We start from the raw sequence: 55,751 nt of genomic DNA, 5'->3' as shown, positions 1-55,751 counted from the left end.
TGAAGGTGTCCGCAAGGTGCTCGGGTGTCTCGTCGGCGAGAGAGGCGAACTCGCCGCCGCCTGCGTTGGCGAAGACGACGTCGAGTCCCTGACCGCGGTCGGCGATGGCCTGCGCGAGGTTCTGCAAATCGGTGGGGTCGGTGACGTCGCTGCGGACCCCGGTCGACTGCGCGCCGATCGTCGAAACCGCTGTGTCGATCCCCGATTGGTTGCGGCCGGTGACGAACACATGAGCGCCCTCGTCCGCGAGTCGCTGTGCGGTCGCGAGCCCAATGCCCGAGGTGCCGCCGGTGACGAGCGCTGTCTTTCCAGTGAGCTGAGCCATGATTGCTTCCTGACTGTCGTTCCATGCGGGCGTTGTGCTCGCCCCCATGAGAACGCATGACATGTCACGTTATTCCTGACATGTCACCATCGGGCAGGCACACTGGAGTCCTCACCGCACAACAGGAGTGATCAATGAGTACCAACGGACCGTTCGGCTTCGAGCCCGAGGATTTCGACCGCTTTGCCAGAGAGGCCGGCGAGGGATTCCGCGACATGCTGGGCCAGGTCGCCAAGGGGATGTCTCAATCCGGAGGCGAGAACCCCCTGGCGTCGCTACTTCGCGATTCGATGTTCAGCACGGCGTCGCAGCGCACCAAGCCCGCGCCGCCGACGCGTGAGACCACGGGAGACACCGGTGACGGTGTCTGGGCCATCTACACCGTCGCCGAAGACGGTTCGGCTCGCATCGACCAGGTGTACGCCTCGGAACTCGATGCCCTGCGCGCGCACAAAGACAATGTGGATCCGCAACGGCGTGTCCGGTTCCTGCCCTACGGCGTCTCGGTCGGAGTTCTGGACGACAGCGGCTCATAGCCCGAAAGTGTGTTGTTGTGGCGGCGCCGACCTGGGTTTTCGCTCGCAACAACTACACATCATCGGGGAGAGCGGCTGAAAACGAGGAGACCCTGATCAAGGTTTCCCCTGATCAGGGTCTCTCATGTGTCTCAACCAACACATCTATCGGTCGGATCCGGGCTTCGCCCTTCTCCTCCATGTCGGGGTGGCGGGATTCGAACCCACGACCTCTTCGTCCCGAACGAAGCACGCTACCAAGCTGCGCCACACCCCGTGATCAATCAGCCTGCGATAGCTTACCTCAGCCGCGGTAGCGGATTAAATCGCCTGGTCACGAGGGTCAATTGGCTTCGGCATTCACTGGAGGCAGTGACCCCTCCTGCTCGTAGTCGGCGTCGCCGGCCGATACGGGAGTGAGGGTGAGCAGTGTGGCCTCGGGCCGGCAGCAGAAGCGGGCCGGAACATACGGTGAGGTGCCCAGCCCGGCACTGACGTGGAGCTTCATCGCCGCACCCCATGCCGACACGCCTTTGACCCGTGACCGGTCGAGGTCGCAGTTGGTCACGATCGCGCCGACACCGGGCAGGCACAGCTGGCCTCCGTGAGTGTGTCCGGCCATCACGAGGTCGTACCCGTCATCGGCGAACCGGTCGAGCACCCGCGGCTCAGGCGAGTGGGTCAGACCCAGGCGCAGATGCGCCAGCGGGTTGGGACGGCCCTCGATGGTCTCGTAGCGGTCGCGGCCGATGTGCGGATCGTCGACACCCGCAGCTGCCACCCGCACCCCGGCGACCTCGAGTTCACGCACCGAGTGGGTGGCGTCGAGCCAGCCACGCTCGGTGAACGCCGCGCGGAGATCCTGCCAGGGAAGTGGCTCCCCGTGGGTGCGCTTGTGGTCTTTCTTGAAGTACTTCAGCGGGTTCTTCGGAATGGGCGCGAAGTAGTCGTTGGACCCGAACACGAAGAGCCCGGGAAGAGACAACAGATCGCCCAGGGCCTGGACCACCGCGGGCACCGACTGCGGGTGGGCCAAGTTGTCGCCGGTGTTGATGACGAGGTCTGGCTGCAGCGCGGCGAGCTCCTGAACCCATGCTTGTTTGAGCCGCTGTCCCGGCATCATGTGGAGGTCGCTGATGTGCAGCACCCGCAGCGATGTGGAGCCGGGCTCGAGAACCGACAGGGTCTCGTGTCGCAGCGCAAATGCGTTTCGCTCGATCAAGGTCGCATAGGCGAGACCGGCGGCGCCCGCGGCCGCGACCCCCGCGATCGCGTGGACCGGGGTGAGTCCGGCGAGTTGATCTGTGCGACGAGTGATGCTTTTTCGTCCCTGAGGCATCTGGCCAGAATACGCCCGCAGGCGCAAAACGGGTGCGGACCGTCGACCTCGGCGGCGTAGGTTTGACCACATGTCCACGATCAAAGAGCAGATCCGCACCGATCTGACCGCTGCCATGAAAGCCAAGAACACCACGGTCACCGGGACCCTGCGGATGGTCCTGGCTGCCATTCAGTCCGAAGAGGTGTCGGGCAAGGCAGCCCGCGAGTTGACCGATGACGACGTGATGAAAGTGCTTGCGCGCGAAAGCAAGAAGCGTGCAGAGGCGGCCGCTGTGTTCGCGGAGAACAACCGCGAGGAACTGGCAGAGAAGGAACGCGCCGAGGGCGAGATCATCGCCGGGTACCTACCCGCGCAACTGTCCGACGAGGAATTGACGGGCATCGTCGATCAAGCCGTTGCGGCCGTCGCCGAGGAGACCGGTGAGGCACCGGCGATGAGGCAGATGGGTCAGGTGATGGGGCACGCCACCAAGCTCGCCGCCGGACGCGCCGACGGCAAGCGCCTGTCATCGGCGATTCGCGCGCGCCTGCAGTAGCCCGGCTGCCCGGCGAATCAGCCGCCCGGTACCGGGATGACGATCGGGCCGACCCCGGGGACGGTGATGGTGGTGGGTGGTGAGGCCCGTCGGGTGGGGAGCTGGGACTGCCCGGTGCTCACGTAGATGGTCACGGTGCTCCCGGGGATCGCCGTGTCCTCGGGGGCGGTGAACACCACTGTGCCCGCTGCTTGCGCACTGTCGGTGTCGAGGCGCGCAACCCTGAAGCCTGCCTGCTCGATTCGCTTCGTCGCCTCGTCGGCGGTCATCCCCGCAACAGACGGAACAGCCTTGCCGCCCACACCGGCCACGTAGGTCGGGTCGTTCGGTGGCAGTGCTGTGGGCCCGAAGTTGTTGGCGATCGGCAACATCGCGGTGAACCATGTTCGTGCCGGTTCACTACCGCCGTAAAGGGTGCCGTATCCGCATTGCCGCAGCGGATTCGAGCACAGCTCTGACGGGGTCGGTGAATCGTTGTACGTGTAGGTCGCGGCCGCCAGGTTGTTGGTGAACCCGAGGAAGGCCGACGAGCGGTGAGCCTCTGTGGTGCCCGTCTTGCCGGCCATCGGCAGGTTCCATCCGGTGGACCCGGCAGCGCCGGCAGCAGTTCCCGATCCACGGTCGTCCTGGCTCATGGCGTTCGCGAGGGTGTCGGCCAGGCCGGGTTCGACGACCTTCTCGCACTTCGGACGCTCGAAGGCGACCTCTTGCACCGCAGGCCGCCCGTCGGCACCCAGGACCTGGTTGCCGTTGCGGTCGCGCTTCGGCTGCGTGATGGATGCAATCGGGTTCGGCGGGCACCACACACCGTGCGAAGACAGGGTGGCGGCAACGTTGGAGAGTTCGAGTGCGTTGATCGCGGTGGGTCCCAGGGTGAACGAACCCAGATTGTTCTGCTTGAAGTAGTCGGCCAAGCTCTGCTCGCCCTGGCCGGAGGTGCCCGGATTGGTGTACGAGCGCAGTCCGAGACGTACGGCGATGTCGACCGCAGGTCCCACCCCGACGTCTTGGAGCAGCTTGACGAATGCGGTGTTGGGGGACTGAGCGAGTGCCTGAGTCACCGACAACTGTGCGGGATACCGGCCGTCGTTGCGCACACAGTAGGTGTTCGCAGGGCAACCGTTGACGCCGCCGCTGCTACCCATGCCCTGCGCCTGGAAGGTGGCAGGGACCTGAAGGGATGACCCGGCACCCAGGCCCTTTTCCATCGCCGCGGCGACCGTGAAGATCTTGAACACCGACCCCGCACCGTCGCCGACCATCGAGAATGGCTGAGGCTGCACGGTCTGGTTCGCATTCTGGTCGAGTCCGTACTGGCGACTCGACGCCATCGACATGATGTCGTGGCTCTCGGTGCCCGGCCGGATCACGCTCATGACAGTCGCGACACCGTTGAGGTCGGGGTCGGTGATGTTCTGCACCCCGGTCAGCGTCGACCGCTGGACGGCGGGGTCGAGCGTGGTGCGGATGGTGTAGCCGCCGCGGGCGACCGTCTCGCGGCTCAGCCCGTTCTCGGCCAGGAACTTCAGGGCGTAGTCGCAGAAGAAACCGGCGTCGGCGGCCGAGATGCAGCCGTTGGGCAAGGTGATCGGGGAGGGGACCACGCCGAGCGGGGTCTCCTTCGCGGCCTGGTACTCGGCCGCCCGATTCGGGAAGTTGGAGATCAGCGTGTCGAGAACCAGGTTGCGGCGTTCGAGCACACCATCGGGGTTGTTGTAGGGGTCGAGTGCCGAACTCGACTGCACCATGCCGGCGAGCATCGCCGACTCGGGGATCGTCAGATCCTTCGCGGCCTTGTTGAAGTACGTGCGAGCTGCGGCCTCGATGCCGTAGGCGCCGTTGCCGAACGGCACCACGTTCAGGTAGCGGGTGACGATTTCTTTCTTGGCCTCTTGCTTGGCCTGCTCGTCGCTCAGGTTCTTGTCCCGCTTGGCCTGCTGGGTGAGGTTCTCCTCCAGCGTGAGTGCCATGCGGACTTCTTTGAGCTTGCGCGCGGGGGTGGTCTCGGTGGCGGCGCGACGGTCGGCGTCGGTACGGGCGAGAACCAGCAGCTGGTAGTTCTTCACATACTGCTGGTCGATGGTCGAAGCACCCTGCTGCACCTCGCCCGACGACGAGTTCTTGAGGAACGCGCGGATCGTGCCTTTCCAGTCCACCCCGTCGTGGTCCAGGAAACGCCGGTCTTCGATGGAGATGATGGAGCGGATCATCTCCGGCGAGATGTCGTTGTAGCCGACCTGTGTTCGTCGCTGGTCGTAGAGGAACGCGATCGGCTTGCCGGTGACGTCCGTCATCGTGGTGACCTCGGGGACCGTGCCTTCGAGCAGTTCCGACGACACGTTCTGGACCGTGTCCGCGGCCCGGCTCGACACCAGCCCGATTCCACCGGCCACTGGAAACAGCAGTCCGGCGACGAGAACACCGGCTAGGACGCAGCATCCCGCGAGCAGTGACAGGGACTTCGACTTTGGCACGCCAGCAAGGATACGTGGCGTCTGCCTTCTCAGGTGGCACCGAGCGGCGCAAAGGCCAGATCGTTGCACTCGGTTTGCACGCAAGTGCCACTTTTTTCATTCCAGGTCTTGACGGTGCGTAAGTGTGGTCCATACATTGGTCGTAATTGAATGTGACACACGTAACATTCAGTCTTAAATGTGGCGGCGGACGTCAATATTGTGCTTCAGACAGGGGATCGTAATGGCAAAAGCGGCAGCTGCGACGGTAGAGAACGAAGCAAGATTGGCCTGGGTGGCCAGGGCACGGTGCCGCGAGGTCGATCCTGACCAGCTGTTTGTCCGTGGGGCCGCCCAGCGCAAGGCTGCGACGATCTGCCGTCATTGCCCAGTCCAGCTCGAGTGTGGTGCAGATGCACTCGACAATCGCGTTGAGTTCGGGGTCTGGGGAGGCATGACCGAACGTCAGCGCCGAGCGTTGCTGCGCCAGCATCCCGAAGTCACCTCGTGGAGCACGTTCTTCGAGACGCAGCGTCGCAGGCAGATCACCAGCGTTGGCTGAGTTTTCGCGAACATTCTGACGCCGTCGCCCTGCCGGGCGGCGGCGTCAGCCTTTGCTGGTGATCTCCTCGGCCACCGCACGTAGTGCGGTCATGTCGGCGACCTCGAACGGTAGCGACGGCACGCCCACGATCGGGACTGCCGGATGCGACGTGGTGAAGCTGTGCAGCAGGTGCAGTTCGCGCTTGCCGGTGGTCGCCCGTTCGGAATGAATCGTGAGGACCGCCTTGGCCAGCGGGTCGTCGACATTGTTTGCCGCCGCCTCGGCGGTACTCCCGCCGATCGCGGTGAGGTTGGGATGGGTGCGGTTGAGGATCAGTCCGGCGAGCGGCATCTTCTCCTCGGAGAGCCGGTCGACGAAGAACGCGGCCTCACGTAGGGCGTCCGGTTCGGCCGCCGCAACCACGGCGAATTGGGTGCCGGGTTGTTTGAGCAGGTTGTAGGTCCGGTTCGCCCGTTCCCGGAAGCTTCCGAACATCGAGTCGAGTGACTGCACGAAGACCGAGACGTCGCGCAGCGTCTCGCCGCCGATGATGGTCGAGATGCCCTTCATGGCCAGGCCGACAACACCGGTGACGACCCGGCCCACACCGCGACCGCCGCCCACGAGCATCTTCATCAGCCGGCCTTCGAGGAACGACCCGAGACGCTGGGGCGCGTCGAGGAAGTCGAGGGCATTGCGCGAGGGTGGGGTGTCCACCACCACCAGATCCCAATCGTCCTGCGCCAGAAGCTGTCCCAACTTCTCCATCGCCATGTACTCCTGCGTGCCGGAGAACGAGCTGGCAACGGTCTGATAGAAATTGTTGTTCATGATCGCCTCGGCGCGTTCAGGCGTCGAGTACTGCGTCACCATCTCGTCGAAGGTGCGGCGCATGTCGAGCATCATGCGTCGAGCGTGCCCTCGCCATCGACCTTGACCGGCTGTGGACTGTTGGTCAGTTCGTTCATACCCAACGACTGCGCGAGCCGCTTGGCGGGATCGATCGTGAGGACAACCACCTTGCGTCCCCGTTCGGCGGCGTACACGGCCATTGCCGCGGCGGTGGTTGTCTTGCCGACTCCGCCTGCGCCGCAACAGATCACGACCTTGGTTCCGAGGTCGGTGAGAATTGCGCCCATTTTCAGGTCGATCGGCATCAGGCACCAGCCTTCTGGAGGATTTCGGATATTTCGTAGAGGCCGCCGAGGTCGACGCCATCGTCGAACGCGGGCAGCTGCAGCTTGTCGAGTTCCATGGCATCGAGTTCGGCACCGGCCTCGAGCTGCGCCTGTACCCGACTGGCGTGCTCGATGGTCTCGGTGAGCAGGCCCTCGAAGTCGGCCTCGGTGTATTTCAGGCCCGACTTGTCGAGCTGGGCGCGCAGTTCGGCGGCATCGATGACGCCGTCGGCGATGTCGCCGATCGACTCGGGCGGCAGATGGTGCGGCGACACCCGATTGACGATCACCGACCCGATGGTGAGGTTCTTGTCCTCCAGCTCGCGGACCGCCTCGATGGTCTCCTGGATGGGCATCGCCTCGAGCAACGTCACCAGATGCACCACGGTCTGGTCCGAGTGCAGCAGCTTGACCACACCGTCGCTCTGGTTGCGCAAGGGGCCGGTCTTGGTCAGATCGGCCATGGCCTTGGTGACGTCGAGGAAGTTGCCGATCCGGCCCGTCGGAGGTGCGTCGACCACCACCGCGTCGTAGATCCGGTTGCCGCGCTTGTCGGTTCGGACCACTGTCTCCTTGATCTTCCCCGTCACCAAGACGTCGCGAAGCCCCGGCGCGACGGTGGTGACGAAGTCGATGGCACCGATGCGGCGCATGGCGCGGCCGGCGAATCCGAGGTTGTAGAACATGTCGAGGTACTCGAGCAGCGCGTGTTCGATGTCGATCGCCAGTGCCCACACCTGTCCGCCGCCTTCTGCGGTGGCGACCTTGGTCTCGGTGGGGGCAAGGGGCGGGACATCGAAGATCTGCGCGATGCCCTGACGTCCCTCGCATTCGACGAGGAGCACCTTCTTGCCTTCGGCGGCCAATGTCAGCGCGAGAGCCGCCGCGACAGTGGTTTTTCCGGTCCCGCCCTTACCGGAGACGAAGTGCAGGCGCGCCTTCGCAGCGGCCTCTGACCAGCGATAGCCCGTGGGCTGTTCTGTTGTCACGGGTTCACCATATCCACGTAGGTCATGGCCGAAGACCATACCGTGCAGTCCGTGTATTTCACCCCCGTCATCAGGGGATGTCCGGGTTGGTGAACGTACGCGGCCCGAACACCCACCGGAGAGATAGGGTGTGCACATGAGCGAGCCAACTGCCTGGGAGTACGTCACCGTCCCCCTTCTGACCCATGCCACCAAACAAATCCTCGACCAGTGGGGTGCTGACGGCTGGGAGCTGGTCAGCGTTCTGCCGGGACCCACAGGCGAGCAGCACGTTGCCTACCTGAAACGCGCCAAGGGCTGATCTGTCATGACGTGGTCGCAGCGATTGACCGAACTGAATATCGTTCTGCCCAAGGTGGTGGCGCCACTGGCCGCGTACGTGCCGGCAGTCCAGACCGGAAACCTCGTCTACACCGCGGGCCAATTGCCCTTGCTCGGTGGCGAATTGACGGTGACGGGCAAGGTGTCCGAGGGCGCCGAAGGTGTTGTCCGGCCGGATGAGGCATCCGAGGCCGCGCGAGTCTGCGCTCTGAACGCGCTTGCGGCGGTGAACAGTCTGGTCGGAATCGACTCGGTGAAGCGGATCGTCAAGGTTGTCGGCTTCGTGGCCTCGGCCCCGGGCTTCACCGGTCAACCCCAGGTCGTCAACGGTGCCTCCAACCTGTTGGGCGAGATCTTCGGAGAGGCCGGCGCGCACGCCAGGTCTGCGGTCGGAGTGGCCGAGCTGCCACTCGGAGCGCCGGTGGAGATCGAGTTGATCGTCGAGGTCTGACCCTCGTCGTCAGCCTGCGCGACGCTCGACCAGTGCGCGGACCCAACTGAACCACTCCGGGAGTCCCTCGCCGGTGCGTGCACTGACCGGGATGACCCGGGCACGCGGGTTGGTCTGGGCGATGGTGTCGAGGAACGCCTGTAACTCGACGTCGAGGTGGGGCAGAAGGTCGATCTTGTTCAGCAGGATCACGTGCACCCGGCTGAACATCAGCGGATATTTGAGAGGTTTGTCCTCACCCTCGGTCACCGAATAGACCATTGCGCGGGCGTGTTCGCCGACATCGAACTCGGCGGGACACACCAGATTCCCGACGTTCTCGATGATCACGAGATCAAGCGTCTGCAGGTCGAGATCTTGCAACGCGCGGTTCACCATCGGGGCATCGAGATGGCATTCGCCGCCGAACCCGTTGGCAGTGTTGATCAGTGCGACCTGCGCGCCCTTGTCGGCGAGCCGTGCGGCATCGAGGTCGGTGGCGATGTCGCCTTCGACGACGCCGATGCGCACATCCGCTCGCATGGCGTCGAGGGTGGCCGACAAGATGGCGGTCTTGCCCGAACCCGGTGAGCTCATCAGGTTGATCGCGGGTACCCCGGCGCCGTCGAATGCGGTCCGGTTGAGGTCGGCGCGCATGTCGTTCTCGGTGAAGATCGCCTCGAGCACATCGATGCGTTCGGCGCCGGTGTCGTAGCCACTGTGGTCGCCGTGGTCGGAATGGCCCGAGGTGGTGTGCTCGTGGCTGTGCGTTGTCCCGTCGGCGTGGGTGTGCGTCTCGTCGTGGCGGTGGAATCTACCCATCGTCTGCGCCTCGCCTCTTTGTAGCCGGTTCGTGTACCCGCAGCGACCCGACAGCGTCGACCCTGCCTTCGCCAAGTGCAGGATATAGCCTGATCGTCATGAGTGAACCGCAGCATCCTGCGTACGGTGTCGTTCGTCCGGTGACCGATTTCGCGTCGGTTGTGCTGTGCCGCAACCCGGGGATGATGACACTCGACGGCACGAACACCTGGATCTTGCGGGCGCCCGGTCACAAAGACTGTGTGGTGGTGGACCCCGGACCCAAGGGAAAGAAGAAACACGTCAAAAACGTTGTCGCGCAGGGCAATGTGGTTCTCGGGCTGGTCACCCACCGCCACCCCGACCACACCGGCGCCATCAAGTTCTTCCGTGAACTCACCGGCGCACCCGTGCGGGCACGGGTCGACAAGTACACCCGCGACGGCAGCGCGCTCCAAGACCGGGAGGTGATCGAGGCCGCCGGCCTCAAGATCACTGTGCTGCATACACCCGGACACACAGGCGACTCGGTGAGTTTTCTCGTCGAGCACAACGGACGCAAGGCGATGCTGACCGGAGACACCATCCTCGGTGGTGGGACAACCGTGCTCGATCCCAAAGACGGCACGTTGCGCGACTACATGAACTCGCTCAACCGCATCATCGTCGAGGGTGACGATTGCGTGTTGCTGCCCGGGCACGGGCCCGATCATGCCGAGGTGATCCCGCTGGCCCGCCACTACAAGGCGCACCGCGAAGAGCGGATCGATCAGGTGCGTGCCGCGCTGGCCGAACTCGGGGTGAGTGCTGCAGAAGCCAAGCCGAAGAAAGTGGTCAAGAAGGTGTACACCGACATCGACAAGAAACTGTGGCCTGCGGCCACGATGTCGGTCAAGACCCAACTGGCCTACCTGGCCGAGCAGTAGCGGGCAAGGCAGCAGAGGCTACAAAAAACCGCCCCGACCGCATCAGCGATCGGGGCGGTTTTCCAAGTTGTTCTACCGCGCGCGGCGAGCCAACCGCTCGGAGTCTGCGATCAGTACGCTCTTGCCTTCGAGTCGCAGCCATCCGCGCTGGGCGAAGTCGGCAAGCGCCTTGTTGACGGTTTCGCGGGAAGCGCCCACGAGCTGGGCGATCTCTTCCTGCGTGAGGTCGTGGGTGACTCGCAGAGCACCGGCTTCTTGGGTACCGAAACGTTGTGCCAGCTGCAGCAGCTGCTTGGCCACACGGCCGGGCACGTCGGTGAAGATGAGGTCGGCGAGGTTGTTGTTGGTGCGACGCAATCGGCGGGCCAGGACGCGCAGCAACTGTTCGGCGATCTCGGGCCGATCCGCGATCCACGAACGCAGAGCCTCGCGGTCCATCGACACGGCGCGGACCTCGGTGACCGTGGTCGCCGACGACGTGCGTGGTCCGGGGTCGAAGATGGAGAGCTCGCCGAACATGTCGGAGGGACCCATGATCGTCAGCAGGTTCTCGCGGCCATCGATGGAACGACGACCGACCTTCACCTTGCCGGACAAGATGATGTAGAGCCGGTCACCCGGCTCACCTTCGTTGAAGATCACGTGGCCCCGTGGAAAATCAACCGGCTGAAGCTGATTGGTCAATGCCGCGACGGCCGTCGGTTCCACTCCCTGGAAGATGCCCGCCCGCGCCAGTACTTCCTCCACTTACGCCCCTTTCTAGGGTCCAGCCAGACCACGTTCAAAACTTGGGGCCGGTCACACGGTCGATGTGTTGTGTTCGTCACCCGTCATCCAGTCTACGGGTATCGGGTGCGAAACAGGTTAATTACCCCTCATCGAGCGATCACGCCTGTCGCTCGCGGGTTTCGGTGGTCAGCTGGCGCGGATCGAATGCTCGGTCTCGACCGTGGTGGGGACTCTCCGATCGCGGAACTCGTCGAGCGCCGCGGGAAAGCCCGACCGGGCCAGCGTGTCCATCTGCTCGGGCTGAGCCGACTCGAGGAACTCCTCGACATCGTTCGGTCGCACGTTGAGTCGTTCGAGCTGGTTCTCCAGGCGCTCCATCGCCAACGCGAAGAGCATGAGAACTGCGGGGAACAGAAGTACGGCGAGTCCGTGCATGGGGAGTAGTTAACACAACGCAGGTCTCAGAAGAGACACGATCTGCATCTGAATGCACGTCGTTGACGCGACGCGGACCACGCGTCGCCATGCGAGGTCCGTCGGTCGACCACCGGATAGAGCCGTTCACAGAAGTCCGCCGTACCCTGATTTGGTGAGTGTGCGCGAGAAGGGGGCGGCCCCGGCCAGGCGTGGCAAGACCGCAGCACAGCGCGGTACCGAGACCCGCACCGGTCTGGTGCGGCGGGCGCGGCGGATGGACCGAACGCTGCAGACGGCGTTCCCGCACGTCTACTGCGAACTCGATTTCACCAACCCGCTGGAGTTGTCGGTGGCGACGATCCTGTCGGCGCAGTGCACTGACGTGCGGGTCAACATGACCACGCCTGCGTTGTTCCGGCGTTACCGGACAGCCGCCGACTATGCCGGCGCCGACCGCGCCGAACTGGAGGAGATGATCCGGCCCACCGGTTTCTACCGGAACAAGGCCAACTCGCTGATCGGTCTCGGGCAGGCGCTCGTCGAGCGATTCGACGGTGAGGTCCCGCGGACACTGCCCGAGTTGGTGTCGCTGCCCGGCTTCGGTCGCAAGACTGCGAACGTGGTCCTCGGTAACGCCTTCGGTGTGCCGGGAATCACCGTTGACACGCACTTCGGCAGGTTGGTGCAGCGCTGGAAATGGACGGCCGAAACCGATCCGGTGAAGATCGAGCAGGCCGTGGGCGAGCTCATCGAGCGCAAGAACTGGACCGACCTCTCGCACCGGGTGATCTTTCACGGTCGGCGCGTGTGCCACTCGCGCAAGCCCGCCTGTGGGGTGTGCGTGCTGGCCGCGGACTGCCCGTCCTACGGCCTCGGGCCCACGGAGAAAGCGGAAGCGGCCAAGCTCGTCAAGGGCCCCGAGACCGACCATCTCCTGAAGCTGGCAGGTCTGTAGTCGATGCCCGTGAACACCCAACCCGAGCGCCCGCGCGCACGGTTTCATCTCTCGACGTCCGCCCGTTGGACCGTCGCCGCGCTGGTCGTGGTCCTGGCGTTGATCGTCGCGATCTGGCCACGTGACTCATCCGATCCGGGCCCGTCCCCGAGTGGGATGCCGACGACGGGAAGCTCCGCGCTTCCCGGGCTGGAGGCCGCGGTCACCGAGGACGACATGGCCAAGGGGCGGGAGAAGGCCGCGTTGCTGCCCTGTCCGGTCGCCACGGGCCCGACACCCTCCGGGTCGAAGCTGGCGGGTGTGACCGTGCCGTGCCTGGCCGACGGATCGGCGGTCGACCTGGGCAGCGCCACGGCCGGTACCCCGATGCTCGTCAACGTGTGGGCCCACTGGTGCGGACCGTGCCGGGCCGAGCTGCCGGTGATCGACGAATACGCCAAGAGGGCCGGGGACCGGGTGCGGGTGCTCACCGTGCAAGGCAAAGAGGGCGCCGAGAATCCGTTTCTGTCGCTGACCTTGCTCGCCGAGATCGGCGTACACCTGCCGACGGTGGTGGACACAGACGCCAAGATCGCTGCGGCACTGGGAGTGCCGCGCGCCTACCCGTCGACCGTGCTCGTGCGCGCAGACGGCACGGTGGCAGCGGTGCTGCCGCGGGTGTTCGAGTCGCCCGACGAGGTGGCCGATGTGGTGCGCCAACATCTGGGCGTCGACGCATGACCCGACTTCTGGTGCCGGACGAGAAGGTGCCGCCATGGCTTCGTGGGCTCACCGCGAACCTCGACGGGGTCACCCGGTCGGTCGAGGACCGCGGCGGCGTGACCGAGCGACTGCTGCGATCGATGATGCGGAACCCGAGGTCGGCAGCGGTACTGGTCCTGTTAAGCGGCGACTGGAGCGGCGACCCCACCCACCACGGTGGCATCCCGGCCGACGCCGATGTCCTGCTGACCCAACGCGCTGCGACGTTGCGAAATCACAGCGGGCAGATCGCCTTTCCCGGTGGCGTCCGCGACGACGGTGACGAGTTCCCGGTCGGCACCGCCGTGCGCGAGGCCGTCGAGGAGACCGGACTGGACCCTGCCGGTGTCGACCTGCTCGCCACCCTCGACACGTTTCCCGTGCCACCCTCCGGATTCGAGGTGTCGCCGGTTATCGGTTACTGGCGTGACCCGTCGGAGGTGGGGGTGGTGGACCTCGCAGAGACCGCGCGGGTGGTTCGGGTGCCGCTGCGCGATGTGGTCAACCCCCGCAACCGCTTTCAGGTGCAACGCCCCACCGGTATCCCGGGACGTCCTTACCGGGGGCCGGCCTTCGGCGTCGAGAAGATGCTGGTGTGGGGGTTCACCGGGGGATTGCTCGCGGCCATCGTGGAGGCGGCCGGCTGGGAGATCGCCTGGGACAAGACGGATGTCCGCGATCTCGCGGATGAGCTGGCCAAGGTGGGGCAGGAGTGAGCGGAGCCGCGTGGGTTGACGTTCTGGTGATCTGCATCGCGCTGCTCGCCGCGGCCTCCGGGTACCGCCAAGGCGCGGTCTCGTCGGCGATGGCGTTTGTCGGGGTGCTCCTGGGTGCTGCCGCGGGGGTTCTCCTGGCGCCACACCTCATCCGGAACATCGAGGATCAGCGATGGCGGCTCGTCGCCGGCGTGCTCCTGCTCGTCGCGCTGGTCATCGTCGGGGAGATCTCCGGCATGGTGCTGGGACGGGCCGCGCGAAGCAGCATCCGCACCCTCTCGGTGCGACGCATCGACTCGGTGATCGGATCGTTGCTCCAGGCGGTCGCGGTCCTGCTCGCCGCATGGGTGCTCGCCACCCCGATCAGCACGTCGGCCCAGCCCCAGATCGCCGGCGCGGTGAGCGAATCGAAAGTCATCGACGAGGTCAATTCGCTTGCGCCGCAGTGGATGCAGCGATTGCCACGCGAGTTCTGGGACATGTTCGAAGGTTCCGGGCTCAAGGAGGCCATCGGCCCGTTCGGCCGCACGCCCATCACGAGTGTCGAAGCCCCCGATCAGGGACTGCTCGAACAGCCGGTGATCGGTCGGGTCCGTCCCAGTGTGGTGAAGATCGAGGGCGTCGCGCCCAGCTGTAATCAAGCGCTCGAGGGCAGTGGGTTCGTGGTCTCTCCAGAGCGGGTGATGACCAACGCGCACGTCGTGGCGGGAACGACCACTCTGCACGTGGTGGCCTCAAGCGACCAGTTCGACGCCACCGTCGTCTATTTCGACCCGAACACCGACATCGCGGTGCTCGACGTGCCGGGCCTGCAGGCGCCGGCGCTACGTTTCGCCGACGAACTCGCGAAGACCGGAGAGGACGCGATCGCCCTCGGCTTCCCCGAGGCAGGGCCCTTCAACGCCAGCGCCGAACGTGTCCGTGAGGTCATCCAGCTCCGCGGCCCGGGAATCTATCCCGGATCTGCTGTGACCCGGGAGGTGTACACGGTGCGCGGCTCGATCCGGCAGGGCAATTCCGGTGGACCGCTGATCAACTCGGACGGCGACGTCCTCGGCGTGGTCTTCGGGGCCGCGGAGGATCCGGCCAGCGAAACCGGATTCGTGCTCACGGCCGACCAGGTCAAACCGGGCCTCGCCGAATCGGAACGATTGAGCACCGCGGTCGACACGCAGTCCTGCGTGCATTCGGGGTAGTCGCCGTCAGCGCCCGGCGAACTCGATCAGCAGTTCGTTGACCTCGTCAGGGTTTTCCTGATGTGCGTAGTGGCCGCTGCCGGTGACCTCGGTGAAGTCCAGCCGGTCGACCCACTTGGCGCTGCCCGCCACCGTGGACCGGAGGATGTAGCGATCGAGTTCGCCGTGCATGGCCAGCACCGGGATCTGGAGGCGACGATCCATCAGCTGGAGGAACTTGTAACCGTCCGGGCGGAATTGGGACCGGAAGGCCCAGCGCCGGTATTCCAGGCTGCAGTGCGCCACACCGGGTATCTGCACCGCCGAGCGGTTGCGCTTGGCGGCATCGACGAAGTCGTCGGTGCGTGGCCACCCCGGCCCGGACCGACGTCGCATCAGTTCCTCGGCCATCGCGCCGTCGTCGCGGGTAAGGTCACGCTCCGCGGTCCGTGGGATCTGCGCTCGAAGCAACCCACCCAGAAATGCGTTGCGTTGGGTCGACTCTCGCATGTTGGCGTTTTTTCAGCGCCTGCGGATGCGGTGACGAGATCACCGCCATCGAGCGGACCGACCGGGGATGCAGGGTCGCGGTCGCCCATCCGACGAGACCGCCGTCGGCATGTCCGACGATGGTGGCGTCGGAATGGCCTAGCGCGCGGATCAGGCCGTCCGTGTCACCAGCCAGTGTCCAACCGTCGTAGCCACGAGGCGGCTTGTCACTGTCGCCGTATCCGCGCAGATCAACGGCCACGGCCCGGAACCCGGCGTTGGTGAGTGCGGTGATCTGGTGACGCCAGCTCCACCAGAACTCCCCGAAGCCGTGCATGAGGAGCACCAGGGGCCGGTTGGTGGGTGTGTCCGCACATTCGACGACGTGCAGGCGCACGCCGTTCGCGCGGACATCATGGTGATGCCACGGTCCCGCGAATCGAACGGTCGACGGGTCCGGGGGCGCCAAATGTCAGCCTTTGAGGACCTTGTGCGAGCCGGACGGCTTGCTCAGGTCTGCACCGGGGTGGACTCCGTCGTGCCCGGAGGTGGGCAGCACTTCGGGCACCCGCTGAACCGATGCGATCGTCTTACTCGGACCGGTTATCCGTTTGAACACCCGATAACCGATGAATCCGGTGATGATCGCCAGGACCAGCAGGATGAGGAACACGATGCCGAAGGCGGCCCAGCGAGGCAGCCACTCGTCCAGCAGTTCCCCGAGGAACCAGAAGAAGAACAGGCTCGCGTAGAGCAGCACGGTGAGCGCGACCAGGATGAGGCCCGAACCCACTGCGGCCTTCTTGGCCTCGGCGGTCAGTTCGGCCTTGGCCAGTGCGACCTCGGCGCGGAACAGCGTCGACAAGTGCGTGGTGGCGTCCTTGACCAGACCACCGACACTCGGGTCGCCGCCGGGGCGCACATTGGGGTCGGACAACGGAATCGACGAGACGTTCGGCGGAACATCTCCCGAAGGGCGGTCGTCCAGCGTCACTGCAACTCCTCCATCCTCGGACACCACGCCCGAGTCCATCCCGGACGTTCATCTCTGCATCGCCGGGGTTAGTAGGCCTTATGTTGCCATGCCCGACCCGATTGCAGGTTCATCGGACCTTTCTACGGGCGCGAGGCGCCTTAGATGCGTTAACTGTCGGGTGGTGCACGCGTTAACTGTCGGGTGGTGTACCCGGGGGCCGTCCGGTCGATCGGGTGACACCACCGACCCCCGATCACGAAGGACTGGTATGCCGACCTACCCAATGGAACCGTTCGAGCTGGACTTTTTTCAGACCGCCCCGATCACCCACCGATTCAGCGTCAACCTCCCGGTGCCTCCTGAGCGGGCGTGGGCTGAGCTGACCAGGCAGAACACCCTCGACTGGTGCCGGGTGATCAAGTCGATCACGTTCACCTCCCCGGCGCCCTACGGCGTGGGGACAACCCGTAGGCCCAGTTGGCACCCGGGTACGCGCAACTGTCGGAGAGGTTCTTCTGCTGGGACGAAGACCGTGAGGCGGGCACCTACCGCAACGCGTTTTACGTGGAGCAGTCCAATGTGCCCAGTCTTCGTCGCTTCGGTGAGTTGAGTGAAGTGGAGCCGTCGGGAGGTGGCTGCCGCTTCACATGGTCGTTCGCCATCGAGATGGGTGGGGTGATGGCAAAGACCTCCAGGTTCGCGTTGCCCATCACGCAGAAGACGTTCGCAACCCTGGAAACCGATACCGTCAAGCACTTCTCGAAGCTGAGCTGACAGCAGCCACCACCCGGTGCCCCTCGGGGTTCAGTCGGCCTTGCGGCGCCGGATGTTGTCGAACACCGACGGGTCGACCAGTGTCGAGGTGTCGCCGAGTTCGCGTCCCTCGGCGACGTCCTTGAGCAGCCGTCGCATGATCTTGCCGGAGCGGGTCTTGGGCAGTTCTGGCACCACGTAGATCTCGCGTGGCTTGGCGATCGGCGAGATGTCCTTGGACACCTGGTCTTTGAGTTCCTTGACCAGTTGGTCGCCGGTGTCCTCCTGGCCCTGCCGCAAGATCACGAACGCGACGATGCCCTGGCCGGTGGTGGCGTCGGCGGCGCCGATGACGGCGGCCTCAGCGATGCTGTGGTGTCCGACGAGCGCGGATTCGACCTCGGCGGTGGAGATCCGGTGTCCGGAGATGTTCATGACATCGTCGATCCGGCCCAGGACCCAGAGGGCGTGGTCGTCGTCGTAACGCGCGCCGTCGCCTGCGAAATACCAACCCTGCTCGGCGAATCGCGACCAGTAGGTGTCGCGGAAACGCTCCTCGTCACCCCAGATACCACGCAGCATCGACGGCCACGGCTTGTCGAGCACGAGGAAGCCCTGTTCACCCGCGCCGACCGGTTCGCCGTTGTCATCGACGATGTTCGCGCTGATGCCGGGCAGCGGGGCCATCGCCGAACCCGGCTTGGTCGAGGTGATGCCGGGCAGGGGAGAGATCATGATCGCGCCGGTCTCGGTCTGCCACCAGGTGTCGACGATCGGGCACCGCTCGCCGCCGATCACCTCGTGGTACCAGCGCCAGGCCTCCGGGTTGATGGGCTCGCCCACGCTGCCGAGCAGGCGCAGCGAGCTCAGGTCGTGGGCGTCAGGAATCTCCCGGCCCCACTTCATGAAGGTCCGGATCAGCGTCGGGGCGATGTAGTAGGTGGTGACCTTGTACTGCTCGATGATCTCGAAATGGCGATGTTCGGTGGGGGAGTTGGGGGTTCCCTCGTAGACCACCTCGGTCGCGCCGTTGGAGAGCGGTCCGTAGACGAGGTAGCTGTGTCCGGTCACCCAGCCGATGTCGGCGCCACACCAGAAGACGTCCTTGCCCGGCTTGTGGTCGAAGACGTTGTGGAACGTGTAGCTCACCTGCGTGAGATAGCCGCCAGAGGAGTGGACGATGCCCTTGGGCTTGCCCGTGGTTCCTGACGTGTAGAGCAGGAACAGCGGATGCTCGGCGTCGTGCGCCACTGCCGTGTGCACGTTCTCGGCCTTGGCGACGGTCTCGTGCCACCAGACGTCCCGGCCCTGGACCCAGTCGATGTCGGAGTCGGTGCGATTGACCACCAGGACGTGCTCGACGGATTTCGCTGAGTCGTCCCCGCTGCCGAGTGCCTCGTCGACCGCGGCCTTGAGCGGCGCGGGCTTGCCGCGGCGGTACTGGCCGTCGGTGGTGACGACCAACTTCGCCTCGGCGTCATCGACCCGCGACCGTAGTGCGCCGGCCGAGAAACCGGCGAAGACAACAGAATGTGTGAGTCCCAGACGTGCGCAGGCGAGCATCGTGACGATGGCCTCGGGGACCATCGGCATGTAGATGGCCACGCGATCGCCGGCGACCAGGCCGATCTCCACGAAGTAGTTCGCGGCCTGGCTCACCTCGGCGAGCAACTGGCTGTAGGTGAGGTCGCGGGAGTCGCCCGGCTCGCCGACCCAGTGGATCGCCACCCTGTCGCCGTTGCCCTCGAGGACATGACGGTCGACGCAGTTGTATGCGACGTTGAGTTTGCCGCCGACAAACCACTTGGCGAACGGTGCGCCGGACCAGTCGAGGACGTCGGTGAAGTCGGTGTCCCAGTGCAGTCGGCGGGCCTGTTCGGCCCAGAACGCGAGCCTGTCGGCCTCGGCTGCCTCGGCCAATTCAGGTCCGGCGTTGGCCTGCTCGACAAACGCCGGGGGTGGGGGGTACGCCGCTTGCGCGGTTCCTTCACTCATTTTCTGACCTTTCGTACTGGCTGCCCGACCTGCGTGGGGCGAGTCCGATCCGGACACCGATTCACGTGCCGCTGTGCTCGGTCCCGTCACAGACGCGCGGTCGCTGTGTTGTACACCACATGATGGTTGCGGCATCATCGGAGGCAATAGCCCCGAAAGTGGATAGTGCAGATGAGTCCAGACAACAGCGTGCTCCGCCCCAGTGATCGTGAACTGGTGCGTGCCACGAGTGCGCGTCTACGTAAGACAGCCGGTATCCCTGTGGTCTTCGCAGGTCTGCGCGATCGGGACGTCATTCAGGTCACCGAGTCGGTGGGTCACCAGACTGCTGCCCTGCGAACCATCACGGTCACCCCCGAACGTGGGCTCGGTGGGCTGACCTGGCTGAACAAGCGGGCCAAGATGGTTCGGGATTACGGGTCGGCCAGCGAGATCACCCATGACTTCGACGACCAGATCCTCGGTGAGGGCATCACCGACCTCGCTGCGGCCCCCATTGTCGTCGACGGCGCGGTCAGAGGGCTGTTGTACGGCGGCTGGCGCGGTGGCGGAGGACTTCTCGGCGAGCACGCGATGGATGCGCTCTCGCTCGAGGCCGGCCGGATCGGCACCGAACTGCGGATCCGCGACGAGGTGGACCGCCGGGTCGCCGCGATCGCAGCACGCGAGCAGGCTCAGCGGCCGATCCCCGACTGGATCCACGAGCTCCGCGACATCGCCACAGGTGCCGAGGATGAGCAGACCAGACGCCGGATCGGCCGACTCGTCGATCAGATCACCAGTGTCGACCGGTCCGGGGTCGAGCCGACGATCGCACTCACGCCACGCCAGCTACAGGTGCTGTCGCTGGTCGCGATGGGTTTCGGCAACAGGGTGGTCGCCGATCGACTCGGCCTCACCGTCGACACCGTCAAGACCTACCTCCGCGCCGCCATGGTTCGTCTCGGTGCCCGTACCCGTCATGAAGCCGTGGTGAAAGCGCGCGCCGCCGGCCACGTCCTGGAATTGATCTGACTCCCCGGCCGTCTGCTCTCGCCGCCGCATCCCGGCCGGGCACGCCATCTCGGCCCAGTACGCTGGCCTCTCGTGACCGACCCCTTGGCCCCGATACTCGAATTGCCCGGCGTGATCGAGGCAGCCGACCGAGCGCGTGATGCCCTGGCCGCTGCCCACCGGCATCCGGTGAACCTGCGCGGGTGGGAGAAGACGGCAACGGAGGCGTCGTGGCGGGCCGGACGGTCGTCCGCTGCCATCGACGGTGGAAGCGTCGATCTGGTGCGCGACGGCGACTTCGATGATCCCGTGCTCTCGGGTGCCATGCGGGTGGCCCAGGCGCTCGACGGCGAATCACTTCCGCAGTTCGTGTCGACCTGGACGCGTGCTCCGTTGCAGACGTTGGCGCGACTGCACGTTCTCGCCGCGAACGACCTCACCGACGATCCGCAACTGTTGGGCCGTCCCCGCGCGGACCGCGACCTCGGCCAGCGTCTGGCCTTGCTCGCCCAGCTCATCACCGGCGCGACAAGAGCACCCGCCCCCATCGTGGCGGCGGTGGTGCATGCAGAACTGCTCTCCCTCGAACCCTTCACGTACGCGAACGGGATCGTTGCACGCGCGGCGTCGCGGCTCGTCTGCACCAGCAGCGGACTCGATCCACACAACCTGGGCGTGCCCGAGGTGACGTGGTTCCAGCGCGTGCGCGAGTACCGCGACAGTTCGACCGCCTTCGGTTCCGGAGACCCCGACCGTATCCGGGAATGGGTACTGCTGTGCTGTGATGCCCTCGAAGCCGGTGCCGCAGAGGCGAAGTCGATTGCCGAAGCCGCGCGATGAGCGTCGTCGACCTACTCTGAACGCGCTGACCTGCTCCGAACGCGCTGCGGGCGGCGTACCGGTTCGCCTCTGCGTTCCGATCGCCGCCCGCTAGCACGGATCCGAGTTACCAAGCGTGCTTTGGTGGTTGTGTGGGATGACCTAGGCGTAGTGTTCCGCCGCCGCTTCGAAGCCGTTCCCACCCAAAGGAACTCACTTGAACTCGACGCCGGATCTCGCAGGCCCGCAACCTGGTGCCTCCCGCGGCGTGCTGCGCGTGGGTGCTCGGTATCCGTGCTGGGAGTGCGCGGTCAGGAGTCCGATCCTTCTCTTCCGGCCCGAACTTGGCTTTCCGCGCTTTCCGTAACTACTTTCTACACCGTGACCGCGGTCACATCAAGACCTCGGGCACATCAATTCGAGATTGACATTTCCCGTTGGGCGGAAACGTTTTTTCGTGTTTGCGGTGGGCTCAGGTGCGTCGCGCGTCAGTGGCGCTTGCGGGCGAGGATCGAATAGGTGAGGGCGCCGGCGACCACCGCGCCCAAACCGACTGCCGCCGAAGCGGTCACGGTGGGAGACGGTGTGTTGGGCAGCCGATCGCGGATCGAGATGGGCTTGGTGAACGACAACATCGGCCAGCCGAGAGCGGTGGCCTGCTTCCGCAGCGCACGGTCGGGGTTGATGACGGTGGGATGGCCGACCGCATGCAGCATCGGCAGGTCGGTGATCGAGTCCGAGTAGGCGAAGCACTGGGAGAGGTCGTAGCCGACGGACTCTGCGATCTCGTTCATCGCCGCGGCCTTCTCCTCGCCGTAACAGTAGAACTCGACCTCGCCCGCATACTTGCCGTCGATCACCTTCATCCGGCTGGCCATCGAATAGTCGGCGCCCAGCATCTCGCCGATCGGTTCGACTATCTCGGCTCCCGAGGCGGACACGATCACGACCTCGTGACCCCGGGCCTTGTGGCCGGCGATGAGGTCCGCGGCTTCGGCAAAAACCAAGGGGTTGACGATGTCGTGCAGCGTCTCGCGGACGATCGACGACACCTGATCCACGTCCCACCCCGTACACATCTCGGTGACGTGTTTGCGCATCCGCTCCACCTGATCGTGGTCGGCGGCCGACAGCAAGAACATGAATTGGGCGTACGACGACTTGAGTACCGAGCGACGGTTGATCAGCCCCTGGTCGAAGAACGGCCGAGAGAACGCCAGCGAACTCGACTTCGCGATGATGGTCTTGTCGAGGTCGAAGAAGGCGGCGATCCGCAGACCGGAAGTGGATTCCGGACCACCGTCCGCGGGCCAGGAATAAGTCACGTGTCGAGGGTACGTCGGCCGTCCATTCCGGGCGCAGATTCATCGGTTCGGACTACAGCAGAGGTCGTTAACGATGCCGGATCGATATGACGAAAAACAAATGGTTGAAGTTGCAATCAATCGGGAGTTTTTGTGTATAGTCGTCATTACCCGGACCTGATCCGGGGCTTTCAGCCCGACCCCCCGGGGCTGAACGCGACGACCCTGGCCTCCTCCCCCCTGGCCGGGGTCGTCCCCATTTCCGGGGTATGTCGGTCATCTGACCCACACGATCATTCCCCTGCATTTACCCCTCTGACCTGCTGTTCTGTGTGGCGTGTGGTGCCTGCTCGATCGGCTGACGGATCGGGTTGTCCACAGACCGTCGGCCATCCACAGATGGAGGGTTCGGGCAGGTTCTCCGGTCGGTGCCGTACCCGATGCTGAGTCCATGCCCGAATCACCCAGCGTGCTCGTCATGGTCTCGTCCGAGGTCGCCGATGACGTTGCGCGTGTCGCAGCAGCTTCCGGATATCACGTGTGGCGTGCGGCACCTGATCGTTGTCGTCGGGAGTGGTCCGAGGCCACCGCGGTGCTCGTCGACGCGACCACCGTGGACGCCACCTTGTCGGCCGGCCTTCCCCGCCGACCCGGCGTCATGGTGGTCGGGCTGACGGGCAGTGGACCGGACATGTGGCGCACGGCGCTGGCTCTCGGGGCCGAGGACGGATTCGTCCTGCCCGACGACGAGCACGCCGTCGTCTCCGCCCTCTCGCGCATCCGCACACCCACCGGCCCTTCCGGAGTTGCGGTCGCTCTGCTGGCCGGGCACGGCGGCGCCGGAGCGTCGACCTTGGCGGCGGCCGTCGGGTTGCTGGCCACCGAGCAGGGTGCCGACGCAATACTCCTGGATCTGGACGATCTGGGGGGAGGCCAGGACCTGATGCTCGGCATCGAGGACCAACGCGGCCTTCGATGGCAGGAATTGACCCTGGAAAGCGGCCAGGTGGCAGCCGACTCACTCCATGCCGCCCTGCCCCACGCGCGCGGCGGCCTGGCCGTCCTGACCAGCCGCCGAGGATCCGCGCAGCGTGTGCGTCCCGAGACGGCGCTCGCCGCGATCGACGCCTGCCGTACACACGGCGATGTGGTGGTCGCCGACCTGCCCCGGCGAGATGACGAGCTGGCGGCGGCCGTGGTGGAGGCGGCCGACGTCGTTGTGGTCGTCTGCTCGGCGACCATCCGGTCGTGCGCGGCCACCCGGGAGGTGGCGCGACGGATGGGCTCACGCAGCGGGCGACTGGAAGTGGTGGTCCGTGGCCCTGCCCCGGGAGGTCTGCGGGCCCGGCAGGTGGCCGAGGTGATCGGTCTCCCGTTGCTCGCCGCGACGCGGTCGGACCCGAAAGTCCCTTGGCAGCTCGAGTCCGGCGGACTTGTACTCGGTCGGCGATCACCGCTGCGGCGGACCGCGGAAGCCGTCCTCCAGCGTGGCGTCGACTCACGTCGGGGGCGGAGATGACCACTCGGACCGATGCAGCCGGCACCACTCGAGCGGCTCTGCTGACCCGTGTCCGGGAACGGCTGGCCGCGACCTCACAAGACCCGACCCCCGAGGTGATGGCCGCGGTGGTCCGGGAAGAAGCCGGTGGGGTCCTCGGCGACACCGATCTCCTTGACGCCCTGCGGTTCCTGCAAACCGAATTGGTGGGCGCCGGAAGGCTCGAGACCTTGCTGGCAGGACCGACGGTCAACGACATCCTGGTGGTCGGCCCGAAACAGGTGTGGGTCGACCAGGGCCACGGGCTGCAGCCGTCGACGATCGAGTTCGAGGACGACGATGCCGTCCGGCGACTGGCCATGCGGCTGGCGCTCGCCGCGGGCAAACGCCTCGACGACGCGCAGCCTTGGGTGGACGGGCAACTCACCGATGTCGGCAGGCGGGGTTACAACGTGCGCCTGCACGCGGTCATCCCGCCCATCGCCGTCGACGGCACGTGTCTGTCGCTGCGAGTTCTCCGGCCGGCCACGCAGAACCTCGACGCGTTGGTCGCGGCGGGTGCGATCGCCGCGGAGGCGGCGACTCTTCTGGAGGCGATCATCGACGCCCGACTGGCCTTCCTGGTTGTCGGGGGGACCGGTGCGGGAAAGACAACCCTGCTGTCGGCTCTGCTCGGCCGAGTTGATCCGGCCGAGCGCATTCTGTGCGTCGAGGACGCGGTCGAACTCGCCCCGCGCCATCCTCATGTGGTGCGGCTGGTGGCCCGTACGCCCAATGTCGAAGGTGCGGGGGAGGTTCCGGTACGCGCGCTGGTTCGCCAGGCGTTGCGCATGCGCCCCGATCGCATTGTTGTCGGCGAGGTCCGCGGCGCCGAGGTGGTCGACCTCCTCACAGCGATGAACACAGGACACGACGGTGGCGCGGGAACACTGCACGCGAACTCCACTGCGGAGGTACCCGCGCGGATGGAGGCGCTTGCCGCGCTCGGTGGCATGGACCGACCGGCGTTACACAGTCAGCTGGCAGCAGCCATCTCCGTCGTGATCGGCGTCTTCCGCGACGCCTCGGGTGCCCGGGGCGTTGCCGAGATCGGCATGGTCCGCCGCGGCGACGACGGCCTCGTGAAGATCGAGTCGGTCTGGGATCGAGATGACGGATTCGCAGAAGCGGCAACGGATCTCGCCGATCTCCTGAACTCGAGGCTGCACCGGTGAGCGCCGTCGTCGCGGCTTTTGCGGTCGCTCTGCTGATGTGGCCTCGTACCCCGCAGCATCTGCGCGCAACCGAGCTGGCCGGGTCAGCCCGCCCTCCCCGTCGAAGAATCGGGGATCCTGCAGCGTGTTTCACCGGTGCGGCACCGGTGGTGGCATTGGCGGTATTCGGCCCGGCAGCCGCACTCGCAGCCGGCATGGCCTCGGCGATGACGTACCTGGCGGTGGTGGTGCGACGACGGGAGAGCGACGCGGCAGCCGAGATGGCCCGGCTGCTGGCAGCGCTCGAGGTCATGATCGCCGAGCTTCGGGTCGGTGCCCACCCCGCTCATGCGTGCCGGCAGGCCGCGCAGGACTGTGTCGATCGTGCGGCGACCTTCGAGATGTTGCAGATGATGGCCGGTCGGGCCGCTCTCGGGGGTGATGTCGCCGATGGCATCGAGCAGGTTGAAAGCAATCAGCGCGAGTCGTGGCGCAGGGTCGCGGTGGCGTGGCGCACGGCGGAGCAGTACGGATTGCCGATGGCCGAACTCCTGACGTCCGTGCGGTCGGACCTCATGGCTCGCAACCGGTTTCGTGAGCGAACCAGAGCGGCGCTGGCCGGTGCGAAGGCCACCGCACTGGTGCTCGCGTTGTTGCCCGTCCTCGGGATCGTGTTGGGGCAGGCCATCGGGGCGGCTCCGCTGTCGGTGCTGCTCGGTGGTGGCCTCGGCGGCGTGCTGCTGGTGGTCGGGGTGGCTCTGGTGTGTTGCGGCCTGCTGTGGTCGCGCAGGATCGTGGGCAAGGTGACCGCCCTGTGACCCCGTGGGTGATCGCCGCCGTGGCCGGGGCGGGTGGAATGTGGCTGATACCAGGTCCGGTCTGGCGCACCTATCGGGTTGTCGGTCCGCCTGCTCGCACACCCCGTGATCGGGAGCCGCGATGGCTGGGAAAGAAGAAGGGCGGCGATGAACCCTTCGCCGCGGCGGCGAGCTATGAACTGTTCGCGGTGTGCCTGCGGTCGGGACTCCCGGTTGGTACGGCGGCCCGCGTGGTGGCGGACTCGGCGCCACCGGCCCTTGGGAGAACCCTTGCCGAGGCCGCCGACCTCCTCTCGCTGGGCGCGGACCCGTTGCGTGCGTGGGCCGTTCCCGACGACGCCGATCCGGCCGCCCAGGCTCTGGCTGCCATGGCGAGGCGTTCGGCGCGTGCCGGATCGTCACCGGTACGTGGCCTCGGGGAGTTGGCCGACGGTCAGCGGGCCGAAGCGCAAGACCGTGCGGCCGCGGCAGCCGAGCGCGCCGGTGTCGCTATCAGCGGTCCGCTGGGTCTGTGTTTTCTGCCGGCCTTTGTCTGTTTGGGCATCGTGCCGGTGGTCATCGGATTGGCCGGGCCGGTGTTCGGCGGGGGATTGCTGTGAAGACTTGCCGCGGAATCACCGCGGCACGAAAAAGGGGGAGAAACCATGATGAACAAAATCTTTCGAGAAGCGCAGGCACGCGCGGCGCTGCTGATGACAGACGAGGACGGGATGTCGACCGCCGAGTATGCGATCGGGACGATCGCTGCCGCGGCGTTTGGGGCCATTTTGTACACCGTTGTCACCGGCGACAACATCGTGTCGGCGTTGACGGGGATCATCGACAAGGCCTTGCAGACGTCGGTCGGATGATTCGTCGTGGCCGGGCTCGTCTGGCGTCTGACGAGCGGGGGATGGTGACGGTGGAGGCGGCGATTGCGATCGCCTCGATTGTTGCTGCGGTGGTGATGGGGGTGGTGGGGATTGTTGCGGTGGCGGCTCACGTGCGGTGTATCGATGCCGCACGTGAGGCGGCGCGGATTGCGGCGCAGGGTGATTCGGGTCGGGCCGAAGAGGTTGCCGCGCAGGTCGGTCCACGGGGTGCGCAGGTGCAGATTCGGACTGAGGGTGATGTGGTGGTGGCGCGGGTGAGTGCGTCTGTGCCGCTGTTCCCGATGCTCGATGTGGGTGCTGATGCGGTCGCAGCGGTGGAGCCGGAGGGTGCGGCCCCGTGAGGGTTGTTGCCGATGAGCGCGGGTCGGCGACGGTGGTGGGGGCGTGTGTGGTGGCGGCGCTCGCGGGATTGGTGGTGTTGGTTGTGTATGTGGGGGCGGCTGTTTCGGCCCGGCATCAGGCGCAATCGGCTGCTGATCTCGGCGCGCTCGCCGCGGCGCAGGCGTTGGTGCTCGGTGGTGCCGAGCCGTGTGGCCGGGCTGAGGTGATCACTCGTCGGATGTCGGCGGGTGTCGTGTCGTGCACGGTCGACGGCAGTGATGTGGTGCTGACGGTGACCGTGGGCGTGAAGGTGGGTGTCTTCGGACAGCGGCAGGCCCGCGCGGTTGCCCGCGCGGGCCCGGCCGAGTAGGGGTGGCTACTTGCGTTTGACGATGCCCGCGATCCCGGCGATCACCAGACCGATACCCGCGATGAGGGTGAGCCACAGGCCGAAACCGACTTCGAGGAGGGGGCTGTAGTCGCTGATGTCGGCGATGTCGATCGCGAGGTGAGCACGATCAATAGACCGGTGATCAGAGCGATGATGCCTGCGACCAGGTGCAGCGGTGATCGCTTGGCGATCAGCGCGGAGACCGCGCCGAAGATGGCCGCGACCAGTCCCAGGACCAGTGTGATCATCCCGTCTTTGACGCCGTAGTCGGAGTCGCCGAGGCCATTGACCTCCACGATGCCGGTGACCCAGGGCAAGAACGCCGCGATCACGGTCAGCAGGCCGAGCGCCGCGATCACCCCGCCGATGATCTTGACCGCTTTCGACAGCGTGGTCGGTCCGGTGGCCGCCGCGTCGTAGGGTCCCGCGCCGTAAGGGCTACCGCCATAGGGGTTCTGGCCGGCTTGGTACGGGCTCTGCCCAGCCTGCGAGTATTGCGGTTGCTGCCCGTACTGCTGAGCGTTCTGGGGTTGAGCATTCGAGGGCTGCTGGCCATACTGCTGCGCACTCGAGGGCTGTTGGCCGTACTGCTGGCCGTACTGCGGTTGCTGACCCTGCGGCTGACTGTATTGCGGTTGTCCATACTGCGGCTGCTGCCCGTACTGGCCCTGGGAGTGGCCGCCCGGCTGACCACCCTGCTGGCCGCCCGGCTGCGAATACCCCTGCGGCGGACCACTGGGCGGTGGTGTGGACGTCGGACTGAACCGCGTCTGTTCGTACGGGTCGGGCTGCCCGGGGCTCTGAGACATCGTCAATCCTTCTGCCGAATCCTTCAACGAGTTTGGATATCCAACGGTAAGCCCAAACAAGGCCGTAAAGAACCCGAATCCTTGTCTCATCCCCGCAAATCAAAGCTATTTCAGTCAGATGGTCGACACAATCTGGCGCGGGAGCCGCGCGGCTCCGCGACACCGACAACGCGAAACCCGAAACATGGCCTCAGCTGCCCGGCAACTCCCGCAGGATCAGGTCGAGAACACGAACGGCAGCCGCCTTGTCGAGCGGGTCATTGCCGTTACCGCACTTGGGTGACTGGACACACGAGGGGCAGCCCGCCTCGCAACCGCAGTCCGACACCGCATCCCGGGTCGCTTTGATCCAGATCCCGAACGCCTCGTGTCCGCGGTCGGCGAACCCGGCGCCGCCGGGATACCCGTCGTAGACGAACACGGTGGGTAACCCCGTGTCGGGGTGCAGGTTGGTCGACAGCCCGCCGATGTCCCATCGATCGCAGGTGGCCACCAGTGGGAGAAGGCCGATCGCTGCATGCTCGGCGGCGTGTAACGCACCGGGGAAGTCCACCTCGGCGATCCCGATCGCCTCGAGTGCCTCGGGCTCGATCGTGTACATCACCGCCCGCGTCGACAGCGTCTGCGGCGGCATGTCCAACTCCACCGAGTCCAGGACCTCACCGGTGAGCAACTTACGGAGGTAACCGACCACCTGATGGGTGACGTCGACACGGACAAGGGAGACCTTCAACGGCCCGTGCCGCTGTTCCTGCATCACCTCGGTGATCTCCACGACTGTCGTCTCGCGGGCGCTGGTGGTCCAGTCCGGTTCTTCTGGGTGGACCAGAGCCAGCCCGTCCTCGAGGTCGAGTTCGTCGACGACGTAGCTCTCACCCTGATGGATGTGGACGGCGCCAGGGTGGACGGTGGACATGGCCCGGCCGGTGTCCACGGTGCCCAGCAGTTGGGCGCTGGTCTCGTCGACGATCATCACCTGGCCGCCGATACCGCCCCGGATATCCACGGCGCCATGAGGATCTACACCCGCCGCGACGTACCAGCCGGCCTTCCGGCGACGGATGAGCCCCTGCCGGGCGAGGTCCTCGAGCAGCTCCCGTGCGCCGAATGCGTCCACCTCCGTCTCCTTCAGCGGCATCTCCGCTGCCGCGCAGAGCAATTGAGGACCGAGTACATATGGGTTGGTGGGGTCGGTGACCGTTGCCTCGACGGGCTTGTCCAGCAACGCTTCCGGATGGTTCACCAGATAGGTGTCGAGGGGGTCGTCGCGGGCGACGAGCACCACCAGTGAACCCTCACCGCGGCGACCGGCGCGGCCGGCCTGCTGCCAGAACGACGCGACAGTGCCCGGAAAACCCGCCACCACAATGGCATCGAGACCACTGATGTCGACGCCGAGCTCCAGCGCGTTGGTGGTCGCGACCCCCAGCAGTCGACCGTCGGCGAGGTCGCGCTCGAGCACTCTGCGGTCGTCGGCGAGGTAACCGGCGCGGTACGCGGCCACCCGCGACGACAACTCCGAGTCGACCTCGTCGAGAATGCGTTTGGCCGAGAGAGCGGCCAGCTCCACTCCTCGGCGGCTGCGTACAAAACAGAGCGTCCGCGCGCCTTCGAGTACCAGGTCGGCGAGTATTCGGGCGGCTTCGGCGCCGGCCTGCTTACGCACCGGCGCACCGTTCTCACCGGTCATCTCGGGTACGAAACCGGGTTCCCACAAGGCGACGGTGCGAGCACCGTGAGGCGACCCGTCTTCGGTGATCTCCTCGCAGGGGGCGCCGACGAGTCTGCTCAGAGCCGCGCCCGGCGTTCCCGAGGTGGCGCTGGCCCCGATCACCACCGGATCGGCTCCGACCGCGCGTGCCAGTCGCAGCAGACGCCGCAACACCAGAGCGGTGTGTGACCCGAATACGCCGCGGTAGTGGTGACATTCGTCGACGACGATGAATTGCAGACCGCGCAGGAAATGTCGCCATCGCCCGTGGGAGCCGAGTATCCCGATGTGCAGCATGTCGGGGTTGGTGAAGATCCACCTTGAATGTTCGCGTGCCCATTGCCGGACCGCGGGTTCGGTGTCTCCGTCGTACGCGCAGGGCTGTAGGTGCAGGAACTCCTTGCGCCCAGCCAAGAGCGAGCTGACGGAGCGGAGCTGGTCTGCACCGAGCGCTTTGGTGGGCGCGAGGTAGAGCGCGGTGGCCCGCGGGTCGGCGAGCATCCTGCTCAAGATGGGTACCTGATAGGCGAGCGATTTACCGGACGCGGTACCCGTGGAAAGCACCACATGTCGACCGGCCCAGGCGTGTTCGGCGGCCGCCACCTGGTGCGACCACGGCCTGCGAACACCCGCCTCCTCAAGCGCATCCCTAACCGGACCGGCGACCCAGTTCGGCCACTCGGCGAAAGATGCTGTCCGGCTGGGAATTACCGACTTGTGAGTGAGTGGCGATTCATCAGGGGAGATTCCGGCCAATGTCCGCGCCAGTAACGCGGAGCCGAAATCATCGCTACTCATAAAGCCAGTTCACCACGTCGTAATCGTACCGATTGCTGCCGACAATCACGGTTGTGGCCACGTTTGGAATCAGAATGAACTCTCGACTGTTGTGCACGCCCGGAACATGATTGACTGATCTCGGTCGCAGCTTCTGGGGGGCGGTTCAAGCATTTGGCCGATCTCTCGGGATCGTGTTGCGAGCGTGGTACTGAAGGTTGGTGCGCGGGTTCGTCCCGCGAGCGGCGCCAGTAGGTATGGCGGTCGGAACCGGCCCGGCGGGGTAACTCCCCGCCGCACCCGGGTGAAGAAAAGGAATGCAAGATGGCACAGGGGACTGTGAAGTGGTTCAACGCGGAGAAGGGCTTCGGCTTCATCGCGCCTGATGATGGACCGGACGACGTGTTTGTCCACTACTCGGAGATCCAGGGGAACGGATTCCGCACCCTCGAGGAGAACCAGCGGGTCGAGTTCGAGGTCGGTCAGGGCACCAAGGGCCCACAGGCCACCGGCGTTCGCGCGCTGTAGGTCACTCCCCGAGGACCTTCGCACCACGCGAGGAACCTCCGTTTGATTCGGGCATTTCTTTCGGTGCTCGACGATCTCACCCCCGGTCGCCGCATTCCGGTGTCCGGGGGTGAGCCGTTTTCCGGCCCGCATACCGTACGGTTTCATCGTGGGTCAGCTGTCCATGTTCTCCGCGGAGACCGACGAACCGTCTGTGGACGATCTCGCCGGTCTGTTGGCGTCGGCCGGACAGACCACGATCGGATCTCGCGGCGCACGCGTCTCGGTGGTCGTGGCCGACGACTGGCGGGCCCAAGCACTGGCAGACGAGATGGAACGGTGCGGACTGACTCCCGAGGTCTCGGTGTCGTCAGAGGGTTCGCCGCTCGTGGGTACCGCCACCACCTGGGCTCTCGAGCCGCTCCATCGCGCCTGGACAAAAGGCGCGATCAAGACGATGCCCGCAACGTGGGTGCCGAGCCCCCGAGCGTTGCGACTGTGGGTGATCGCTGCCGGGCAGCGCGACGTCGACCGCTACCTGTTGGGACTCGACCCACACACCCCTGAGTCCCATGGGGCTCTGGCCACCGCTGTGATGCGCGCAGGGGTGGCGCCGACGCTGGTGGGCACGCGGGGCGCCGCCCCCGCCCTGCGGATCGCGGGCAAACGCCGCTTGACGCGTCTGATCGAATCAGTGGGTGAGGCTCCGGACATCCCCGGGGCGGCCGCATGCTGGCCATTCATTTGACGAGCGCGTCGATCGATCGCTGAACTGCGACGACACCCTGTCCGAGGGGGGTCCGAACACCGGGCCCCGACCGGTTTCGCGGGTGGCAGATCAGGTAGAGGTGTGTCAGTAGCGCTATACATAAGGTACAAACGGGCCAGAAGGCCCAGGGAAAGGTGCAGGCAAAGACGGTGGCGGATTCAGGTACAACAGCCCGCGGGACTGGCGGTGTCGTGCGCCGGCTCGTGATCGTCGAGTCTCCGACCAAGGCCCGCAAGATCTCCTCTTATCTCGGCAACAACTACGTGGTGGAGTCGTCCCGCGGACACATCCGGGACCTCCCACGCGGCGCCGCGGACGTGCCCGCCAAGTACAAGGGTCAGCCCTGGGCGCGACTCGGTGTCGACGTCGAGCACGACTTCGAGCCCCTCTACGTGGTCTCGCCGGACAAGAAGTCCACCGTCACCGAGCTTAAGTCGCTGCTCAAGGACGTCGACGAGCTCTATCTCGCAACAGACGGTGACCGGGAGGGTGAGGCCATCGCCTGGCACCTCTTGGAGACCCTCAAGCCCAAGGTCCCGGTCAAGCGGATGGTCTTCCACGAGATCACCGAATCGGCCATCAGGGCTGCCGCCGAGAACCCCCGTGACCTCGACGAAGACCTGGTCGACGCCCAGGAGACCCGACGCATTCTCGACCGCCTGTACGGCTACGAGGTGTCGCCGGTGCTGTGGAAGAAGGTCATGCCGAAGCTCTCGGCAGGCCGTGTGCAGTCGGTGGCCACTCGCATCATCGTCGAGCGCGAACGCGAGCGGATGGCGTTCCGGTCGGCTACGTACTGGGACATCGCCGCCACGCTCGACGCCGGCGCGGAAGCGACACCCCGCAGCTTCGGCGCCAGGCTCGTCAGTGTCGATGGCGACCGCGTGGCCAGTGGCCGCGACTTCGACTCGGCCGGCGCGCTGAAGAAGGCCGACGGGGTAACGGTGCTCGACGAGTCGCGCGCCGTGTCGCTCGCGTCAGGGCTCCAAGGCGCCGCGATGACGGTCTCGTCGGTGGAGGAGAAGCCCTACACGCGCCGCCCGTACGCACCGTTCATGACGTCGACCCTGCAGCAGGAGGCCGGCCGCAAACTCCGGTTCACCTCCGACCGCACCATGCGGGTGGCACAACGGCTGTACGAGAACGGCTACATCACCTACATGCGTACCGACTCGACCACGCTGTCCGAGTCGGCCATCACAGCCGCCCGTAACCAGGCCCGTGATCTCTATGGGGCCAACTTCGTCCATCCGACGCCGCGGCAGTACACCCGCAAGGTGAAGAACGCGCAGGAGGCGCACGAGGCCATCCGGCCGGCGGGCGAGTCCTTCCGGACGCCGGGTCAGGTCGCCTCGGCACTGCAAACCGACGAGTTCCGGTTGTACGAGCTGATCTGGCAGCGCACGGTCGCTTCGCAGATGGCCGACGCACGCGGCACCACGATGAGTCTGCGGATCAGTGGTAAGGCTCAAACGGGGGAGACCTGTACCTTCGCTGCGTCCGGTCGCACCATCACCTTCCCGGGCTTCTTGTCGGCCTATGTGGAGACGGTGGACGAGCAGGCCGGCGGCACCGCGGACGACGCGGAGAGTCGCCTGCCGAATCTCGTCGAAGGTCAGTCGCTGACCGCAACCGAGCTGCGTCCCGACGGGCACACCACCAACCCACCCGCCCGATACACCGAAGCCTCTTTGGTGAAGACGTTGGAGGAGTTGGGGATCGGACGTCCGTCGACGTACGCATCGATCATCGGCACCATCCAGGACCGCGGGTACGTGCACAAGAAGGGTTCGGCCCTCGTGCCGTCCTGGATCGCGTTCGCGGTGGTCGGACTGCTCGAGGCGTACTTCAAACGCCTTGTCGACTACGACTTCACGGCCACCCTCGAAGACGACCTCGACCAGATCGCGCAGGGCGCAGAGAATCGCACCGCCTGGCTGACCCGTTTCTACTACGGGCAAGAGGGCGCAGAAGGGCAGGCGGGTACCGGGCTCAAGAAGCTCGTCGGTGTGAACCTCGAAGAGATCGATGCCCGTGAGGTCAACTCGATCCGGTTGTTCGACGACGAACAGGGTCGCCCGGTGTACGTGCGGGTCGGTCGGTTCGGTCCGTATCTCGAGCGCACGGTCACCCCTGAAGGTGGTGGCGAGCCGGAGTCGCAGCGCGCCAACCTGCCCGACGACATCACGCCCGACGAGCTCACGCTGGAATTGGCCGAAAAGCTTTTCAGCACACCGCAAGAAGGTCGCACCCTGGGTGTCGATCCTCTGACCGGTCACGAGATCGTCGCCAAGGAAGGACGTTTCGGTCCGTACGTGACCGAGATCCTCCCGGATCCGGAAGACGAAGGCGACGACGGGAATTCGGTCCCGGCGCTGACTCCTCCGCCTGCACCCACCCCGCTCGACGACGGCGCGACCCCGCTCGACGCACCGACGGGCGGCGGCGGCACCGCAACCGCCACCAAGAAGGCGACCGCCAAGAAGACCGCGAAGAAGGCAGCCAAGAAGGCCGGCCCCAAACCGCGCACCGGATCGCTGTTCAAATCGATGGAGATCGGCTCGGTCACTCTCGATGACGCGTTGAAGTTGCTGTCGTTGCCACGGGTTGTCGGGCAGGATGCCGAAGGCCAGGAGATCACCGCACAGAACGGTCGCTATGGGCCATATCTGAAGCGCGGCACCGATTCTCGTTCGTTGACATCCGAGGACCAGATCTTCGACATCACTTTGGACGAGGCGTTGAAGATCTACTCCGAACCCAAGCGCCGCGGTCGGGCAGCAGCTGCTCCTCCGCTGCGTGAGCTGGGCAAAGACCCGGTATCCGAGCAGCCGATGGTGATCAAGGACGGCCGTTTCGGTCCGTACGTCACCGATGGCGAGACCAACGCGAGCCTGCGAAAAGACGATGACGTCGCGTCGATCACCGACGAGCGTGCGTCGGAGTTGCTGGCGGACAGGCGTGCTCGTGGCCCGGCGAAGAAGTCGGCCAAGAAGGCGTCCAAGAAGGCTCCGGCAAAGAAGACCGCTGCCAAGAAGACAACGGCGAAGAAGACCACCGCCAAGAAGACAGCTGCGAAGAAAGCTCCGGCGAAGAAGGCTGCTGCCAAGAAGAAGGCGGACTAGCACCACGATCGTCCCCGTCGACAACGGCTGAGGGTGTATGTCCCTCCGCCCCGGCTGACGGGGACGATGCTGGTGGAGCTAGACCTCGACCTCGTATTTCGGCCTCGCCAAACGTGTCTCGATGCCCCGCCCACGTAGTTCGACACCCTCGCCGATGTCCCAGTGCTCGGCTTCCTCTGACGACGCCAGGTATACGGCGCGGGCCGAACCGAGCACGCGACTCGGCTCGAATTTCGCCAGGTCGGTGAGCCGGGCCGCCTCGTTTACCGGGTCGCCGATGACGGTGTACTCGAGTCGTTGTTGCGAACCGATGTGTCCGGCGATCGCCTTACCTGCCGATACGCCGATACCCACATCGGTGTCGCCCAGTGCGGTGTCCAGTTCCTGACGCAGCGTCCGGGCCGCGGCCAGCGCGTGGCCGGCGAAGTCCTCTTGATCCAAGGGGGCGCCGAAGATCGCGAGGGCGGCGTCGCCCTGGAACTTGTTGACGAAGCCTCCGTGGCGGCCGACGACGTCGACGATCACCCGGAAGAACTCGTTGAGCAGATTGACGACGTCGCGGGGCGGCCGGTTGACGGCCAGTCGGGTAGATCCGACGATGTCGACGAACAGCACCCCGACGTAGCGTTCTTCGCCGCCGAGTTCGGTGCCGATCTCGATGGCACGGCGCGCCACGTCTTCGCCGACGTAGCGGCCGAACAGGTTGCGGAGCTGTTGGCGCTCACGCACATCGGCCACCATCTCGTTGAATCCCGCTTGCAGGAGACCGAGGTCGCTGCCGTCGTAGATGCGCACGGAGGTGTCGAGGTTTCCTTCACGCACCTCGGCCTGGGCGAACCGGAGCTGCTTGATGGGGTCGGCGATGGCGGACACCACGCGCACGAGACCGATCGAACCGAAGGCGAGTGCGGCGATGGCCATCCACAGGACCGGGCGTTGCAGACCGGCGGCGTCGGTGTAGATCACGCCGATCTGCTGACCGATCACCAGCGCGATGATCACGCAGAGGGGAGCGGCCACGCTGATGATCCAGAACAGGATGATGCGCTGGGTGACGCTGGGGGCCGTGGCGCTCTCGGGGTTGTTGGCCATCGCGGCAACGGTGATGGGTCGGAGGACTTTTTCCGACTGCATGTAGCCCAGCACGCAGGTGATGAGGGCGCCGACGAACGAACCGAGTGCCACGACGATGGCCGTCTTGGCCGATTGCGACAGGCTGAGCAGGGCGAAGATCGCGCCGCCGAGCAACCACAGGGCGCCATGGACCTGCACCAGCAGCACCGGCAGGCGGAGGGCGCGTCGGCGTGCGCTCTCGTTGTCGAGTCGGGATCGTCGGCGGGTCCACACAAGAACAGGGAGTGACAGCGCGATCGTGGCGTACGCACTCACCAGGCCGGCGATGAAGAGGTAGACGACGAACACCACTTGGCTCAGGCCGCTGATCTCGGACAACTGGACCGACGTCTGCTGTGGGAGGCCGAACCGGAGGAATGCGAAAGTGAACAGGGCACCGACGACATTGGCCCGGAGCATGTCCAGAGCCAGCACCGGCCACGGTGTGCGCACCAGCCAGCGCAACAGGTGCCATCCCCGTTGTAAGCGTGACTGTCTTTCCACCACGTGACCACGGTAGCTGGCTGCTTGCAAGAGTTAAACACGACAGTCGGAGGCGCCCGATAGGCTTGACCTGTGACAACTGTGTTCGATCGACTCGTCGGCCAGCACGCGGTGGTGGGTGAACTCACATCGGCGGCGGTTGCCGCAGTTCGGCTCGCCGCCTCGCGCGACCTCCAAGCGCACGGAAATGACCCGTTACCACTGCTTGCCGGGGACCCGGACTCGGGCTCGTCGGCGATGACACACGCGTGGCTGTTCACCGGTCCACCTGGTTCGGGGCGGTCTGTGGCGGCGCAGTGTTTTGCTGCCTCGCTGCAATGCGAGGTGACCGATTCGCCCGGATGTGGGCGATGTCACGCGTGCACGACTGTGATGGCGGGCACACATTCGGATGTTCGGAGGATAGTCCCGGAGGGATTGTCGATTCCGGTGAAGGACATGCGAGCCATCGTTCAGACCGCTGCGCGCCGTCCCAGTGTGGGTCGCTGGCAGGTTGTGGTGATCGAAGATGCCGACCGGCTCACCGAAGGAGCAGCCAACGCGCTGCTGAAGGCGGTAGAGGAACCGCCACCTCGCACGGTGTTCTTGCTGTGCGCCCCCAGCATCGATCCCGAGGACATCTCGGTGACGCTCCGGTCGCGCTGCCGGCACGTGGCGCTGACCATGCCGTCGGTGGCCTCGATCGCCGAGGTGCTCATCGAGTCCGACGGCATCGATCCGGAGATGGCGAAGTGGGCTGCGTCGGTGTGTGGTGGTCATGTCGGCCGGGCGCGACGGCTGGCCACTGACGACGAGGCCCGTGAGCAGCGCAAGCAGGCGCTGGCAGTCGCACGGGCAGCCACCAGGGACGCGACCGCGTACTCGGCCGCCGAGGCTCTCGTGAAGTCGGCCGACGCCGCGGCCAAGGCCATCAGCGCCAGGCTCGACGAGGCCGAGACAGAGGAGATGCGGACGGCGCTCGGGGCCGGCGGCACGGGAAAAGGTGCGGTCGGGGCCATGCGGGGTTCGGCCGGAATCCTCAAAGACCTCGAACGTCGGCAGAAGTCCCGGGAGACGCGCACCGGGCGCGACCTCCTCGACCGTGCGCTCGTGGATCTCGCGGCGCTGTTCCGGGACGCTCTGGCCGCGTCGTATGGGTCGTCGGTGACCGCGATGCACCCCGACATGTCCGAGCAGACCGTCGCGATGGCCGGCTACGCCCGCCGCGAGGAGCTGCTGGCCTGTGTCGAGGCGGTTCTGGAATGTCGGGAGTCGTTGAGTTTCAACGTCAAACCGAAGTTCGCGGTCGATTCGATGGTCGCCAAGATCGGCTTGGCCCTGCGTCACTGACCCCGATCCTGGGGGTCATCAGCAATAAATCCCCAGGTCGATGCCGGGAACAGGGGTGCGAAATCGGGATCGGGTTGAGCTGTGGACTCGCCCGGTTTGGTCGCTGTCGGCTCCGGTCGATAGACTCGTCTGCGCTGCCTTGGCAGCACGCCGCCTTAGCTCAGTCGGTAGAGCGCTTCACTCGTAATGAAAAGGTCGCGAGTTCGATTCTCGCAGGCGGCTCCACGTCAGAACCGGTACCGATCGGTGCCGGTTGGTGCATTCGGCAAACACTAGGTGGCGGTTGATTCATGGGTGTCCTCGTCTGCTTCCACGCTCATCCCGACGACGAGGTGTTCGGGACCGGCGGGATCATCCGACTCTCCGCCGATGCCGGCCACCGTGTGGTACTCGTCACGGCCACCGACGGTGCTGCGGGTGAGGTGCCTGACGGACTGCTGGTCCCTGGCGAATCGCTTGCCGAGCGCCGGCGAACCGAACTCGAGAAGTCTGCCCGCATCCTGGGCGCGCACCTCCTGGTCATGCTGGGCTACGCCGACTCCGGGATGGCCGGCACGCCGGAGAACAACAGCCCGGACGCTTTTGCCAACGTCCCCGTCGAGCAGGCGGCCGAACGTCTGGCCGCTGTGCTCAGCGAGGAGAAGGCGGATGTCATCACGCTGTACGACAGCAACGGCGGTTACGGGCACCCCGACCACATCCAGGTGCACCGCGTCGGAATGCGCGCCGCGGAAATCGCCGGCGTGCAGAACGTGTACGAGAGCGTGATCAATCGGGATCAGATGCGCGAGATGATGATGTCGAATCCGGAATGGAACAACGACGACTCGCCGATCGATTTCGAATCGTTCGGCACCCCGGAAGCTGAGATCACCACACGGGTGGACGTGGCCGCGGCCATTGCGGCCAAGCGTGCGGCGATGCAGGTGCACGAGACCCAGATCGGCGACTTCGGCCCTGTGCTGAAAATGGCGGACGAGGAATTGAGAGCTGCGTTCGGAACCGAGTGGTTCCGGCGGGTCGGCTCACAACCGGGTGGGGCGAAGGAGCTATCTCTGCCGTTGTAGTCCGGCAGAGCAGAGTGTTTTCGAGTTGACGTCAGGGCTCGAGCGGTCCGGAGGTGTCATCGGGCACCGCCCAGGTCGCCACTTCGGAACCGCCTGCGAACGACAGGGCAACGATCGTCTCGCCAGGGGGTAGCACAAACGCGACAGATCCCGTGGCCACGTCGTTCTGGGTGAGGGTTGTCGCTTCCAGCGGGTGCTCGAGTGATGTTGCGACGGTTGTCAATTGGCTCCCACCGGACGTGCGTGCAGTGAGCTCTGCGGGCTCGAGAAGTGCGGTGCCGCGCACCGATTGGACCGTGGCGTCCACGACGTGGAGCGAGCCGCCCGAACAGTCTGCTCCCTCGGCGCCCGCGCGCACGTTGTCCAGTGTGATCCTGAGTTCGGCGCCGCCGGTGTCGACCACCACGGCGTCACCCAGTTGGTGGGTCTGTGGCGCCCCGGCGATGAGCGATGCAATCGACCTGCTGTCGGCGACCGCGGGTGAACGGTTCTCCGGTGTCACTTGAATGAGTGCAAGAGTGACGGCGGTTCCGCCGCCCAGTATCAAGAGAACAAATGCATATGTGAGAACGGTTGCAATCACATTCCGTTCGTGTTGATCGTCTCGCACAATTCTCTTCTTTTTCGGCAGGGCGTTCTTTGTTGTCGCCGGTCGAACGCGTTCAGATGAGAGTACGGGGAGTCTGCCAACATTTCTCGATGGGGCCGACAAAAGAAAGTGAAATATAGTTGCCGACTTCACAAACATTCGTTTGCGTAACAATCGGACACTGCCACTCGCATATGCTCGATACGTGACTGAACAACCGGCCGTCGATGCGCGGATCACCCGCACACGACAAGTGGTCATCGAGGCGATGCACCGCATCTTCGAGGAGGAAGGCGCCTCGGGGCTGACGCATCAGCGTGTCGCGCTCAAGGCGGGGGTGGGTCGGGCGACGATCTACCGTCACTGGCCGACCACGCTGGACCTGCTCGTCGACACCCTGCGCGACATCGATCAGACGATCATGCAGCCCGGCGACGAACCATTCGACGAGTGGCTGCGAAATCAGCTCACGCACGCCGCTGCGGAATTGGCCCTGCCGACCAGTCGGCAATTCATCGCCTTGATGATCGCCGAGGCCGACAATCACACGGTGATCGCCGACCTCGGTGCCGAGCTCATCGAGCGGACCTACCGGGTGATGGAAGGGATGATCGACCAGGCCGTCGAGCGTGGCGAACTGGATCAAGAACTCGATCGGACAGACGTGGTGGCAAGAACCCTTGGGCCGATCATCTATCGAACCGCGATGCAGCGTCTTGATGTGACGCCCGGTTTCATCGACCAGATCGTCGATTCCGTGGCCCGCCGCTGAGCAAACCGTACGCTGGACGAGGTGAGCGATTCTTCGGCGCCGCTGTGGTTGTTTGCCGACCAACTCGGTCCCCATATCCACTCCGCCGAGGGCCATCTCGGACGGGAGGTGGTCCTCATCGAGTCCACCGCTGCCTTGCGGAGACGGGCAGGCCATCGGCAGAAGGCGCATCTGCTGCTGTCGGGGATGCGGCACCTGGCCGATGACCTCGGCGATCGCGCGCACTATCTGAAGGCGCCCGGGTACCGCGACGCCCTCGTCGAGTTCGGCCGACCGGTGGTGGTGCATGAGCCGACCTCGTGGGCCGCTCACGACTTCGTGCATCGCCTCGAAGCGGAAGGCCTTGTCGAAGAGGTTCTGCCCAACCCGTCGTTCGCTCTGCCCAGAAGTGACTTCGAACAGTGGGCGGGGAACAGTTCACGCTTTCGCCTCGAGATGTTCTACCGCGATCAGCGCACGCGTTTCGACATCCTGATGGACGGCGATCAACCGATGGGTGGGGCGTGGAACTACGACCACGACAACCGGAAGTCGCCGCCCAAGACGCCGACGCTGGGAGTGCCCGATCCCTGGTGGCCGGAAGAGGACGGGATCGACGAGCAGGTACGCGCCGACCTCGACGCACTCGACGCATCGTGGTCGGGTGTCGACGGGCCGCGGTTGTTCGCGGTGACCGCGGCGGAGGCGCAATCTGCTCTCGAGACCTTCATCGACCATCGGCTGGCAGATTTCGGACCATACGAGGACGCGATGATGGGTGGGGACTGGTCGATGTCCCATTCGCTGTTGTCGGTGCCGCTCAATCTGTCGCTGATACACCCGCTGGACGCGGTTCATGCCGCCGAAGCCGCCGCCCGTGAGGGGTCGGTCCCGTTGGCCTCCGCCGAGGGGTTCATCCGGCAGATCCTGGGGTGGCGTGAGTTCGTCTGGCATCTGTACTGGCATTTCGGTCGCGACTACCGCACCGCGAACAACGAACTGAACGCGCATCGGCCGTTGCCCGACTGGTTCCGCGATCTTGATGCCGGCGCGGTGACGGCCAAGTGCCTCTCCGACGCTCTGGGTGGCGTCCACGACCGAGGATGGGTCCACCACATCCCGCGGTTGATGGTGCTGGGAAACCATGCGCTGCAACAGGGTTACGACCCGGATGAGCTCACCCGCTGGTATACGGCCAACTTCGTGGACGGCTATGAATGGGTGATGCCGGTCAACGTGGTGGGCATGAGTCAGCACGCCGACGGCGGCAAGATGGCGACCAAGCCGTACAGTTCGGGCGGCGCCTACATCAACAAGATGTCCGACTTCTGCAAGGACTGCGAGTTCGATCCGCGCAAGCGGATAGGCGCGGACGCGTGCCCGTTCACCGCCGGCTACTGGGCCTTCACCCATCGCCACCGTGATCGGCTCGCCAAGAACATGCGAACGCGGCGGGCCGTGGCGTCGATGGAACGACTTGCCGATCTCGACGCCGTCCTCGAACAGGAGCGCCACCGGGACCGATTCTGACCGACACAATCGCCGAAAGCTGTCAACGGTTGGAATCGTGGTGAATATCAGCCGTCGCGGCTGGGGAACCCACACGGTGTGATCTCTATATTCGAATCCATGGCTTCCGCTCCGAGCTCCTACCTCGTATGCGCATCACAACGCAGCGGTAGCACCCTCCTCGTCGAATCGTTGCGGGCCAGCAAGATTGCCGGTGAACCCGAGGAGTTCTTCCAGTACCTGCCGTCGACCTCTCTGCCGCCGCAACCGCGCCAGTGGTTCGCCGAGGTCACCGATCCCGCCGTGCTCGCCCTGCTGGCCCCGCTGCGGACGGGCACGCCGAGCACCGAGACCAGCGACCAATGGCGTGAGCGCATCGCGCGGGAGGCGCGCACCCCCAACGGAGTCTGGGGCGGCAAGCTTATGTGGAATCAGGTTTCGCTGGTGATCGACCGGGCGCAAGGCCTCACGGGCCGATCCGGTGGTGACCTCCGATCCGCCATCGCCGACGTCATCGGCGAGGAACCGCTGTACATCAAGGTGAACCGGCCGGACGTCGTGTCGCAGGCGGTGTCGTTCTGGCGTGCCGTGCAGACGCAGGTGTGGCGGGGACACGCAGAACCAGAGGTCGATGCGGCGGCGCAGTACAACGCAGACGGTATCGCGCACCTGGTCACGATCCTCCGCGAGCAGGAGCGCGGCTGGCGCAACTGGTTCGAGCAGGAGTCGATCACGCCGTTCGAGGTCGACTACAGCGAGCTGGCGAAGGACTCCACCGGGGTCACGGCGCGGATCCTTTCCGCCCTCGATCTCGACCCTGCCGCAGCGCCGCCGCCGGTGCTGGAACGTCAAGCGAACAACCGGTCCGGTGAATGGGTAGAGCGATACCGCGCCGAGGCCCGACAAAGGGGGTTGCCAGTATGACAACGCAGATCACCGCCGACGTGACCCACGTCGATGAGCTGCGAGTTCTCGAAGCCGAGGCGGTGCACATCATCCGTGAGGTGGTGGCCGAACTCGAGCGACCGGTCTTGCTCTTCTCGGCGGGTAAGGACTCGATCGTGCTGCTCCAGCTGGCAGAGAAGGCCTTTCGGCCTTCGCCATTGCCGTTTCCGGTACTGCACGTCGACACCGGGCACAATTTTCCTGAGGTCATCGACTTCCGCGACCGGCGTCTCGCCGAGGGCGGGCACAAGCTGATCGTCGGTTCGGTGCAGGAGTCGATCGACTCCGGGCGGGTGCAGGAGGTCGGCGGACCGGCCGGCTCGCGCAATCGCCTGCAGACGAGGACTCTGCTCGACGCACTGGAGGCAGGCAAGTTCGATGCGGCGTTCGGCGGCGCGCGGCGCGACGAGGAACGCGCTCGGGCGAAGGAGCGTGTGCTCAGCTTCCGCGACGAGTTCGGTCAATGGGACCCGCGGGCACAGCGACCCGAACCATGGTCGCTCTACAACGGGCGCATCCGCAGGGGCGAACAGGTCCGCGTCTTCCCGCTGAGCAACTGGACCGAACTCGACATCTGGCGGTACATCGAGCTGGAAGGCCTCGAGTTGCCGCCGATCTACTTCGCCCATGAGCGCGAGGTGTTCGAGCGTGACGGAATCCTGCTCGCCACTTCGGAATTCACCAGTCCGGCCGAAGGGGAGTCGGCCTCCGTCGAATGGGTGCGCTATCGCACGGTCGGCGATCTGACCATCACCGGAGCGGTCCGGTCACGGGCCACCACGATCGCCGATGTGGTCACCGAGATCTCGGCATCCACCGTGTCCGAGCGCGGCGAGACCCGCGCAGACGACCGCACGTCCGCCGCGGCCATGGAAGACCGCAAACGGGAGGGGTACTTCTGATGACTCGCCAACTGCTCAGGCTCGCCACCGCTGGTTCGGTGGACGACGGTAAGAGCACATTGATCGGCCGGTTGCTCCACGACACCGACAGTCTGCCGCTCGATCACCTCGAATCGGTCACCGACACCGAAGGTGTTGCCGACCTCGCCGCCCTGTCCGACGGTCTGCGGGCCGAACGCGAGCAGGGCATCACCATAGACGTGGCCTACCGCTTTTTCTCCACGGCCACACGCAATTTCATCCTCGCCGATACCCCCGGTCACGAGGCGTACACGCGAAACATGTTCACCGGTGCGTCCAACGCACACGTGGCGGTGCTGCTGGTGGACGCCCGTGCGGGCGTGGTTCGTCAGACCCGTCGCCACGCCCGCATCGCCACGTTGCTCCGGGTGCCCCACCTGGTCGCGGCGGTCAACAAGATCGACCTGGTCGACTACAGCGAAGAGCGTTTCGCCGAGGTCGAAGCCGAATTGCACGTGCTCGCACAACGTTTGGGTGTCCAGAACCTCACCGTTGTTCCTCTGGCCGCCAAGCTCGGCGACAATGTCGTGACCCGTTCGACCAACACACCCTGGTACACCGGTCCGACGTTGCTGGAGTTCCTCGAGGCCGTCGAGTTGAAGGCGCCCGCCGCCGAACCGACCGAGGTGCGTCTTGCGGTGCAGTGGGTGTCGCGGCCGGCGGCCGGGGAGCGTCGTCGCTACACGGGCCGGTTGTCTGCGGGCACCCTGCAGGTCGGTGATCCGATCGTGGTGCTGCCGTCGGGTTCGAAGAGTCGCGTCACCGCACTCGACACCCTCGACGACGACCGCAGCGTGGCCGTCGCGCCGTTGTCGGTGTCGGTGGAACTGGCCGACGAGATCGACGTGGGCCGCGGCGACATGATCGTCAGTGGGTCACCGGATGCGCACCTACCGGTCGCCGCCCGTGAGCTCGACGTCACGGTCTGCTGGTTCTCGGAGACGCCGCTTCGTGCGGGCGACCGGATCGCGCTGAAGCAGGCGACGCGCACGGTGCGCGCCACGGTTCAGGAGCTGCACAGTCGACTGGATCCCGAGACACTGGGCGAGGATCCGCATCCCGTGGAACTCGCGCTGAACGACGTCGGCACGGTGACGTTGCGCACCAGTTCTATCGTGGTGGCCGATCCGTACGCGGACAACCGCGATGTCGGTGCGTTCATCCTCATCGACGAGAACTCCAACGACACGGTGGGCGCCGGCACCATCACCGAGCCCCGGGAGGTCAAGCCGGCGCCCGGACACGCAACGACATCAAGTGGCATCCGTCCTCCCTCGAACGCACCCATCGGTGGAGTGCGGTCGGTCAGCGGGGAGCGGTCATCTGGCTCACCGGCCTGCCGGCGTCGGGCAAGTCGACCGTCGCGGTTGCACTCGAGCGTGCACTGGTCGAGTCGGGTCGGGTGGCCTATCTGCTCGACGGCGACAACGTGCGCCACGGGCTGTCGGACGACCTCGGGTTCTCGGCCGGGGACAGGGCCGAGAACATCCGCCGTGTCGGGCATCTGACCAGGCTCTTCGCCGATGCCGGGGTGGTCGCGATCGCATCGTTGGTGTCGCCGCTGCGTAGTGACCGGGAGATCCCCCGGGCACTGACGGCCGCCGCCGATCTCCCGTTCATCGAAGTCCATGTGGCCACGCCGCTGGCCGAGTGTGAGCGTCGCGATCCGAAGGGGCTCTACGCGAAGGCACGGGCGGGCGAACTCAAGGGACTCACCGGCATCGACACGCCGTACGAGGCGCCGGAGAACCCGGATCTGGTGATCGATACGACCGGCGCCGATGCCGACGAACTGGTGAGGCAGATCCTGGAGATCCTCGCCGATCGCGAGCACGCAAGCGTCTGATCCCCGCCTGCCGGCGAGCTCTGGGTTTTGGGGTTCAGGTCACCTCGTCGGTCTTCAGGAGACCGAAGACGACGAGGTCGTGCCTGCGACCGTTCTTGCCCGGTGCTGCCGATCGGAGAACACCCTCCTGGGTGAACCCACACTTGCGGGCGACGGCGCGTGACGCCTTGTTCTCCGTGTAGGCGTCCAGTTCCACCCGGACTGCCCCGATCTGCCAGGAGAACTCGATGAGCAGCCGGGTCGCCCTGGTGGCGACACCGGCGCCGCGTGCCCAGGGAGCCACCGCGTACCCGATCTCGGTGACAGCGTCGTCGTCCTTGGCCCGCAGACCGCACACACCGAGGAACGCGTCGTCACGATCGACGATCGCGACGTCGAATCCCGGCCACACCTTGACCGACCGATCCTCGACGAAGTCGCGGGCGTCGGCCTCGGTGTACGGACTCGGAACCACGGTGAACTCGGCGGTCGCGTGGTCCTGGCTGGCTGCGAGTACGGCGTTGATGTCGTCGTGTACGAAGGGCCGGAGGGTGATCACCTGATCGGTCAGTGTGGGGATGTGCCGAGGCCAGTCCATGTGTTCCACGGTAGTGGCGAGTGGCGGGGGCGCGGCGTCTCACACACCTCCACTAAGGTGCAGAAGCAACGTCCCCGGCCGTCTTGCCGGCCGCCCCAGCCAACGAAAAGGGAATGCATGCTTTTGGCCGCGTGGATCACGGTCGTCACCGCGGTGATCCTGATCGTGCCCGGGGCCCTGGTCGGACGGCGGATGTCATTGCCGTGGCCGGTGGCGGTCGCCGCTGGTGCGCCGCTCACATTCGGCATGATCGGCATCTTCACCGTGCTCTACGGGGCGCTGTCCATCCCGTGGAACGTCGGGACGGCTGCCGTGATGGTGGGAGTGTCCTGGTTGGTGGCGTGGGGGTGGGACCTCGGAACCCGCCGATTCGGGTCCCTGGCGCCGGCGGCCGTCGCCGAGGTACGCCCGATCAGTCGCCCGGCCCTGTTGACCGTTGCCGCCGGTGTGCTGCTGGGCGCGCTGATCATCGTCCTGACGTCGATCCGGCGACTGATCGGCACCACGTTCTTCGGACTGAACAACATCTCGCAGGTGTGGGACGCCTTGTGGCATGCCGATGCTCTGCAGTGGATCCATGAGACCGGCGACGGGTCGTCGCTTCACATGGGCGAGCTGATGAACTACGACACGCACGGATTCAACTACTACCCGAACACGTGGCACGACCTGGGCGCTCTGCTCTACTCGTTGACCGGTGCCAACACCGTGGAGTTGTACAACATCTACTCCCCGGCGTCACTGGCGTTCACCTTGCCGATCAGTATCGGGTCGCTCGCATATTGGCTGGGCCGCAAGCGATTCGATCCGGACCGGAGCGCAGTCTTTGCAGCTCTTGCCGCCGCGGTCACGGCCGTTTTCCCGTCGTTGCCCTACGTGGAACTCGCCTTCACGGCAGTCCCCAATGCGGTCGGCGTCTCCTTGGCGCCGATCACCGCGGTGCTCGTGATCAGTGCGGTCGGCGATCGTCGCCGCGTGCTCGCGGCTGTGCTCGCGATCGCCGGTACCGCAGCCACCCACCCGTCGGGGCTGGTGGTGATGGTGGTGATCGTCGGATCCTGGTGGCTGCTGCAGGCATTGTGGAAGCCGGTACGTGGTCGGGGTGGTGATGTCGCGACGCTCGCGGCGATCGGTGCGGGCGCACTGGTGCTGATCAGCCCGGTGATCATCGGCACCCTGAAGATCTCGGAGAACAACGAGCTCTCCGGCTTCGATTTCCGCGATGAAAATGCCTCCGTGGCAAAGGCATTTGTGCGCGCCGCGTTCAACGGGACCGATCTGCTCGGCCATCAGTACCCGTTGCTGTACTTGCTGATCCCGGCGGCGATCGGGCTCGGCTGGCTCGTGTGGTCGCGCAACTGGGCTGTGGTCGCTGCCTGGCTGGCGTTCATCGTCACCACGGCGAACGCGGTCTACGACCTCGGCGGGTTGCCGTCGAAGTTGTTCGGCGCCTTGGGTGGATACTTCTACAACTCGCCACACCGGCTGACCTTCGTGGTCTCGATGTTCACCGCGGTCGCCGCGGGGATCGGGCTCGGGGTGCTGGTTCTCGGTGTCGCGCGGCTGCTGGCCCAGAAGACGGTTTGGCAGCGAAACCGGCTCGCGCTGCCTGCGCTGACACTGGTGGGTTTGCTCATCGTCGCCGGCGCGGGCGCCGTACGGTACGCCGACAACGGGAAGATCGCCGTCCAGTACCGAAGTGGCGCTTATGTGGGTGTCGAGGACGTCGAGGCCTACCGATGGTTGGCGCAGCAGCCGGAGGCGCGCAGCACCGTCATCCTCAACAACCTCGACCAGGGCAGCGGATGGATGTACCCGGTGGCCGATCTGACCCCGCTGTTTCCGTTCTACCGGGCAAACGACTTCAGCCAACGTCAGTCGGATCTGTACTGGAACGTTGCCCGGATCGGCGCGGACCCGCGTATCGACCAGATTGTTCGGGACCTGAACATCAGGTACGTGATCGACGCGCCGCCGAGCTATTGGTGGTTCCAGAACGGCGCACCCAATCTCGCGGAAGGCCGGTTCGGTGACCCCTTCCTCCCGTTGCGCGAGAACGGTGCGCCCGGTCTGCGAGAGGTCTATCGGCAGGGCAACGTGACGATCTATGAGGTCGCGGACGCAATACGGAAAGGCGAGAAGTGATGCGCACCTTGGTCACCGGCGGCGCCGGGTTCATCGGCTCGACGCTTGTCGATCGGCTGTTGGCCGACGGCCACGAGGTTGTCGCTCTGGACGACTTCTCGCGGGGTAGCCGGTCCAACCTGAACGGCGCCGTCGAACGCGGATGTCGGATCGTCGAGGGCGATCTCACCGTTACGGACCTGGAAACGGTTGTGGCGCAAGCACAACCCGAGGTGATCTTCCATCTCGCTGCCCAGATCGACGTGCGCGCCTCGGTGACCGATCCGGTTGCCGATGCCCAGGTCAATGTTGTCGGGACCGTACGGCTCGCCGAGGCCGCCCGGCGGGCGGGAGTGCGCAAGATCGTGTTCACCTCCTCCGGAGGATCCATCTACGGGTCGCCCGAGCACCTACCGGTGGCGGAATCAGCACCGGTTGCGCCGATGAGCCCCTACGCGGCCGCCAAGGTCAGCGGTGAGGTGTACCTGAACATGTACCGCTCGCTGTACGGATTGGACTGCACCCACATCGCCCCCGCGAATGTGTACGGGCCGCGGCAGGATCCACACGGCGAAGCCGGCGTGGTCGCCATCTTTGCGCGGAACCTGTTGTCGGGCAGCATTACCAAGCTGTTCGGTGACGGTGGCAACACCCGCGACTACGTCTATGTCGACGACGTTGTGCAAGCCTTTGTGCTGGCCGGCGGCGAACTCGGTGGCGGTCAGCGCTTCAACGTCGGCACCGGGGCGGCCACATCAGATCGGGCGCTGCACACCCTGGTCGCCGAGGCCGCACAAGCTCCCGACGAACCGGTCTACGAACCGGCCCGGCTCGGTGACGTCCGGGACTCATCCATCGACGGTTCACTCGCGGGCACCGTACTCGGCTGGTACCCGCAGGTGTCGCTGGCCGAAGGAGTTCGGCGCACCGTCGAGTACTTCCGCGCCAACTGACCTCCGTCGACCGGGCCGTTGTCGCCGTCGACCGGGCCGATATTCGCTTCGATCGGGCCGTTGTCCGCACTTCTGGCTACGTTTTTCTCATTAGGATCTCGACATTGGCCCGCTCGATCACGATATGGGCCCACTCGGCGGAGGTTTTGGCCCACTCGGCGGAGGTTTTGGCCCACTCGATGGATGTTTGGGCCCGGTCGACGGCGTTATCGGCCCGGTCGGCGGATCAACCAACTACGCGTTCGGTGGTGGCGTACTTGCTCTCGGTCGCCTCCTTGAGGGGCTGCCACCAGTCGGTGTTGTCGCGGTACCACGCCACCGTGTCGGCGAGCCCGGACCGGAAGTCGGTGAACCTGGGCTGCCAGCCCAGTTCGGTGCGCAGACGGGTGGAGTCGATGGCGTAACGCATGTCGTGGCCGGGCCGGTCGGTCACGAAGTCGAATGCGTCCTTGGGCTGGTCGAGCAGTTCGAGGATCGTCTCGATGACGGTGCGGTTGTCGGCTTCACCGTCGGCGCCGATGAGGTAGGTCTCGCCGATCTGCCCCTTGTCGATGATGGTCCACACCGCGTCGTTGTGGTCGTTGACGTGGATCCAGTCCCGCACGTTGGTGCCCTGCCCGTAGAGCTTGGGGCGAATCCCGCTGAGCACGTTGGTGATCTGGCGAGGGATGAACTTCTCGATGTGCTGGTACGGGCCATAGTTGTTGGAACAGTTGGAGATGGTGGCCTGCACTCCGAACGAGCGCACCCAGGCCCGGACCAGAAGGTCGCTGCCTGCTTTGGTCGACGAGTACGGGCTCGACGGGTTGTAGGGGGTCTGCTCGGTGAAGCGTGCGGGGTCGTCGAGTTCGAGATCGCCGTACACCTCGTCGGTGCTGATGTGGTGGTAACGCACGTCATGCGCACGCACCGCCTCGAGAATCGAGAATGTGCCGACGAGATTGGTGTGAACAAAACTCGATGGGTCGGCCAAAGAATTGTCATTGTGCGATTCGGCGGCGAAATGGACGACAAGATCACTTTCGCCGACCAATTGGTTCACCAAAGCGGAGTCGGCGACGTCTCCTTCGATCAATTCGATCTGATCGGACACCGATGCCAGCGATTGCCTGTTCGCTGCGTACGTCATCGCGTCCAGCACCCGTACCCGGGCATCCGGCCTGGTCGCAAGGGTCCGGTGCACGAAGTTGGCGCCGATGAAACCGGCGCCACCGGTGATCAGTACCCGCATGTCAATCCTCCATTCGCTGCTGCAACCCTACCGATCGGCAGCTCATCGGGTAGGCCGAGCGCCTGGGGCCTAAGGTGTCACATATGCGCGGAATCATCCTGGCGGGGGGCACCGGAAGTCGTCTGCATCCCATCACGCAAGGTGTCAGCAAACAACTCGTCCCCGTTTATGACAAGCCGATGATCTACTACCCGCTGACCACATTGATGCTGGCGGGCATCCGCGAGATCCTGGTGATCACCACGCCGCACGACTCGTCTGCTTTTCAGAACCTCCTGGGGGACGGCAGTCAATTCGGGATCTCTTTGACGTACAAGGTGCAGGAGAGTCCGGACGGGTTGGCACAGGCGTTTGTTCTGGGTGCTGATCACATCGGGTCGGAGTCGGTGGCGCTGGTCCTCGGCGACAACATCTTCTACGGACCCGGGCTGGGCTCGCAGCTCAACCGGTTCCACGACATCGAGGGCGGCGCGGTGTTCGCCTACTGGGTCCGCAATCCCGAGGCCTACGGAGTGGTGGATTTCAACAGCGACGGCAAGGCCATCGACCTCCAGGAGAAGCCCGAACATCCTCGGTCCAACTTCGCGATTCCGGGCCTGTACTTCTATGACAACAACGTCGTGGAGATCGCATCGGGGCTGCAGCCGAGTGCCCGTGGCGAGTACGAGATCACCGACGTCAACCGGGCATACCTCGACAAGGGCCTGCTGCACGTCGAGGTGCTGCCCCGGGGCACCGCGTGGCTCGACACCGGGACTTTCGACTCACTGCTCGACGCCGGCAACTTCGTCCGCACCGTCGAAGAACGTCAAGGCCTGAAAATCGCTGTGCCCGAAGAGGTTGCCTGGCGGCGCGGCTTCATCGACGACGAGCAGTTGCGGGCTCGCGCCCAGACCTTGCTCAAGTCGGGATACGGGACGTACCTGATCGATCTCCTCGAACGCGGCAAGGAACTGTAGAGAACATGCTGATCGAGCCCCTGTCCATCGATGGCGCCTGGGAGATCACCCCGAAGAAGTTCGGCGACCCGCGTGGCCTTTTCATGGAGGCATTCCGCGGTGACCTGCTGGCGGAGGTGATCGGGCATCCCTTCGACCTCCAGCAGGCCAACCTCTCTGTGTCCGCCGCCGGCGTGCTGCGGGGCGTGCATTTCGCCGATGTGCCACCGGGACAGGCGAAGTACGTCAGCTGCCCCAAAGGGGCGATCTTCGACGTGGTGGTGGACATCCGCGTCGGCTCACCGACATTCGGTGCCTGGGACGGCGCACTGCTGGACGACGTCGACCGTAGGGCGCTCTACATCGGCGAAGGACTCGGGCACGCGTTTGTGGCGCTCGAGGACAACTCCGTTGTCACCTATCTGTGCTCGACCGGATACAACCCCGCCGGTGAACACGGCATCAACCCGTTGGACCCGGCCATCGGCATCGAGTTCCCCACCACAGCCCGCGACGGCTCGGCTCTCACTTTCACCCTGTCGGACAAGGACACTGCCGCGCCGACGCTCGCCGAAGCCGAGGCGAGTGGCCTGCTTCCGCAGTACACCGACGTCATCGGCTACATCCGTGGTCTCACCACCTGAGTGATTCAGGAGTAGCCGGGACCGGGCAGTGTTGTGATCGTCGAGCACATCTGCTCCACCAGAGTGCGGTCGTGACTGACCAAAGCCATGCCCACCCCTTCTGCGGCAATGGATCTCAACAGCGACGCCACGTCGGCGGCGGCGATGGGGTCGAGCATGGCGGTGGGCTCGTCGCAGAGCAGGTACGTCGGCTCTTGGACAAGCACCCTGGCAAGACAGGCGCGTTGAAGCTGGCCATCGCTGACCTGTGATGGGAAGCGGCCCAACAGCTCCGGGTCCAGCCCGGTGCGTTCGGCGTGGCTGACGGGGTCGACCGGACGCCGCATGATGTCGGCGGGTTCGCGAATGATCTGCGACAACGTCCACCGGGGATTGCAGACCAATCGCGGGTGCTGATCGATCATCGCGACCGATCCGCGAGGCGCACGGGCTTTCCCGGCGAACCGCACCACGCCTGCATCGGGTGGGCGGATCCCGGCGAGAACCTGCAGCAGTGTGGTCTTCCCGCTGCCCGAGCGACCGATGATCCCGCTGACACGGCCGGGCGCGACGTCGAAGTCGATGTCGCTCAACACCGTGGCGCCTCCGAACCGCACTCCGATGGCACGGGCGGTGATCATCGGGATACCCCCGTGAACAGCTTCTGCGTGTGTTCATCGGCTGCTTGCCGGACACGGTGTGGGGAGTCCTGCGCGACGATCCGTCCTCGCCGCATCACCGCGAGGGAGTCGCAGACGCCCGACGCGATCAGCGATGCGATGTCGTGGGTGATGACCAGGACGGCGGCACCGTCATCGGCGATGCTGCGCAGCAATGTCCACACCATCTCGGCGAGCTCGGTGTCGAGTGCGGATGTCGGCTCGTCGGCGAGCAGTACGGCCGGTCGGCCGGCGAGCGCAGCTGCGATCGCGGCGCGCTGCACCATCCCGCCCGACAATTGATGTGGGAACAGTTCGAGGGCGTCGTCGGGGAGCCCTGCCAGCGCCGCCAATTCGATTGCACTGCGGTCACTGTCGAGTGCCTGTACCACTTCGGCAATCTGCGATCCGATGGTGCGGACAGGGGTGAACGACGTCGCCGGAGACTGCGGGACCAGGCCGACGGCATGTCCTCGGAGTCCCCGCCACGTCTTCTCGTCCGCGTCGGTCACCTCGTGGCCCGCCACGTGCAGCCGTCCCCGAGTTGCGGACCCCGGTGGCAGCAGCCCGCACAGTGCAAGCGCCACCAGCGATTTGCCGCATCCGGACTCACCGACCAAGGCCGTCACCGCGCCCGCGACGACGTCCAGGTCGACGCCGTCGAGGCCGGTGACCGTCGCAGTCTCCCGCTCACGGGTCGCGATGCGAACGCCGAATCCATCCAGCCGGGCAGCCAAGTCGGTCACCACACCTGACCTCCTGGTGGCTGGAGTCGTCGACGCAATCCGGAACCTCCGGCGGCGACTGCCAGGGCGGTGACAAGAAGTGCCGATGCGGGAACCACCAATGTCCACCACGCGCCCAGCATCACGTCACCGCGGGACTGGCCGAGCAGCGTGCCCAAGCTGGCGCGGTCGGGCGAGAGTCCCACGCCGAGAAAGGAAAGCGTGGACTCGTGCCACACCGCATGGGGTAGCAGCATCACCATCGCCACAAGTGCTTGCCCGCCGACGGCGGGCAGGAGGTGGTGTCGTCCCACGAACCAGCGAGACGCCCCGGCGAGTCGAGCCGACCGTACCCACCCTGCTTCGGCCCCCGACCGTAATTCCGCCCGGACCACCCGCGCGACCGCGGGCCAGTGGGTCAAGCCGATCGAGGCGATGATCGCCAGTGGTTCGCCGCGCCACATCGCGGCGATCACGATGCCGAGCACCAGATGCGGTAGAGCATTCACCCCGTCGACCACGCGCATCACTACGGCATCGACCCAGCCGCCGGCCGCCACCGAGCCCACCCCGATCAGCACGCCGAGCCCGGTGGCCACCACCGCACACACCGCTGCCATCGTCAGCGAGATGCGAAGGCCATCGGCTGTGCGGGTGAGCAGGTCGTACCCGGAATGGTCGGTACCGCCCAGATGGCCGATGCCCGGCGCCCGCAACGCCTCACCGAAGTCCGCGACCGGTGGACTGGAGAGCAGGGGAATCACCACGGCCGACGTCGCGATGAGGATCAGCAACAACCACGGCCACTGTCGGCGAAGTGGTGTCGCGTATGAGGCCATGGTCACGACGTCGCACCGATCCGGGGATCGATGGCCGTCGCCGCGGCATCTGCCGCTGCCGAACCCAGCAATACGGCAAACGCCGCGCCGACCGTCAACGCCGCCAGCAGCGGAAAGTCCAGCGCCACCGCGGAGTCGACGAGCACCGATGCCAGTCCCGGCCAGCCGAAGACGGTTTCCACGATGGCGGCTCCGGCGATCACCTCCGGCAGCCGGGTGCCCAGTAAGGCCAGGGTAGGTGCCACGGATGTCGGCAGGATGTGGCCGCGCAGCAGTGCCCACCCGTGCAGGCCGCGAGCCCTCGCCGCGCGCACCGCGTCCGACGACGATGCCTCGACCACGGCCGTCCGCGTGGTCAGCAGCAGCCAAGGGATCTGCGAGATGGTCAGCGCGACAAAGGGTAGGAAGCCGTGGGTGAGGATTCCCCGGGCGGTGTACGGATCGCCGGGAGCGGCTGCCCCTGACGTGGGGAACCACCCCAACGACACCGCGACCACCGACACCAATACCAGCGACACCACAAAGGGGGGTACGGCGGCCAGCGCCGCAGACAACGCCGAGCACGTCTGGTCGAGTGGTCCGCCGCGGCGCATCCCGGCAAGAGTGCCCCCCAGGATCCCTATCAGCGCGGAAGCAACCATCGCGGCGAGTGACAATCCGACGGTGAACGGCATTCGCTCGGTGAGAACGGTTGACACCGGCAATGATTGCGTGGACGACCAACCGAGGTTGCCCTGACACAGCTCGGTGAACCACCCCCACCAGGCGGTGTACCAGGAGCCGTCGGTGTTGTATGCCTCACGCACTACGGTCCGCTGGGACAGGGTGGCGGATTGATATCCATCACCGAGGTAGACGGTCAGCGGGTCCAGGGGTGAGAGCGAGGCGATGAAGAAGATCGCCGCCGACACGGCCAGTGTCACGGGCAGAGCAACCAACGCCCGTACGCCGAGAAGCCGAACTGCGGGTACGAGTCTCGACCGGGTGACAGCGTTCATCGGGTCCAGCCGGCGACATGCCACCAGGGGCCCCAGGAGACCCCGTGTGAATGTGGCTCGAGGATCGGTGCGGTCTGGTTCCAGCCGAGATCGCGGTAGGCGTAGGTGTGGTCGAGGAAGGCCAGGAACACATACGACGGTTCAGAGATGTACCGCTGCTGCACGTCTCGGTATCTTGCGTCGGTGTCGGGCGACGGCCCGACCGACCGCGCCTCGTCGAGCAATCGATCCACACCCGGGGGAGTGAGGTTGCCCGGGTTCGCATACGGGGACGAGTCCGGAACCCGAGTGTGCAG

54 protein-coding genes, 2 tRNA genes and 3 pseudogenes (2 of these 59 cut by a window edge) are annotated in these 55,751 nt (G+C 65.6%); 35 read left to right on the top strand and 24 right to left on the bottom strand.

Features of this window, described 5'->3' with window-relative positions:
* Window positions 1-325, bottom strand: partial view of an SDR family oxidoreductase gene (locus tag W823_RS38605; protein ID WP_031331800.1) — the 5' end (the start) only. 422 nt of this gene lie to the left of the window's left edge; only the first 325 of its 747 coding nucleotides appear in the window; it begins with the start codon at window positions 323-325; the stop codon falls past the left edge of the window.
* Between the two features lie 134 nt (window positions 326-459).
* On the opposite strand from W823_RS38605, the gene W823_RS38600 reads away from it, so the two are divergent.
* Window positions 460-861 (top strand): hypothetical protein, encoded by a 402-nt coding sequence (locus W823_RS38600; RefSeq protein WP_023956458.1) that lies wholly within the window; start codon window positions 460-462, stop codon window positions 859-861.
* A 182-nt stretch (window positions 862-1,043) separates the two neighbouring features.
* On the opposite strand, the gene W823_RS38595 is transcribed toward W823_RS38600, so the two are convergent.
* A tRNA-Pro gene (locus W823_RS38595) sits at window positions 1,044-1,117 on the bottom strand.
* A gap of 66 nt (window positions 1,118-1,183) precedes the next feature.
* Complete coding sequence (locus W823_RS38590; RefSeq protein ID WP_023956457.1) at window positions 1,184-2,179, bottom strand: metallophosphoesterase; 996 nt, start codon at window positions 2,177-2,179, stop codon at window positions 1,184-1,186.
* Between the two features lie 70 nt (window positions 2,180-2,249).
* Here W823_RS38590 and W823_RS38585 point away from each other — a divergent pair, with 70 nt between their 5' ends.
* The gene (locus W823_RS38585) at window positions 2,250-2,717 is read left to right on the top strand and encodes a GatB/YqeY domain-containing protein (protein WP_023956455.1); all 468 of its coding nucleotides are present in this window, start codon (window positions 2,250-2,252) and stop codon (window positions 2,715-2,717) included.
* 17 nt (window positions 2,718-2,734) lie between these two features.
* Here the strand turns inward: W823_RS38585 and W823_RS38580 are convergent, their stop codons facing one another.
* On the bottom strand, window positions 2,735-5,191 hold the full coding sequence (locus W823_RS38580) for a penicillin-binding protein (RefSeq protein WP_023956452.1): 2,457 nt from the start codon (window positions 5,189-5,191) through the stop codon (window positions 2,735-2,737).
* Window positions 5,192-5,414: 223 nt separating this feature from the next.
* Here W823_RS38580 and W823_RS38575 point away from each other — a divergent pair, with 223 nt between their 5' ends.
* Window positions 5,415-5,732 carry a WhiB family transcriptional regulator gene (locus W823_RS38575; RefSeq protein WP_030169006.1) on the top strand — a complete coding sequence of 106 codons (318 nt, stop codon included), beginning with the start codon at window positions 5,415-5,417 and terminating at the stop codon, window positions 5,730-5,732.
* 45 nt (window positions 5,733-5,777) lie between these two features.
* Here the strand turns inward: W823_RS38575 and W823_RS38570 are convergent.
* Together W823_RS38570 and W823_RS38565 are read right to left on the bottom strand one after the other, a co-directional pair.
* A pseudogene (locus W823_RS38570) lies at window positions 5,778-6,871 on the bottom strand (ArsA family ATPase).
* Window positions 6,871-7,881 (bottom strand): ArsA-related P-loop ATPase, encoded by a 1,011-nt coding sequence (locus W823_RS38565; protein ID WP_031331798.1) that lies wholly within the window; start codon window positions 7,879-7,881, stop codon window positions 6,871-6,873. The pseudogene W823_RS38570 and the gene W823_RS38565 overlap by 1 nt, the downstream one beginning before the upstream one ends.
* Window positions 7,882-8,017: 136 nt before the next feature.
* Here W823_RS38565 and W823_RS57710 point away from each other — a divergent pair, with 136 nt between their 5' ends.
* Complete coding sequence (locus W823_RS57710; protein WP_023956445.1) at window positions 8,018-8,182, top strand: DUF4177 domain-containing protein; 165 nt, start codon at window positions 8,018-8,020, stop codon at window positions 8,180-8,182.
* A gap of 6 nt (window positions 8,183-8,188) precedes the next feature.
* Window positions 8,189-8,653, top strand: a complete 465-nt coding sequence (locus W823_RS38560; protein WP_023956444.1) for a RidA family protein — start codon at window positions 8,189-8,191, stop codon at window positions 8,651-8,653.
* Between the two features lie 9 nt (window positions 8,654-8,662).
* On the opposite strand, the gene hypB is transcribed toward W823_RS38560, so the two are convergent.
* Window positions 8,663-9,454 (bottom strand): hydrogenase nickel incorporation protein HypB, encoded by a 792-nt coding sequence (hypB, locus tag W823_RS38555; protein ID WP_023956443.1) that lies wholly within the window; start codon window positions 9,452-9,454, stop codon window positions 8,663-8,665.
* A 98-nt stretch (window positions 9,455-9,552) separates the two neighbouring features.
* On the opposite strand from hypB, the gene W823_RS38550 reads away from it, so the two are divergent.
* The gene (locus tag W823_RS38550) at window positions 9,553-10,359 is read left to right on the top strand and encodes an MBL fold metallo-hydrolase (RefSeq protein WP_023956442.1); all 807 of its coding nucleotides are present in this window, start codon (window positions 9,553-9,555) and stop codon (window positions 10,357-10,359) included.
* A 72-nt stretch (window positions 10,360-10,431) separates the two neighbouring features.
* On the opposite strand, the gene W823_RS38545 is transcribed toward W823_RS38550, so the two are convergent.
* Together W823_RS38545 and W823_RS38540 are read right to left on the bottom strand one after the other, a co-directional pair.
* Window positions 10,432-11,106, bottom strand: coding sequence for a Crp/Fnr family transcriptional regulator (locus tag W823_RS38545; protein ID WP_023956441.1), 675 nt, complete (start codon window positions 11,104-11,106; stop codon window positions 10,432-10,434).
* Between the two features lie 168 nt (window positions 11,107-11,274).
* Window positions 11,275-11,523 carry a hypothetical protein gene (locus tag W823_RS38540; RefSeq protein ID WP_023956440.1) on the bottom strand — a complete coding sequence of 83 codons (249 nt, stop codon included), beginning with the start codon at window positions 11,521-11,523 and terminating at the stop codon, window positions 11,275-11,277.
* Between the two features lie 256 nt (window positions 11,524-11,779).
* Between W823_RS38540 and nth the strand changes: the two genes are divergently transcribed.
* Genes nth through W823_RS38520 form a run of 4 tightly spaced genes read left to right on the top strand, consistent with a single transcriptional unit; the run spans window position 11,780 to window position 15,113 of the window.
* Window positions 11,780-12,460, top strand: a complete 681-nt coding sequence (gene nth / locus W823_RS38535; protein ID WP_235189468.1) for an endonuclease III — start codon at window positions 11,780-11,782, stop codon at window positions 12,458-12,460.
* Window positions 12,461-12,463: 3 nt separating this feature from the next.
* Window positions 12,464-13,180: a TlpA disulfide reductase family protein gene (locus W823_RS38530; RefSeq protein WP_023956435.1), complete on the top strand. Its 717-nt coding sequence runs from the start codon at window positions 12,464-12,466 to the stop codon at window positions 13,178-13,180.
* On the top strand, window positions 13,177-13,917 hold the full coding sequence (locus tag W823_RS38525) for a CoA pyrophosphatase (protein ID WP_023956434.1): 741 nt from the start codon (window positions 13,177-13,179) through the stop codon (window positions 13,915-13,917). Before W823_RS38530 ends, W823_RS38525 begins: the two co-directional genes overlap by 4 nt.
* Window positions 13,914-15,113: a MarP family serine protease gene (locus W823_RS38520; RefSeq protein WP_023956432.1), complete on the top strand. Its 1,200-nt coding sequence runs from the start codon at window positions 13,914-13,916 to the stop codon at window positions 15,111-15,113. The genes W823_RS38525 and W823_RS38520 overlap by 4 nt, the downstream gene beginning before the upstream one ends.
* A gap of 6 nt (window positions 15,114-15,119) precedes the next feature.
* On the opposite strand, the pseudogene W823_RS38515 reads toward W823_RS38520, so the two are convergent.
* Together W823_RS38515 and W823_RS38510 are read right to left on the bottom strand one after the other, a co-directional pair.
* Window positions 15,120-16,050, bottom strand: a pseudogene (locus W823_RS38515) (alpha/beta fold hydrolase).
* A 3-nt stretch (window positions 16,051-16,053) separates the two neighbouring features.
* A complete protein-coding gene (locus W823_RS38510; RefSeq protein ID WP_030169033.1) occupies window positions 16,054-16,575 on the bottom strand; it encodes a phage holin family protein in 522 nt (173 codons plus the stop codon).
* Between the two features lie 459 nt (window positions 16,576-17,034).
* On the opposite strand from W823_RS38510, the gene W823_RS59535 reads away from it, so the two are divergent.
* A complete protein-coding gene (locus tag W823_RS59535; protein WP_369792592.1) occupies window positions 17,035-17,331 on the top strand; it encodes a hypothetical protein in 297 nt (98 codons plus the stop codon).
* A gap of 30 nt (window positions 17,332-17,361) precedes the next feature.
* Here the strand turns inward: W823_RS59535 and acs are convergent, their stop codons facing one another.
* On the bottom strand, window positions 17,362-19,305 hold the full coding sequence (acs, locus tag W823_RS38500) for an acetate--CoA ligase (protein WP_023956424.1): 1,944 nt from the start codon (window positions 19,303-19,305) through the stop codon (window positions 17,362-17,364).
* A gap of 171 nt (window positions 19,306-19,476) precedes the next feature.
* Here acs and W823_RS38495 point away from each other — a divergent pair, with 171 nt between their 5' ends.
* Both W823_RS38495 and W823_RS38490 read left to right on the top strand, forming a co-directional pair.
* The gene (locus W823_RS38495) at window positions 19,477-20,319 is read left to right on the top strand and encodes a helix-turn-helix transcriptional regulator (RefSeq protein ID WP_030169041.1); all 843 of its coding nucleotides are present in this window, start codon (window positions 19,477-19,479) and stop codon (window positions 20,317-20,319) included.
* Window positions 20,320-20,391: 72 nt separating this feature from the next.
* The gene (locus W823_RS38490; RefSeq protein WP_023956422.1) at window positions 20,392-21,138 is read left to right on the top strand and encodes a hypothetical protein; all 747 of its coding nucleotides are present in this window, start codon (window positions 20,392-20,394) and stop codon (window positions 21,136-21,138) included.
* Window positions 21,139-21,605: 467 nt separating this feature from the next.
* Here W823_RS38490 and W823_RS38485 read toward each other — a convergent pair whose 3' ends face one another.
* On the bottom strand, window positions 21,606-22,442 hold the full coding sequence (locus W823_RS38485; protein WP_023956421.1) for an HAD family phosphatase: 837 nt from the start codon (window positions 22,440-22,442) through the stop codon (window positions 21,606-21,608).
* A 430-nt stretch (window positions 22,443-22,872) separates the two neighbouring features.
* Here W823_RS38485 and ssd point away from each other — a divergent pair, with 430 nt between their 5' ends.
* From ssd to W823_RS38450, 7 genes are read left to right on the top strand one after another with little or no spacing between them, the layout of a single operon-like run.
* The gene (gene ssd, locus W823_RS38480) at window positions 22,873-23,940 is read left to right on the top strand and encodes a septum site-determining protein Ssd (RefSeq protein WP_023956418.1); all 1,068 of its coding nucleotides are present in this window, start codon (window positions 22,873-22,875) and stop codon (window positions 23,938-23,940) included.
* Entirely contained in the window at window positions 23,937-25,133 is a 1,197-nt protein-coding gene (locus W823_RS38475; protein WP_023956416.1) for a TadA family conjugal transfer-associated ATPase, read from the top strand. The genes ssd and W823_RS38475 overlap by 4 nt, the downstream gene beginning before the upstream one ends.
* Window positions 25,130-25,930 carry a type II secretion system F family protein gene (locus tag W823_RS38470; RefSeq protein ID WP_023956415.1) on the top strand — a complete coding sequence of 267 codons (801 nt, stop codon included), beginning with the start codon at window positions 25,130-25,132 and terminating at the stop codon, window positions 25,928-25,930. The genes W823_RS38475 and W823_RS38470 overlap by 4 nt, the downstream gene beginning before the upstream one ends.
* On the top strand, window positions 25,927-26,529 hold the full coding sequence (locus W823_RS38465) for a type II secretion system F family protein (RefSeq protein ID WP_023956413.1): 603 nt from the start codon (window positions 25,927-25,929) through the stop codon (window positions 26,527-26,529). Before W823_RS38470 ends, W823_RS38465 begins: the two co-directional genes overlap by 4 nt.
* 45 nt (window positions 26,530-26,574) lie before the next feature.
* Window positions 26,575-26,781, top strand: coding sequence for a DUF4244 domain-containing protein (locus W823_RS38460; protein WP_023956411.1), 207 nt, complete (start codon window positions 26,575-26,577; stop codon window positions 26,779-26,781).
* A gap of 41 nt (window positions 26,782-26,822) precedes the next feature.
* Entirely contained in the window at window positions 26,823-27,143 is a 321-nt protein-coding gene (locus W823_RS38455) for a TadE family type IV pilus minor pilin (RefSeq protein WP_081729682.1), read from the top strand.
* Window positions 27,140-27,493, top strand: coding sequence for an Rv3654c family TadE-like protein (locus W823_RS38450; protein ID WP_023956406.1), 354 nt, complete (start codon window positions 27,140-27,142; stop codon window positions 27,491-27,493). The genes W823_RS38455 and W823_RS38450 overlap by 4 nt, the downstream gene beginning before the upstream one ends.
* A gap of 41 nt (window positions 27,494-27,534) precedes the next feature.
* Here W823_RS38450 and W823_RS56430 read toward each other — a convergent pair whose 3' ends face one another.
* Together W823_RS56430 and W823_RS38440 are read right to left on the bottom strand one after the other, a co-directional pair.
* On the bottom strand, window positions 27,535-28,323 hold the full coding sequence (locus W823_RS56430; protein WP_023956403.1) for a DUF5336 domain-containing protein: 789 nt from the start codon (window positions 28,321-28,323) through the stop codon (window positions 27,535-27,537).
* Window positions 28,324-28,513: 190 nt separating this feature from the next.
* Window positions 28,514-30,832 carry a DEAD/DEAH box helicase gene (locus W823_RS38440; protein ID WP_023956401.1) on the bottom strand — a complete coding sequence of 773 codons (2,319 nt, stop codon included), beginning with the start codon at window positions 30,830-30,832 and terminating at the stop codon, window positions 28,514-28,516.
* Between the two features lie 303 nt (window positions 30,833-31,135).
* Here W823_RS38440 and W823_RS38435 point away from each other — a divergent pair, with 303 nt between their 5' ends.
* From W823_RS38435 to topA, 3 genes are all read left to right on the top strand, one after another.
* Window positions 31,136-31,339 carry a cold-shock protein gene (locus W823_RS38435; protein ID WP_023956397.1) on the top strand — a complete coding sequence of 68 codons (204 nt, stop codon included), beginning with the start codon at window positions 31,136-31,138 and terminating at the stop codon, window positions 31,337-31,339.
* A gap of 148 nt (window positions 31,340-31,487) precedes the next feature.
* Window positions 31,488-32,066: a hypothetical protein gene (locus W823_RS38430; RefSeq protein WP_030169088.1), complete on the top strand. Its 579-nt coding sequence runs from the start codon at window positions 31,488-31,490 to the stop codon at window positions 32,064-32,066.
* Window positions 32,067-32,236: 170 nt separating this feature from the next.
* Window positions 32,237-35,212 (top strand): type I DNA topoisomerase, encoded by a 2,976-nt coding sequence (gene topA, locus W823_RS38425; protein ID WP_031331786.1) that lies wholly within the window; start codon window positions 32,237-32,239, stop codon window positions 35,210-35,212.
* A 78-nt stretch (window positions 35,213-35,290) separates the two neighbouring features.
* Here the strand turns inward: topA and W823_RS38420 are convergent, their stop codons facing one another.
* Window positions 35,291-36,832, bottom strand: coding sequence for an adenylate/guanylate cyclase domain-containing protein (locus W823_RS38420; RefSeq protein WP_023956391.1), 1,542 nt, complete (start codon window positions 36,830-36,832; stop codon window positions 35,291-35,293).
* A gap of 69 nt (window positions 36,833-36,901) precedes the next feature.
* Between W823_RS38420 and W823_RS38415 the strand changes: the two genes are divergently transcribed.
* The 3 genes from W823_RS38415 (at window position 36,902) to W823_RS38405 (ending at window position 39,225) form a co-directional block, all read left to right on the top strand.
* Window positions 36,902-38,158: a DNA polymerase III subunit delta' gene (locus W823_RS38415; protein ID WP_023956389.1), complete on the top strand. Its 1,257-nt coding sequence runs from the start codon at window positions 36,902-36,904 to the stop codon at window positions 38,156-38,158.
* A 149-nt stretch (window positions 38,159-38,307) separates the two neighbouring features.
* Window positions 38,308-38,383: transfer RNA gene (locus W823_RS38410), tRNA-Thr, on the top strand.
* Between the two features lie 65 nt (window positions 38,384-38,448).
* A complete protein-coding gene (locus W823_RS38405) occupies window positions 38,449-39,225 on the top strand; it encodes a PIG-L family deacetylase (RefSeq protein WP_023956387.1) in 777 nt (258 codons plus the stop codon).
* Window positions 39,226-39,256: 31 nt separating this feature from the next.
* Here the strand turns inward: W823_RS38405 and W823_RS38400 are convergent, their stop codons facing one another.
* Complete coding sequence (locus W823_RS38400; RefSeq protein WP_152538014.1) at window positions 39,257-39,727, bottom strand: DUF1942 domain-containing protein; 471 nt, start codon at window positions 39,725-39,727, stop codon at window positions 39,257-39,259.
* A 292-nt stretch (window positions 39,728-40,019) separates the two neighbouring features.
* Between W823_RS38400 and W823_RS38395 the strand changes: the two genes are divergently transcribed.
* From W823_RS38395 to cysC, 5 genes and pseudogenes are all read left to right on the top strand, one after another.
* Window positions 40,020-40,586, top strand: coding sequence for a TetR/AcrR family transcriptional regulator (locus W823_RS38395; protein WP_023956383.1), 567 nt, complete (start codon window positions 40,020-40,022; stop codon window positions 40,584-40,586).
* Window positions 40,587-40,607: 21 nt separating this feature from the next.
* Window positions 40,608-42,095 carry a cryptochrome/photolyase family protein gene (locus W823_RS38390; RefSeq protein WP_023956381.1) on the top strand — a complete coding sequence of 496 codons (1,488 nt, stop codon included), beginning with the start codon at window positions 40,608-40,610 and terminating at the stop codon, window positions 42,093-42,095.
* A gap of 99 nt (window positions 42,096-42,194) precedes the next feature.
* The gene (locus tag W823_RS38385; RefSeq protein WP_023956379.1) at window positions 42,195-42,998 is read left to right on the top strand and encodes a Stf0 family sulfotransferase; all 804 of its coding nucleotides are present in this window, start codon (window positions 42,195-42,197) and stop codon (window positions 42,996-42,998) included.
* Complete coding sequence (gene cysD / locus W823_RS38380; protein WP_023956377.1) at window positions 42,995-43,921, top strand: sulfate adenylyltransferase subunit CysD; 927 nt, start codon at window positions 42,995-42,997, stop codon at window positions 43,919-43,921. Before W823_RS38385 ends, cysD begins: the two co-directional genes overlap by 4 nt.
* Window positions 43,921-45,788, top strand: a pseudogene (gene cysC, locus W823_RS38375) (adenylyl-sulfate kinase). Before cysD ends, cysC begins: the two are co-directional and overlap by 1 nt.
* Window positions 45,789-45,822: 34 nt before the next feature.
* Here cysC and W823_RS38370 read toward each other — a convergent pair.
* On the bottom strand, window positions 45,823-46,365 hold the full coding sequence (locus W823_RS38370) for a GNAT family N-acetyltransferase (protein WP_023956375.1): 543 nt from the start codon (window positions 46,363-46,365) through the stop codon (window positions 45,823-45,825).
* Window positions 46,366-46,482: 117 nt separating this feature from the next.
* Here W823_RS38370 and W823_RS38365 point away from each other — a divergent pair, with 117 nt between their 5' ends.
* Both W823_RS38365 and W823_RS38360 read left to right on the top strand, forming a co-directional pair.
* A complete protein-coding gene (locus tag W823_RS38365) occupies window positions 46,483-48,510 on the top strand; it encodes a DUF6541 family protein (RefSeq protein WP_023956373.1) in 2,028 nt (675 codons plus the stop codon).
* Complete coding sequence (locus W823_RS38360; RefSeq protein WP_023956371.1) at window positions 48,510-49,442, top strand: NAD-dependent epimerase/dehydratase family protein; 933 nt, start codon at window positions 48,510-48,512, stop codon at window positions 49,440-49,442. Before W823_RS38365 ends, W823_RS38360 begins: the two co-directional genes overlap by 1 nt.
* Window positions 49,443-49,668: 226 nt before the next feature.
* Here the strand turns inward: W823_RS38360 and rfbB are convergent, their stop codons facing one another.
* Window positions 49,669-50,673: a dTDP-glucose 4,6-dehydratase gene (rfbB, locus tag W823_RS38355; protein WP_023956369.1), complete on the bottom strand. Its 1,005-nt coding sequence runs from the start codon at window positions 50,671-50,673 to the stop codon at window positions 49,669-49,671.
* Between the two features lie 83 nt (window positions 50,674-50,756).
* Between rfbB and rfbA the strand changes: the two genes are divergently transcribed.
* Window positions 50,757-51,632: a glucose-1-phosphate thymidylyltransferase RfbA gene (rfbA, locus tag W823_RS38350; protein ID WP_023956367.1), complete on the top strand. Its 876-nt coding sequence runs from the start codon at window positions 50,757-50,759 to the stop codon at window positions 51,630-51,632.
* A gap of 5 nt (window positions 51,633-51,637) precedes the next feature.
* Window positions 51,638-52,255: a dTDP-4-dehydrorhamnose 3,5-epimerase family protein gene (locus W823_RS38345; RefSeq protein ID WP_023956365.1), complete on the top strand. Its 618-nt coding sequence runs from the start codon at window positions 51,638-51,640 to the stop codon at window positions 52,253-52,255.
* 5 nt (window positions 52,256-52,260) lie between these two features.
* Here W823_RS38345 and W823_RS38340 read toward each other — a convergent pair whose 3' ends face one another.
* The 5 genes in view from W823_RS38340 to W823_RS38320 are tightly spaced (at most 2 nt apart) and all read right to left on the bottom strand, a layout consistent with a single transcriptional unit that may run on beyond the window.
* Window positions 52,261-52,875 carry an ABC transporter ATP-binding protein gene (locus tag W823_RS38340; protein WP_023956363.1) on the bottom strand — a complete coding sequence of 205 codons (615 nt, stop codon included), beginning with the start codon at window positions 52,873-52,875 and terminating at the stop codon, window positions 52,261-52,263.
* Window positions 52,872-53,642 (bottom strand): ATP-binding cassette domain-containing protein, encoded by a 771-nt coding sequence (locus tag W823_RS38335; RefSeq protein WP_023956361.1) that lies wholly within the window; start codon window positions 53,640-53,642, stop codon window positions 52,872-52,874. Before W823_RS38335 ends, W823_RS38340 begins: the two co-directional genes overlap by 4 nt.
* The gene (locus tag W823_RS38330) at window positions 53,636-54,457 is read right to left on the bottom strand and encodes an ABC transporter permease (protein WP_031331784.1); all 822 of its coding nucleotides are present in this window, start codon (window positions 54,455-54,457) and stop codon (window positions 53,636-53,638) included. Before W823_RS38330 ends, W823_RS38335 begins: the two co-directional genes overlap by 7 nt.
* Before the next feature lie 2 nt (window positions 54,458-54,459).
* Entirely contained in the window at window positions 54,460-55,455 is a 996-nt protein-coding gene (locus W823_RS38325; protein ID WP_023956357.1) for an ABC transporter permease, read from the bottom strand.
* Window positions 55,452-55,751, bottom strand: the final stretch of a protein-coding gene (locus W823_RS38320; RefSeq protein ID WP_023956355.1) for an ABC transporter substrate-binding protein. It continues 1,269 nt past the right edge of the window; 300 of the gene's 1,569 nt are visible here — the last part of the coding sequence; its start codon lies off the right edge, out of view; it ends in the stop codon at window positions 55,452-55,454. The genes W823_RS38325 and W823_RS38320 overlap by 4 nt, the downstream gene beginning before the upstream one ends.

Origin of the sequence: Williamsia sp. D3 (assembly GCF_000506245.1) — a bacterium.
Lineage (GTDB): Bacteria > Actinomycetota > Actinomycetes > Mycobacteriales > Mycobacteriaceae > Williamsia > Williamsia muralis.
Note: the sequence above shows the minus strand (reverse complement) of the source record. Positions and strands in the feature narration are given on the sequence as shown.

What these genes read in the sequence shown, in the direction of transcription:
- cysD (WP_023956377.1), top strand. Translation starts at nt 42,995, where the DNA reads ATGACAACGCAGATCACCGCCGACGTGACCCACGTCGATGAGCTGCGA.
- W823_RS38560 (WP_023956444.1), top strand. Translation starts at nt 8,189, where the DNA reads ATGACGTGGTCGCAGCGATTGACCGAACTGAATATCGTTCTGCCCAAG.
- W823_RS38530 (WP_023956435.1), top strand. Translation starts at nt 12,464, where the DNA reads ATGCCCGTGAACACCCAACCCGAGCGCCCGCGCGCACGGTTTCATCTC.
- W823_RS38550 (WP_023956442.1), top strand. Translation starts at nt 9,553, where the DNA reads ATGAGTGAACCGCAGCATCCTGCGTACGGTGTCGTTCGTCCGGTGACC.
- W823_RS38460 (WP_023956411.1), top strand. Translation starts at nt 26,575, where the DNA reads ATGATGAACAAAATCTTTCGAGAAGCGCAGGCACGCGCGGCGCTGCTG.
- hypB (WP_023956443.1), bottom strand. Translation starts at nt 9,454, where the DNA reads ATGGGTAGATTCCACCGCCACGACGAGACGCACACCCACGCCGACGGG.
- nth (WP_235189468.1), top strand. Translation starts at nt 11,780, where the DNA reads ATGGACCGAACGCTGCAGACGGCGTTCCCGCACGTCTACTGCGAACTC.
- acs (WP_023956424.1), bottom strand. Translation starts at nt 19,305, where the DNA reads ATGAGTGAAGGAACCGCGCAAGCGGCGTACCCCCCACCCCCGGCGTTT.
- W823_RS38575 (WP_030169006.1), top strand. Translation starts at nt 5,415, where the DNA reads ATGGCAAAAGCGGCAGCTGCGACGGTAGAGAACGAAGCAAGATTGGCC.
- W823_RS38370 (WP_023956375.1), bottom strand. Translation starts at nt 46,365, where the DNA reads ATGGACTGGCCTCGGCACATCCCCACACTGACCGATCAGGTGATCACC.
- W823_RS38330 (WP_031331784.1), bottom strand. Translation starts at nt 54,457, where the DNA reads ATGGCCTCATACGCGACACCACTTCGCCGACAGTGGCCGTGGTTGTTG.
- W823_RS38600 (WP_023956458.1), top strand. Translation starts at nt 460, where the DNA reads ATGAGTACCAACGGACCGTTCGGCTTCGAGCCCGAGGATTTCGACCGC.
- W823_RS38585 (WP_023956455.1), top strand. Translation starts at nt 2,250, where the DNA reads ATGTCCACGATCAAAGAGCAGATCCGCACCGATCTGACCGCTGCCATG.
- W823_RS38590 (WP_023956457.1), bottom strand. Translation starts at nt 2,179, where the DNA reads ATGCCTCAGGGACGAAAAAGCATCACTCGTCGCACAGATCAACTCGCC.
- W823_RS38435 (WP_023956397.1), top strand. Translation starts at nt 31,136, where the DNA reads ATGGCACAGGGGACTGTGAAGTGGTTCAACGCGGAGAAGGGCTTCGGC.
- W823_RS57710 (WP_023956445.1), top strand. Translation starts at nt 8,018, where the DNA reads ATGAGCGAGCCAACTGCCTGGGAGTACGTCACCGTCCCCCTTCTGACC.
- W823_RS38340 (WP_023956363.1), bottom strand. Translation starts at nt 52,875, where the DNA reads ATGATCACCGCCCGTGCCATCGGAGTGCGGTTCGGAGGCGCCACGGTG.
- W823_RS38385 (WP_023956379.1), top strand. Translation starts at nt 42,195, where the DNA reads ATGGCTTCCGCTCCGAGCTCCTACCTCGTATGCGCATCACAACGCAGC.
- W823_RS38325 (WP_023956357.1), bottom strand. Translation starts at nt 55,455, where the DNA reads ATGAACGCTGTCACCCGGTCGAGACTCGTACCCGCAGTTCGGCTTCTC.
- W823_RS38540 (WP_023956440.1), bottom strand. Translation starts at nt 11,523, where the DNA reads ATGCACGGACTCGCCGTACTTCTGTTCCCCGCAGTTCTCATGCTCTTC.
- W823_RS38440 (WP_023956401.1), bottom strand. Translation starts at nt 30,832, where the DNA reads ATGAGTAGCGATGATTTCGGCTCCGCGTTACTGGCGCGGACATTGGCC.
- W823_RS38475 (WP_023956416.1), top strand. Translation starts at nt 23,937, where the DNA reads ATGACCACTCGGACCGATGCAGCCGGCACCACTCGAGCGGCTCTGCTG.
- W823_RS38365 (WP_023956373.1), top strand. Translation starts at nt 46,483, where the DNA reads ATGCTTTTGGCCGCGTGGATCACGGTCGTCACCGCGGTGATCCTGATC.
- W823_RS56430 (WP_023956403.1), bottom strand. Translation starts at nt 28,323, where the DNA reads ATGTCTCAGAGCCCCGGGCAGCCCGACCCGTACGAACAGACGCGGTTC.
- W823_RS38405 (WP_023956387.1), top strand. Translation starts at nt 38,449, where the DNA reads ATGGGTGTCCTCGTCTGCTTCCACGCTCATCCCGACGACGAGGTGTTC.
- W823_RS38495 (WP_030169041.1), top strand. Translation starts at nt 19,477, where the DNA reads ATGAGTCCAGACAACAGCGTGCTCCGCCCCAGTGATCGTGAACTGGTG.
- W823_RS38455 (WP_081729682.1), top strand. Translation starts at nt 26,823, where the DNA reads ATGGTGACGGTGGAGGCGGCGATTGCGATCGCCTCGATTGTTGCTGCG.
- rfbB (WP_023956369.1), bottom strand. Translation starts at nt 50,673, where the DNA reads ATGCGGGTACTGATCACCGGTGGCGCCGGTTTCATCGGCGCCAACTTC.
- W823_RS38525 (WP_023956434.1), top strand. Translation starts at nt 13,177, where the DNA reads ATGACCCGACTTCTGGTGCCGGACGAGAAGGTGCCGCCATGGCTTCGT.
- rfbA (WP_023956367.1), top strand. Translation starts at nt 50,757, where the DNA reads ATGCGCGGAATCATCCTGGCGGGGGGCACCGGAAGTCGTCTGCATCCC.
- W823_RS38345 (WP_023956365.1), top strand. Translation starts at nt 51,638, where the DNA reads ATGCTGATCGAGCCCCTGTCCATCGATGGCGCCTGGGAGATCACCCCG.
- ssd (WP_023956418.1), top strand. Translation starts at nt 22,873, where the DNA reads ATGCCCGAATCACCCAGCGTGCTCGTCATGGTCTCGTCCGAGGTCGCC.
- W823_RS38360 (WP_023956371.1), top strand. Translation starts at nt 48,510, where the DNA reads ATGCGCACCTTGGTCACCGGCGGCGCCGGGTTCATCGGCTCGACGCTT.